Origin of the sequence: Verrucosispora sp. NA02020, assembly GCF_013364215.1 — a bacterium.
Classification (GTDB): domain Bacteria; phylum Actinomycetota; class Actinomycetes; order Mycobacteriales; family Micromonosporaceae; genus Micromonospora.
Genome location: NZ_CP054923.1, coordinates 6,527,073 through 6,584,743 on the forward strand (window position 1 = coordinate 6,527,073; position 57,671 = coordinate 6,584,743).

Below are 57,671 nucleotides of genomic sequence, written 5' to 3' on the forward strand. Positions count from 1 at the left end.
CAGGAACCGTTCGATCGCCCGCCGTTCGGCGGGGCTGAGCGGCTTGACCCGACTGAGCCGGTCGACGAAGAGGCGGTAGCCACGGTCGGTGGGCACCCGCCCGGCACTGGTGTGCGGCTGGCGGATGTAGCCCTCCTCCTCCAGCACGGCCATGTCGTTGCGGACCGTGGCGGGGGACACACCGAGTTGGTGCCGTTCGACGAGGGCCTTGCTGCCGACCGGCTCCTGGGTGGCGACGTAGTCCTCGACGATCGCCCGGAGCACGGCGAGTTTCCGGTCGTCGAGACCCATCCTCCCCACCTCCTGTCGCAGGTCAGCCCGGAGCGCCCGGAGTGCCAGAGGAACACTCTGGCACTCGACTGTAGCGAGTGCCAGTCTACGTCGGCGTTCCCGTGCCCGCGATGATCAAGACTTCCCGGATGTCCGGAAACCGATCGGCGGGTTGACACTCCCCGGTGTCGCTATGGTGCGCCGTTGCCGCTGGCACCTACCGTGACCACATGACTGAACCACCTCGTCCTCCAGGATCCGGCGACGACCCCACGTCCCCACTGTCGGGCTCGTCGGGCCAGCCCGGCTATCCCCCGCCCGGCGGCTATCCGCCGCCCACCGGCGACCAGCCCCCGTCGCCCGGCGGCTACGGCACTCCGGGTGACTACCCCCCGCCCGGCGGCTACCCGCCGCCCGGCGGTTATCCCCCGCCGGGTGAGTACCCCCCGCCGGGCGGCGCGCCCGGTGTCGGGTACCCGACGGGCGGTTACGGTCCCCCCGGCGGCGGCTACGCCAGCAACGAGGACAAGACCTGGACCCTGATCGCCCACTTCGGCGGCCCGCTCGGGGTGGTCGTGGGCGGCGGTCTGCTGGGCTGGGTCGCGCCGCTGATCGCGATGATGACCCGGGGGCAGCAGAGCCCGGTGGTCCGGGCGCACTCGGTGGCCGCCCTGAACTTCCAGCTCACCTGGGCCATCGCCGGGCTGCTCAGCTGGGTGCTCACCGCGATCACCTGCGGGCTGCTGTTCTTCGTGCCGTTCCTGGTCTGGATCGTGCCGGTGATCTTCGGGATCATCGCCGGGGTCAAGGCCAACGAGGGCGCCCTCTACCGGTACCCGATGACCTACGCCTTCGTGAAGCGCTGATCTCGGCTTCGTGAAGCCCTGACCTCGGGGACGGCGGTCAGGGCAGCAGGTCCCGCACCACGGCGTCGGCGAGCAGCCGGCCGCGCACCGTGAGAACGGCGCGGCCGGCCGCGTGGGCGGGCGCGGCGAGCAGTCCCTGCGCCACCGCCTGCGCGGCAGCGGCCCGACCGGCGTCGTCGAGGACGTCCAGCGGCAGCCCGGACGCGAGCCGCAGCCGGAGCATGACGTCCTCCATGTGCGCCTCGCCGTCGGTGAGCACCTCCCGGGCCGACCCGGGAGACTCACCGGCGGCCAGCCGCCTCGCGTACTCGCGGGGGTGTTTGACGTTCCACCAGCGCACGCCACCGACGTGGCTGTGCGCCCCCGGGCCGAGGCCCCACCAGTCGCCGCCGGTCCAGTACAGCAGGTTGTGCCGGCACCGGGCGGCCGGCGTCCGCGCCCAGTTGGACACCTCGTACCAGGAGAAACCGGCCGCGCCGAGGGCGGCCTCGGCGGCCAGGTACCGCTCCGCGGCGACGTCGTCGTCCGGGTACGGCAACTCGCCGCGACGCATCCGCGCGGCCAGCCGGGTGCCGTCCTCGACGATCAGGGCGTACGCGCTGACGTGGTCGACGCCCGCCGCCACCACCTGGGCCAACGACTCGGCGAAGTCCTCCGCCCGCTCCCCCGGCGTCCCGTAGATCAGGTCCAGGTTGACGTGCGCGAAACCGGCGTCACGCGCCTCCAGTGCGGCGGCCGGTGCGCGACCGGCCCGGTGCCGACGGTCGAGCACGGCGAGCACCCCGGGCGTGGCCGACTGCATGCCGAGCGAGATCCGGGTGTAGCCGGCGGCCCGCAGCTCCTTGAGCGAGACGGGGTCGACCGACTCCGGGTTGGCCTCGGTGGTCACCTCGACGTCGGGAGCCAGCCCCCAGGTGCGGTCGATCGCGTCGAGGATGCGGGCCAGGTCGTCGGCGGGCAGCAGGGTGGGGGTACCGCCGCCGACGAAGACCGTCTCCACCCGGCCCGGTGGTGTCCCGTCCAGCACCCGCGCGGCCAGCGCCAGCTCGGCGAGCACCGTGTCGGCGTACCCCTCGCGACTCGCGCCGCCGCCGAGTTCCTCCGCGGTGTACGTGTTGAAGTCGCAGTAGCCGCAGCGGCTGGCGCAGAACGGCACGTGCACGTACACCCCGAAGCCCCGCTGCCCGACGTGGGCGCGGGCGGAGGCGGGCAGCGACCCGTCGACGGGTACGGGTTCGCCTGCTGGAAGGAGGCCGGGCATGGCCACTAGTGTGCCCTCACATGACCTCTCCCGACGCGTTCGTACGGGTCGCCACGGCCCGCGGGGTGACCACCCTCACCCTGGACAGTCCGCACAACCGCAACGCGCTCTCCACCCCGTTGATGACCGAGCTGCTGGCCGGGCTGGCCGCCGCGGTCGCCGACGACGCGGTCCGGGTGATCGTGCTGGACCACACCGGCCCGGTCTTCTGTTCCGGGGCGGACCTGAAGGAGACGGCGGCGGCGTACGCCAGCGGAACGGTCCCCGCCGGGATGCTGGGTGACGTGCTCGCGGCGGTCCGGGAGTGCCCGAAGCCGGTGCTGGCCCGGGTGGCCGGTCCCACACGGGCCGGCGGCCTGGGCCTGATCGCCGCGGCCGACCTGGCGATCTGCGCGGCGGAGGCCACCTTCGCCTTCACCGAGGTACGGATCGGGGTGATCCCGGCGGTGATCTCGGCGACGGTGCTGCCCCGGCTGCTGCCCCGGGCGGCGGCCGAGCTGTACCTCACCGGGGACACCTTCGACGGCCGGCGGGCCGCCGAGATCGGCCTGGTCACCGCTGCGGTGCCCGGCGACGAGCTGGACGCCACGGTGGCGCGCTACCTCGACTCGCTGGTGCGCGGGGCGCCGACGGCGCTGGCCGGCGCGAAGGACCTGCTGCACCGCCCGCCCGGCACCGACCTGCGCGCCGAGCTGGCGGAGCTGTCCGCGCTCTCCACCGGCTACTTCCTCTCCGGTGACGGCATCGAGGGGGTCACCGCGTTCCGGGAGAAGCGCCCACCCCGCTGGGTCGCCGAACTCGACAGGTGAGGACTGGCTGCCCCGGGGAACCTCATAGGGCACCGGCGACGGGGGAAACCGGTCGGAGCGCCCGTTCCGTTCGACGCGGGACGTACGCTTGGCGGACCTTGATACCGGGAGGTGTGGGTGCGGACTCGGGCAGTCGTGACGGGTTTCGTGGTCCTCGTGCTGATCGCCGCGATCGGGATCGTCCTCGGGCTGCGGCAGGTCGGTGAGCAGTTGCGGCTGCCGTTCGCCGGTCGGGCGTGCACGGTGCAGGCCGACGGCGAGGTGACGCTGGACTCGCAGCAGATGGCGAACGCGGCGACGATCGCGGCCATCGGTGCCCAGCGCGAGATGCCGGAGCGGGCGGTGGTGGTGGCGCTGGCCACCGCGTACCAGGAGTCCGGTCTGCGCAACCTGGCCGGCGGCGACCGCGACTCGGTGGGGCTGTTCCAGCAGCGGCCGAGCCAGGGCTGGGGCACGCCGGAGCAGATCGGCGACCCCCGGTACGCGGCCCGGAAGTTCTACGCGGCGCTGAAGAAGGTGCGCGGCTGGGAGGACATGCGGGTCACCGACGCCGCCCAGAAGGTGCAGCGTTCCGCCTTCCCGGAGGCGTACGAGAAATGGGCCGACGAGTCGGAGGTGCTGACCCGGGCGCTGCTCGGTGACGCCACCACGGCGGTCACCTGCACGGTCGGGGGCGACCCGGTGCTGCGCGGCGCGGCGGCGATCGCGAAGCTTGCCGAGGGGCTGACGCTCGACTGGGGGTTGAGCGACTTCGTGGAGAGTCCCGCCGGTCTGACGACGTCCGCCGACGGTGAGCGCGCCGGCTGGCGGTACGCGCACTGGATGGTCTCGCACGCCAAGGAGCACGGGGTGAAGCGGGTGACCTTCGACGGCCGGGAGTGGACCGCCAAGCGGGGCACCTGGAAGCAGCTGCCGGAACGGGAGCGCGAAGACTCGCAGGTCTCCGCCGAGGTCCACGCCGACGTCTGAAAGACCCCGATCTCCTTACCCGCAGTCACCGCGAAATCCGGCTATTCGCCCGTAGCGCCCACCCGGTGCGACACATCGTGACCCCTTGTGGTCGATCCGCGCCCCTGGGTCGCGATGACGATGAGATCGCCCCGGGGCACTCCCGGAGGCGTGTCGACGGGAGTTACGATCGGCGGCCTGTGCCAGAAATGGTTTCACCTCTTGGGGAGGGGTACGACGTGGCTTTCGACTACGGCGACCGGACCGGCTACGAACCGATCAGCGACGTCGATCGCAAGGAGTTCCACGAGCAGGGCTTCCTCCTGCTGCGCAACGTCCTGACCGAGGACCACCGGGCCGCTCTCGAGGCCGCGGTCGACCGGGTGTACGAGGAGGAGAAGGCCAAGGGCAAGACCACCAAGGACGGCACCCTGCACCTGCTGGGCTTCCTCGAGCGCGACGAGCTCTTCGGTGACCTGCTCACCCACCCGATCGCCTTCCCGTACATGTGGGGCCTGGCCGGGTGGAACATCTACTCGCACCACAACCACCTCGACGTCACCCCGCCGGCTGCGGAGCCGGAGAAGCCGTACTGGGGGTGGCACCAGGACGGGTACCGGCAGAACTCCGACCCGGAGACGATGGACCCGAACCTGCCCCGGCCGATGTTCTCGCTGAAGGTCGCCTACGTGCTCTCCGACCTCTCGGAGCACGGTCGCGGCGCGACCAAGGTGATCCCGGGCAGCCACCTGTGGAACTCGCTGCCCCGTCCGGCGGACACCACGGTGCACAACCCGGACCCGGAGGGCACCGTCGAGATCACCGCCAAGCCGGGCGACGCGTTCATCTTCGACCGCCGCCAGTGGCACTCGCGGTCGACGAACCTGTCGACGATCACCCGCAAGATGCTCTTCGTGGGCTACACCTACCGGTGGATCCGCCCGCTGGACGAGCTGCACATCGACCAGAACGGCGAGTGGTGGAACAACCGCACGCCGGTGCAGCGCCAGCTCTGCGGTGAGGGCACCCACACCGCGAACTACTGGGGCATCAACTGGGACGGCTACATCGACGACGAGATCCCGCTGCGCAAGGAGCTCAAGGAGCGCGGTCAGCTCAACCGCAACATCCCCTGGCTCCGCTGACCTGATGTGTAAGGAAGGGTCCCCTGCTAACGCCTCGTGCATAGCAGGGGACCCTTCCTAACATCCAGGCAGCGCGCGCGGCACGCCCGGCAGCGCGCGGCGCGTCCGGCGGGGCTCAGCCGGTGGGCGTACGCAGCCGCCGGTGCACCTTGGCGCGGGTCGACTCGGGCAGGTCCTCGGCGTCCAGCAGCCGGGGCAGCAGTGCGGGTTCCAGGCTCAGCGCCCGGAACACCTCACCGATGGTGACCCCGTGCGTCGGCCGGTGCACCACCTCGACCGGATCGCCGGCGCCCACCGTGCCCGCCCGCAGCACCCGCAGGTACGCCCCGGGCGCCGCGCGTACGGTGAACCGCTTGATCAGGTCCGGTTCGCCCCAGAACCCGGCGAACGTCCGGCACGGCGTACGCGGCTTGGTGACCTGCAACAGCGCGGACCCGATCGCCCACTGCTCCCCGATCACCGCGCCGGTCACGTCGACCCCGAGCGTGCTCAGGTTCTCGCCGAAGCGTCCCGGTGGCACGGGCCGGCCCAACTCCGCCTCCCACCACTGCGCGTCCTCCGTGGCGTACGCGTACACCGCCTGGTCGGGACCGCCGTGGTGGGCCCGTTCGGCGATGAAGTCACCGACCACCTCGTCGGCGCGTACGGTCACCCGCCCGGCGGCCGGCCGCTTGTCGATGCCGCTGCGCCCGCTGGCGTCACCGGCCCACTCCGCCTCGGTGATCACCGCGAGGTTCACCGAGATCAGTTTCGCCGTCATACCGGCCAGCGTACGACCGGCTCAGCCCTTGACCGCGCCGGCCACCAGGCCGGAGACCATCCGCCGTTGCACCAGCAGGAAGAAGACGATCACCGGCAGGGTGAACAGGGTGGAGGCGGCCATCACCGGTCCCCAGGCGGTCTCGTCGCGCCCGAAGAAGAAGGTCATCGCCACCGGCAACGTGTAGCGGTCCTGCCGGTTGACGAGGGTCAACGCGAAGATCAGCTCGTTCCAGGCGGTGATGAAGGAGAAGATGCTCGTCGCGACCAGACCCGGCGCCACCAGCGGGAACAGGATCCGGCGGAAGATCTGCGCGCGGTTGGCGCCGTCGATGGCCGCGGCCTCCTCCAGTTCCTTGGGTACGGCCGCGACGAAGCCGCGCAGCATCCAGATCGCGAACGGCAGCGAGAAGCCGAGGTAGGTGAGGATCAGGCTGGGCAGGGTGTTGTAGAGGCCGAGCCGCTGGATCATCAGGAACAGCGGGATGACCAGCGCCTCCAGCGGGATCATCTGCACCACCAGCAGCATGATCAGGAAGCTGGTCCGGAGGGTGAAGCGGAACCGGGCCACGGCGGTGGCGGCGAGCAGTGCCACCAGGCCGCTCAGCAGCACCGTGGTCACCGCGACGAGCAGGCTGTTGAGGAAGAAGTCGGTGTAGCTGACCCCGGGGATCAGATTTCCGGTGAGGATCTGGCGGTAGTGCGCCAGCGTCGGCTCGGCCGGGAGCGGGCGCGGGGTGCTGGCGAAGATCTCACTGCTCGGCTTGAGCGAGGTGGTGATCATCCAGTAGACCGGGAAGCCGGCGAAGACCGCCACCAGCAGGCCGGCGCCGTTGAGGGCGATCCGTCGGACGGTACGGCTGCGCCGCCCACCGCCTCGGCTCTGCCGACCGGCAGTGGTGGGACGCGCCTCGGTGCCCTCGGGGGTGCGTCCGGTCCTCGCCGCGTCGGCCGTCACGCCTGCTCCTCCTGCCTGAGCACCATCCGCACGTACACGCCGGTGACGACCAGCAGGATCAGCGTGAGGATCACCGCGACCGCCGCGCCGAGGCCGTACTTGGGCGGGGGTGAGAACGCCTCGGCGTACGAGTAGACGGAGAGCATGAAGGTCGGTCGGTCCTGGGTGCCGCCGGCGAGCACGTAGTACTGGGTGAAGACCTTGAAGTCCCAGATCGTGGAGAGCACCACCAGGATGCCGAAGACCGGCCGCAGCAACGGCACGGTGACCTGCCAGAACACCCGCCACGGCCCGGCACCGTCGACCCGGGCCGCCTCGTGCAGCTCGCTCGGCACGCTCTTGAGGCCGGCCAGCACGCTGACCGCCACGAACGGGAAGGAGTGCCAGACCACCACCAGCGTGAGGATCGCGAAGAACAGCAGCGGGGAGTTGAACCAGCCGTACCCGGTCCAGTCGGTGCGGCCGAAGATCGTCTGCGAGAGCCCGTCCGGCAGGGCGTTGAAGGCCCAGGTGACCAGCCCGCTGGTGTCGTTGAAGATCCACTTCCAGACGATGGTGCCGGTCAGTGCGGGGGTGGCCCAGGCGAGCATCACGCAACCGGCCACGAACGCCGCCATCCGCCGGCCCAACCGGTGGAGCAGCAGCCCGACCAGGGTGCCGAGGACCATCGTCAGCGCCACGTTGGCCGCGGCGAACAGGACCGTGTTGCGCAGCACGGTCCAGAAGAACGGGTCACCGAGGATCTGGGCGTAGTTGCCCAGCCCGACCCAGGGCCAGTCCCGGTCGCCGCGTACCTGGCGGACGTTGTCCAGCCGGTGGAAGGACATCACCACCACCTGGCCGAGCGGCCAGAGCAGCAGGACGCCGATGACCACCAGGCAGGGCAGCAACAGCAGGTACGGCAGGCGGTCCACTCGGCGGCGCCGCCGCACGGGGGTCTCCCGCGCGGCAGCGGCCTCCGGTGTCTCGGTCAGCGTGGTCACTTGGCGTTGAGGATGCTTTCCATCTCCGCGGCCGCGTCGGCGGTGGCCTGTTCGACCGTCTTCTGACCCTTCATGACCGAGCTGTTCATCGCCTGGGTCACCGTCTTGGTCCGGCTGACCTCGACCCACCTGGGGGTGAGCGGCGTGAGCTTGGTGTTCCGCATCGTGGTCGCGAACGCCGCCATGATCTTGTCATTCGCGTACCGGTCGCCGCCCACCAGGTCGGAGTAGACCGGGAAGAAGCCGAGGCTGTCCGCGAACTTTTGGGCGTTCTTCTTGTTCAGCAGGACGGTGAGGTAGTCCCAGGCGAGGTCCTGACGCTGACTGTCCTGCCAGACCGCCAGGTCGGAACCACCGGCGAAGGCGGGTGCGGGCCGCCCGTCCGGGCCCGGGATGGGGAAGGTGCCCCAGACCTTCTCGATCTCCGGGTTGTCCTTGGCGATCGCGCCCTGCTGCCAACTCCCGGCGAACGCCATCGCCGCTTTGCCGGTGGCGAACTGGGTCCGCGCGTCGATCTCGTTCCAGCCGGCGGCGGCCGGTGGGGCGACCTTGTGGACGGTCACCAGGTCGGTCCAGAACCTCACCGCCTGTTGTGCCTGCGGCGAGGTCAGGCCGGAGGTCCAGGCGTCGCCCTGCCGGGTGGCGATCTCGCCGCCGGCGCCCCAGAGGAACGAGTAGAACGGCAGCTCGGAGTTGCCGGGCAGGGCGATGCCGTACGTGCCGGGCTTGACGGCTTGCACCGCCTTCGCCGCCGTCACCAGCTCGTCCCAGGTCGTCGGCGGTTGCACGCCGGCCTCGGCGAACCAGTCGGTGCGGTAGTAGATGCCCCGGACTCCGGCGTACCAGGGCACGCCGTACTGCCGTCCGTCGAGCTGGGCGTTGCGCACCAGGTCAGGCAGGATGTCCTTGCCCTCGGCCCAGCCGTTCATCCGGTCGGTCACGTCGGCGAGGGCCTCCTGCGCCGCCCAGCCCTGCGTCTCGGTGTTGCCCAGCTCGGTGATGTCGGGGCCTTCGCCACCGGCGAGCGCGGCCTGGAACTTCGTGGGCGCCTCCAGCCAGGGGACGTACTGCACGACCACGTCGGTGTCCGGGTGCATGGTGCGGAACTCGGTCTCCACGGCGTCGAGGAACGCGGTCTGCGCCTCGCTACCCTCGCCCATCATCCAGACCGTCAGCCGGCTGGGGTCGGCCGCGTCGTCGCCGGAGCCACCGCAGCCGACCAGCACCATGGCGGTCGTGGCCACCACGGCGGTGACCGGGACCAGCCGTTTCCACCTGTTCACGCGACACCCCTCCCGCCTGGCATTTACCTTCCGCGTCGCACCCTAATACGAAGAATTCCTTTACAACAGTGGGCGGACCCGCCGGTGTCGCGGGGCAGAGCGGTGAGGGCGCCGTACGCCACCGGCAAACCGGGGCGTACGACAACGAAAGGCGCCCGACCTCGACGGTCGGGCGCCTTTCGTCAGTGAACTGTTACCGGGTGACACCCCGGCGGCCGCGGCCCACCCCTGCGACCAGCGCCACCGCGACGGCGGCCAGCAGGACCTGGAGCATCAGCTCCCGCCAGTCGATACCGGCGGTCTCGGCGAAGCCCGAAGCGCGGGCGATGACCGTGCCGAGCAGAGCCGCACCGACACCGATCAGCATGTGCAGCCAGATCGGCATCGGCTGCCGGCCCGGCACCACCAGGCGCCCCAGCGCGCCGATGATCAGACCGACGATCAGCGCGGTGATGATGCCCCAGACGGTGAACTCCATGGTCGTTCTCCTTCACAAAAGACTTCCCACGGTATTCGTGGTTTTCTGTCGTCGAGAGAGCTAATTCCCGACCCCGCCGAACCCCAAACCGAGTTTCTGCGCCCAGACGGCACGAGATCACCCAGAAGTGCGGTTCACGCAGCTCGGGAAGGGCGATCCGCCGGACGAGATCCGGCGCAGACCGGGGGCCGACCACAGCGGGCGCGGCCGCCGGTGCAAGGAAGGGTCCCCTGCTAACGCCTCGTGTATAGCAGGGGACCCTTCCTTACCTCCGGGAGTCGGGGTGCCGCCGACAGACGCCAGCGGGCGCCCGGCCGGATGGCCGAGCGCCCGCGAGGCGTATGGGGGTGTTACCGGTGGCTGACACCACGGCGACGACCGCCGACCCCGGCCACCACGGCCACGGCGATCGCTGCCACCGCGACCTGCACCAGGAGCTCGCCCCAGTCGATGCCGGCGGTGGACGTCGCGATGCCCGCGGCCCGGGCGAGAACGGTGCCCAGCAGCGCGGCGCCGACGCCGATGACCATGTGCAGCCAGATCGGCATGTCCTGCCGGCCCGGGACCACGAGGCGGCCCAGCGCGCCGATGATCAGACCCACGAACAGTGCGGTGATGATGCCCCAGACGGTGAGCTCCATGGTGGCCCTCCTCAAGCAGAAGATGTCAATCGGCGGGTTTTCTGTCGGGCGACTCAGTTCCCTCGACGCCGAATTCCCAAACCGATCGGAGCACCACCGGACGGCATCCCGGCCATGTCGCCTGTCGATGCCGCCACCATTCGCACACGTCGCGGCCGGTGCCGGGCCACCGACCCGGCACCCGGCGCCGACTACTTCTTGCCCGCCTGCTTCCCGTCACCGGAGTCGGAGGAGAGCGCGGCGATGAAGGCTTCCTGGGGGACCTCGACCCGGCCCACCATCTTCATCCGCTTCTTGCCCTCCTTCTGCTTCTCCAGCAGCTTGCGCTTGCGGCTGATGTCACCGCCGTAGCACTTGGCGAGCACGTCCTTGCGGATCGCCCGGATGGTCTCCCGGGCGATCACCCGGCTGCCGATGGCGGCCTGGATCGGCACCTCGAACTGCTGGCGCGGGATCAGGTTGCGCAGCTTCGCGGCGATCGTGGTCCCGTACGCGTACGCCTTGTCCTTGTGCACGATCGCACTGAACGCGTCCACCGGCTCACCGTGCAGCAGGATGTCGACCTTGACCAGGTCGGACGCCTGCTCGTCGGTGGGCTCGTAGTCCAACGAGGCGTAGCCCTTGGTCCGGCTCTTGAGCTGGTCGAAGAAGTCGAAGATGATCTCGGCCAGCGGCAGCGTGTAGCGCAGCTCCACCCGGTCGGCGGAGAGGTACTCCATGCCGAGCAGATTGCCCCGGCGCCCCTGGCAGAGCTCCATCACCGCACCGACGTAGTCGTTCGGGGTGAGCACGCTGGCGCGCACCGTCGGCTCGTACACCTCGGCGATCTTGCCGGTCGGGTACTCGCTCGGATTGGTGACGACGATCTCCACGCCGTCCTCCTGGATGGCCCGGTAGACCACGTTCGGAGCGGTCGAGATCAGGTCCAGGTTGAACTCCCGCTCCAACCGCTCCCCGATGATCTCCAGGTGCAGCAGGCCGAGGAAGCCGCAGCGGAACCCGAAGCCCAGCGCCCCGGAGGTCTCCGGCTCGTAGGTCAGCGCGGCGTCGTTGAGCTTGAGCTTGTCCAGCGCGTCCCGCAGCGCCGGGTAGTCCGACCCGTCGATCGGGTACAGGCCGGAGTAGACCATCGGCTTCGGGTCCTTGTACCCGCCGAGCGCCTCGGCCGCCGGCCGACCGTTGATGGTGACCGTGTCACCGACCCGGGACTGCCGGACGTCCTTCACACCGGTGATCAGGTAGCCGACCTCGCCGACCCCGAGCGCGTCGGACTTCACCATCTCGGGCGAGATGACGCCGATCTCCAGCAGCTCGTGGACCGCACCGGTGGACATCATCTTGATCCGGTCCCGGGCACTGATCCGCCCGTCCACCACCCGGACGTAGGTGACCACGCCCCGGTAGACGTCGTACACCGAGTCGAAGATCATCGCGCGCGCCGGAGCGTCGGCGTCGCCGACCGGTGGGACGAACTGCCGGACGATCTCGTCGAGCAGGTGCGGCACGCCGACACCGGTCTTGCCGGAGACCTTGATGCAGTCCGCCGGGTCGCCACCGATCAGGTGGGCCAACTCCTCGGCGTACTTCTCCGGCTGCGCGGCGGGCAGGTCGATCTTGTTGAGCACCGGGATGATGTGCAGGTCGTTCTCGAGCGCCAGGTAGAGATTGGCCAGCGTCTGCGCCTCGATGCCCTGCGCGGCGTCGACCAGCAGGACGGCACCCTCGCAGGCGGCCAGCGAGCGGGACACCTCGTAGGTGAAGTCCACGTGACCCGGGGTGTCGATCATGTTGAGCACGGCCTGCTCACCGGTCCGCTCGCCCTCGCGGATCGTCCACGGCATGCGAACGGCCTGGCTCTTGATGGTGATGCCGCGTTCGCGCTCGATGTCCATCCGGTCGAGGTACTGCGCGCGCATCTGCCGCGGGTCGACCACACCGGTGAGCTGCAACATCCGGTCGGCCAGGGTCGACTTTCCGTGGTCGATGTGGGCGATGATGCAGAAGTTCCTGATCCGCCCCGGGTCGGTGGCACCAGGAGCGTTCGCGCCGGGATCGAGCGTCGGTGGCACAGCGGTCCGTTCTGGTCGGCTGACGTGAGCGGGCCGGCACCGCCGGCCCCCTCTATGCTCCCACGTCCCCGGCGGACGACCGCCGCGCGGGCGAACCCGGACTCACTCCGGCGGCGGCTCGACGAAGAGGGCGGCCAGCCGGGGCAGCCGCCGCTGGGCCTCGTCGGAGTTGTCGAAGTCCCAGAAGTCGTTCAGGTCCGGCGTCCGCGCCGCCTCACGCGCCACCGGCATGTCGGACGCGGTCGCCTTGCGGTACGCGTCCCACGGCACGGCGAGCATGTCCTCGCACTCGAACTCCTCGCCGCTGAGCGAGGCCGCCCGGACCTCCGGCAACTCGGCCAGCGAGTCCGGGTCGGCGACCGCACGGGCGAAGACCTCCCGGCCCCGCGTCATCAGCCAGCCCCGGAAGTACTCGAAGCCGTCGTCCGAGGCACCATAGTTGATCATGTACGCGGCACCCCACAGGTCGACCCGGTAGGAGGCGGCGAGCACCCGCCGCTGGTGCTCCGCGTACCCGACGATCTCCTCCGGGTCGCGGGCGGCGAGCAGCGCGACGGCGCGGGCCGCGATGGCGTCCGGCTCCCCGCCACCGGCGCGGGCCCGGTCGATCAGCTGCCAGAAGTCCTCGGTCCTCATGACCCGGCAGTCTGACAGAGAGGTCAGACGGCGGCGGGACCCGACGAGTCCGGCGCGCGGAGCACGGCGGCGACGCCGTACCGGGCAGCATGGTCGGGTGAGCAACCCGGCCCTGCCGCCCGTGCCGTACCACGCGACCGCCCAACGCCCGCCGTGGCACACCCTGCCGGGGACGGTCCGCGCCGCTCTGTCGGACCGGCTCGGCGCCCCAGTCGTCGCCGCCGAGACCGCCGATGCCGGCTTCACCCGGGGCTTCGCCGCGGTGCTGCGCACCGGCGACGGCGGCAGCGCCTTCGTCAAGGCCGCGTCCCGCGTCGAGCAGCCGCATCTGGTCGACTGGTACGCCCGCGAGGCGGCCATCCTCAGCCGACTGCCCGCCGGCCTCCCCGCCCCCCGCCTGCGCTGGACGTTGTTCGTGGCCGACTGGTACGCGCTCTGCCTGGAACCGGTCCACGGCCGCCTCCCCCGGTTGCCCTGGGATCCCGCCGAACTGGCCGACACCCTCGCCGGGTACGCCGATCTCGCCGCCGCGCTCGCCGACCCACCACCCGACCTGGTCGCCCTCGGGCTGCCCCGGCTCGCCGACCTCGCCCGCGACGACATCCTCTGGTGGGACGAGGTGACCGCCGGCCGGGAACCGGTGCCGCCGCTGCCCGATCCGCTGCGCGGGCGGATCGCCGACCTGGCCGCGCTGGAGTCCCGGCTTCCCGGGTACGCCGCCGCCACGACCGGCCTGACCCACGGCGACCTGCGGGCGGACAACGTCCTGATCGACGGCGCGGGCACCGCCTGGTTCTGCGACTGGACCTGGCTCTGCCATGGCCCGGCCTGGTTCGACCTGGTCAACCTGTTGATCACCGGGTACGCCTCCGGCCTCGACGTCGACACTCTCTTCGCCGCCCACCCGACCGTCGCCGACGCACCCGACGACGCGCTCGACGTGACGCTGGCCGCCCTGGCCGGCTATCACCTCACCGCCGCCGCGTCGGCACCCCCGACCGCGTCGGCCCACCTGCCGGCGCACCAGCGGTGGACCGGCGAACAGGCGCTCGGCTGGCTGGCCCGCCGACAGGGCTGGACCTGAGCGCGCCCGGTCACGCGCCGCCTGCCCGCGAGGGCTGTTTTGGCCCGTGCCGACCGACCTGGTAACCTGGCTTTTCGCGCAGCGATGACGCCTGCTCGTCGTCGCGCGCACAAGCTGACCAACCCGAGCTATCAAGACGAGGCTGTCGCGTGGCGAACATCAAGTCCCAGATCAAGCGCAACCGGCAGAACGAGAAGCGCCGGCTGCGGAACAAGTCGGTCAAGTCGTCGCTGAAGACCGCCATCCGCAAGTTCCACGAGGCCGCTGAGGCCGGTGACGTCGAGAAGGCCACCAACCTCATGCAGGACGCCTCGCGCAAGCTGGACAAGGCTGCCAGCAAGGGCGTGATCCACGCCAACCAGGCCGCCAACCGCAAGTCGGCGATCGCCAAGCGCGTCACGTCGCTCGCTGCCTGAGTTCAGCGACCTCAGACCTGACGGAAGCCCCGGGGCACTGCCTCGGGGCTTCCGCACGTCCTCGTCCGACTCGGGCGCAGGTGGTTCAGGAGCCGGGTTCGGCGGTGCGGCGACGACGTCCGGGCACCTTCGGCACGTCCGGGGCGGGCACGATGTTCGTGGTGCCGGGGTGGGCCGGCCGCAGGGTGGGTACGGGCGGGCCGGGCCGACGCGTCGGTGACGACGGCTCCACGGCGGGCAGCGGCTCCGATCGGAGCACGACGCCCGGCACGCTGTGCGGCAGCCAGTCGACCCGGGCCCGCCCCACCACGGGTTCCATCTGCCGCCGGAACCGGTCGCGTTCCTGCTCCGGCACGGCCGCTGCGGAACGGACCACCACGGCCGCCACCATGTCGTTGAGCTTGACCATGACGGCCACCGCCGCCGGGAGCACCAGCACCGCCCACCACTTCACCAACTCGGCGAGCACGAGCAGGGCGGCCAGCGCGATCGCACCCTCGAAGAAGAGGAAACAGAGCACCCCGCCCGGGTTGACCACACGCAACCCGAGCACCCGGGCGTAGAGCGGTCGGTACCGCTCCTCGTCGGCCGGGATCGTGGCCCAGGAGCCACGGAGGGCTCCGCTCATCTGGCGCCGCCCTGCTGCCGCGCGGCGGCCACCGAGAAGACGGCCTTCTCCAGCGCGTACGCCCGGTCGTCGGAGCCGCCCTTCACCGCCGCGTTGCACTCGGCCGCCGCCCGCATGGCGTCCACCAGTGCGTCCGGCGTCCAGCCCCGGGCCTGCCGCTGGGCTCGTTCGACCTTCCACGGCGGCATGCCCAGACTGCTGGCGAGCTGGTACGGGCTGCCCCGGCCGGCCGAGGCGACCCGGGCCACGGTGCGGATCCCGTCGGCGAGGGCGTCGGCGATCGGCACCGGGTCCACCCCGACGTGCAGCGCCCAGCGCAACGCCTCCAGTGCGCCGGGCAGGTCACCGACCATGGTGGCGTCGGCGACGGTGAAGCCGCTCACCTCCACCCGACCCCGGTAGTACCGGGAGACCGTGTCGGCGCCGATCCGGCCGTCGGTGTCGGCGATCAGCTGCGAGCAGGCCGCCGCGAGTTCCCGCAGGTCGTTGCCGACCGCCGCGATCAGCACCTCGGCGGCGTCGTCGGTGCACCGTGCACCGGCCCGGCGGAACTCGTCCCGCACGAAGGCCACCCGGTCGCGGTGTCCCTTGAGCTTGGTGGCCGCCAGCACCTGCGCACCGGCGGCCTTCAGCCCGTCGGCGAACGCCTTGCCCTTGGCCGCGCCGAGATGCTGGACGACGAGCTGCACCTCGGGATCGGGATTCTTCGCGTACGCCAGCAGAGCGGCGGTCAGGTCCTTGCGGGCGTCCTGACCGGACCGCAGCACCAGCACCCGCCGCCCGCCGAACAGCGACGGGCTCAGCATCTCGTCGATCTCGCCCACGGTGAGCTGCCCCGCCTGGTACTCCCGCACGTCCGCGCCCGGGTCGGCGGCGCGGGCGGCGGCGACGGTTTCGGTCACCGCACGCGTGGCGAGCAACTCCTCGTCGCCGAGGACGAGCACAATGGGAGCGGCACTGGCGGCGGTCACGCCGCCCATACTCGCACGCTCTGCGGCGAGGTCCAGTCTGCTCGTCGGTACTGTGCTGGCAGACCCCGCACTCAGCGCAAATCCAGACATATTTACAATTAGCCTTCTTTCTCCATAAGTCGGATTCGCTCATCTGTTCGCCCTGGTCAGGTCCACTCCCCCTGCCACCACAGCGAGCCCGGACGGACCGACCACCACGGCCACGTCCCCGTCGAGGTCGGTCCGCAGCACCCGCGCCCCACCTCGACTCAGCCGGGCCAGGACCGCCTCGTTGGGGTGCCCGTAGGTGTTGCCCGCGCCCACCGGCACCAACGCGACCGCCGGCGCGATCGCGTCCAGAAAGGCCGGATCCTGGTACGCGCTGCCGTGGTGGGCGACCTTCAACACGTCGGCCCGCAGCCCGTGCGGTGGCAGGTGTTCCCGCAGCGCCTCCTGCTCCTCGGTCTCGGCGTCCCCGGCGAGCAGGATCCGCACCCCGGCCACGGTGGCCCGCAACACCAGGGAGTTGTTGTTCGGGTCGGACCTGGTCCCCCGCATCGGGTAGGGCGGACCGAGGACCACCAGGTCGACCGCGCCCGCCTGGTACCGCCACCCGGCCGGGGCGGCCACCAGAGGCGTGCCGTTCGCGGCGGCCGTGTCGTGCACCAGGTCCCGCCCCATCTCCGGCTCCGGCCAGCGAGGTGTCACCACCGTGTCCACCCGACGGTCCCGGAAGACCCCGGCCACTCCCCCGGTGTGGTCGACGTGGAAGTGACTGATCACCAGGAGTGGCACCCGCCGTACGCCGAGCCGGCGCAGACAGGCGTCCGCCGCCGCCGGATCGGGTCCGGCGTCGACCACGACGGCGCGCCCCGCCGCCACCGGCAGCAGCACGACGTCGCCCTGACCCACCGCGCAGGCGACGACCACCCACCCCTTCGGGGGCCAGCCCGGCGCCGCCACCCGCACCGGCAGGGTGCCGACCACGACGGCTGCGGTCAGCACCGCCGCCAGGCGGCGCACCACCGGCCGCCGCGCCGCCACCAGCAGGGCCACCGTCAGCGCCGCCAGCAGCAGTGCCCCGGACACGCCACCCGGCCAGGGCAGGTTGCCGGCCGGCACGCGGGCCCCGTGCCGGGCCACCAGCACCAGCCACCACGCCGGCCAGTGCGCCAGCCAGGCGACGGCCTGGGCACCGGCGGGCCAGACCGGCGAGATCGTCGCGGCCAGCACCCCGAGCACCGTGGCCGGGGCGATAGCGGGCACGACCAGCAGGTTCGCCGGGACCGCGACCAGACTGACCGTGCCCGACAGCCCGGCGATCACCGGGGAGCAGGCCAGTTGCGCGGCGGCCGGTACCGCCAGCGCCTCGGCCGCCCCCGCCGGTACGCCCCGTCGACGCAACCCGTCGCGCCATCGTGGCGCGAGCAGCAGCAGACCACCGGTGGCCAGAACCGACAGCGCGAAGCCGGCGTCCCCGGCCAGGTCGGGGTCGACGAGCACCAGCACCGCCACCCCGGCGGCCAGGGCCGGCACTGCCGCCCGAGGTCGCCCGGTGGCCAACGCGGCGAGTCCGATCGCCCCCATGGTCGCCGCACGCACCACGCTCGGCGAGGGCCGGACCAGGATGACGAAGCCCACCAGGGCGAGCCCGCAGAGGACGACGGCCAGCGTCGGACCGGCGCGGGCCCAGCGCGCCGCCAACAGCACCGCCCCCACGACGATCGCCACGTTGGACCCGGAGACCGCGTTGAGATGCGTCATGCCGGTGGCCCGGAAGTCCTCCTCGACCGTGTCGGGCAGTGCGCTGGTGTCGCCGACGACCAGACCGGGCAGCAGGCCGCCCGGGTCGTCGGGCAGCGGCGCGCAGGCGCGTTGCAGACCGGCCCGCAGCAGCCCGGCAGCCCGTTGCAGCGCCGACGCCGACCCGAGCCGGACGGGCTCGCCCTCGGCCAGCAGCACCGCACCGGTCAGGTCACCGCCACGCGGCTCGGTCAGGCGGCCCTCGGCCGTGATGCGCTGCCCGGGCAGCAACCCGCGCCAGGCGGGTTCGTCGGCGAGCACCAGCACCCGGGCCGGCGCGGTGACCCGTTGCCCCGTCGCGCCGGTGACGCCCACCAGCCGGGCCGGCACCAGCAACGTCGGCGGGCGGCCGACGATGCCGCCGCGTAGCGCCCGGGGATCGTCCCGGACGACCAGCTCCGCGGTGACCTGCCCGCCCTCCTCGACCAGGGCGCGCAACGGACCGGCGTCCCGCACCGCCAGTCGGGCCGAGGTCGCCGCACCACCGCAGACGATCCCGATCAACGCCGCCACCACGATCCAGCCGTAGCGTCGGGTGACCGCACCCTGCCGCCCGGCGAACCCGAGCAGGTGCACCGCGACCAGCATCGCCACGGTCGCCGCCACCCCGGCCACCAGCAACGTCCGCCCCGCACTGAGGTGCAGTCCGGCCAGGGCGGTGAGCCAGGCCGCCACGGCCAGCCCGGCCAGCCGGAGATCGGGAACCGTCGCCTCGGCGGTCACACCGTCACCAGGTCCTTCAGCTCTTCGTACCGGGCGTCGCCGATGCCGTTGACCTGACGCAGGTCGCTGACGGCGCGAAAGCCGCCGCGCTGGTCGCGGTGCTCGATGATCCGCTGTGCGAGCACCGGTCCCACCCCGGGCAGCGCGTCGAGCTGCGCGAGCGTGGCCGTGTTCAGGTTCACCCGGCCGCCGGGTACGGCACCGGGTACGGCGACACCGGGCGCCGGGGCGGCCGGTGTCGGCGCCGGTACGCCGACCACGATCAACTCACCGTCGGTCACCTTGCGGGCCGGATTCAGCATCGCCACGTCCACCCCGGGCAGCGCTCCACCGGCCGCCTCGACGGCGTCGGCCACCCGAGCCCCGGCCGGAAGCCGCACCAGACCCGGCCGACGCACCTTGCCCGCGACGGCGACGACCACCTCACCGACGGGTACGGCCGACGGGTCGGTCACTTGCTCGTCACCGGTAGGAACGGACGGGTCCCCGGTGTCGGCGACGCCACTGGGACCGGTGACCGTGACGACCGGCTCGACCTGCGGACGGGACCGCCACGCCCAGACGGCGGCGACGACCACGACCAGAATGGCGACGACGGCGAGCACCCGGACCCCGCGCCGCCCGGGGTCGAACGCCCCGGGCCCGGGCAGCCGGGACGGTGCCGGCGTCGCGTCGGCATTCGTCTGTGCCTCGGCACTCGACCGGCCGGTTCGTGCCGCAGCAGGGTACGGATCGGTGACCACGGTGCCGCCAGGTGCCGAGGGAGACGGCTGCGGACCGGTGGCGTAGGTCCCGGTGTCCGACGAGAGCTCCGGGGCGACCGGCGTGTGGACGGGCAGCGCGACGGTCGGCCACTCCACCGGCGCGCGCCGCATCGACGACGACACCGGAGGGTAGCCGTAGGTGTGAGGGCCGGTGACGTGCACGGACATCGGGTCGACGTCCTGGCCTGCCGGTGGCGGTCGACCGGCAGGCACGACGGGACCCCGCGATGTCGTGCCGGGCATCAGCCGCCACAGGCGATCCCGGACCGCCGTCTCCTCGTCGTCGTTGGACACGGCGCGAGGCTAGGACGGCGAGCACGACGCGCGCCGCCGTCGATCGCCCCGGCTGTGGATAACCGGTCGTCTGTGGACAACCGCCTGATCACGCATCGTTCGTGCTATGGCCGGACCCGTCGGACCCGGCGGACCCGACGGACCTCACCGGGCCAAGGATGCTTCCGAACTGCGCTGCCACCGAGGTCGCTGTCGCCTCCACCGCAAGATCACGCTCGATCCCGGATCGAGTGGTCACCGTCGCGCTCGGATGCCACTCGATCCCGGATCGAGCGTGATCTTCCGCTCGGAGGGCGTGCACCGTTCATTGGCTATGAGCGACCGGCGACAGGGCGGTGACGGCGAGACGAATCCTGCCGAGGGCGACAGGGCGGAGGAGGAGAGCAGCCGGTGGACGACGCCTCCCACCGACGAACCGGGGCTCGCCTCAGCCCCGCCAGTCCTTGCTGGTCGCTCCGCTGCCGTGACCGGCCCGGGTCAGCGGGATTCCGGGTCGAGGCCGAGGGCCGCGCGTCCGCCGTCGACCGGCAGGGTGGCGCCGGTGACGAAGCCCGCCGCCGGGGAGAGCAGGAACGCCACCACCTCGGCGACGTCCTGGGGTCGGCCGATCCGGCCCACCGGGTGCAGGCGGTGTAGCTCCGCCTCGACCCGTCCCGCCTGCTCCGGCGTCTGCGCGGCCAGGAACGCCTCGTGCCGCTCGGTGGCCACCGAACCGAGGGCTACCGTGTTCGCCCGGATGCCGCGCGGGCCGTACTCGACCGCGAGCGCGCGGGTCAGCCCCTCGATGGCGGCTTTCGCCGTGGCGTACGGCAGGCAGCCGGGCACTGGTCGCGCGGCCTGGTGGGAGGAGACGTTCACGATCGCGCCGTCGGTGCCGGCGGCCAGGAAGCGGCGTACCGCGGTGGCGGCGCCGACCACGGCGGGGCGCAGGTTACGGGTGATCAGGTCGACCACCTCGCCGACCGGGGCGTCGTGTACCGAGGCGTCCCGGAACACCGCCGCGTTGTTCACCCAGCCGGTCAGCGGCCCGGCGCGTTCGGCCAGGTCGGCGGCGCGGCCGGCGACGCCCTCGTCGGCGGCGTCGCCGACCACCGCCGCCAGTCGCCCGTTCGCCGCATGTTGCTCCACCCAGGACACCGTGCCGGCATCACGCTCGACGATCACGACCGCCTCACCTGTGGCGAGCAGCCGCTCCACGATCCCCCGCCCGACGCCTCGCCCACCCCCGGTCACCACACAGGACATCCGCCCCTCCTCCCACCCCCGCCCATCTTCCCGCATCCCCGCACCCACCCCGTCGATCATGAAGTGATGGCACTTTCATAACGGGACAAAACCGCACGGACCCTCGACCACAACTCCACGATCGGCGAGCCTCACCCGGGGCGGGGAGGACCGCCAGCCGGGGGAGGCAGGACCCTAGGGGTGGCGGTGGGTGACGACGCAGGCGAGGCCGGGGCCGGCGTGGGCCGCGACGGCGGCACCGGCCTCGGAGACGTACGTGTCGTGCAGGCGTGTGCCCAGCCGGGTCGTGAGCGCCCCCAGCAACGTCTCGGCGCGCTCGGGTGCGGCCAGGTGGTGCACGGCCAGGTCGATCTCCGCGTCTCCGGCCGCCTCGACGGCCAGGTCCACCAGGCGGGCCAGACCACGGCTGGCCGTCCGCACCTTGTCGCACAGGACGATGACGCCGTCGGGCATGTACAGGATCGGTTTGACCGAGAGTGCCGTGCCGAGCAGCGCCTCGGCCGCGTTGATCCGTCCACCCCGGCGCAGGAACTCCAGCGTGTCGACGTAGAAGTAGATGGTGGTCCGGTCGATCGCGGCGACGGCCTCGGCGCGTACGCCGGTCAGGTCGGCACCGCGCTGGGCGGCCCGGGCGGCGGCGATCACCGGGAAGCCGAGGCCCATGCCGCAGGAGCGGCTGTCGACCACCGTCACCCGGTCACCGAACTGCGCGGCGGCCAGTTCGGCGGCTTCCACGGTGCCGGAGAGTCCCGCCGACAGGTGCACCGACACGACGCCGTCCGCACCGGCCTCCAGCAACTGCTGATACGTCCGGACGAACTGTTCCGGGGACGGGCGGGACGTGCTCACCGAGACCCGGCGGGAGCTCAGCGCGCGGGTGGCGTCCGCCGGGGAGGTCTGGACCCCTTCCAGTCCCTCGACGCCGTTGAGCACCACGGTCAAGGGCACCACGGTGAGCTGGTACGCGGGCACCAGCTCGGGCGGCAGGTAGGCGGTGGAGTCGGTCACGACCGCGACGGGCATGCCCGGCACGGTAGCCGATCGGTGCGGTGCGGCGTCAGACCGCTTCGGCGGAGCCCGGCCGGGCGGGTGCGACCGGCGGTACGTCGACCGGGCCGACGTTGTGCGTCCGCATCTGCCACCCACGGTCGGCGTCGTGCCGCAGCTCGCTCCAGTGGCAGTTGCGCAGCGAGCCGACGGCACGGAGCACGCTGGGCTCCCAGCCGAGCAGCTGACCGCAGCCCTGCCGGGCGGCACCGCCGTGGGTGGCCACGACGATCGTGCGGCCGGCGAGTTCGTCGGCGAGTTCCTGGAGGGCGGTGCCCATCCGCTTGCCCAACTCGCTCAACGGTTCGATCTCCGCGCCCGGGTCGGGGTCACCGGCCCGCCAGCGGGCGAACTCCGCCGGGAACTGGGCCGTCGCCTCGGTGAGCAGGAGGCCCTGCCAGCGTCCGAAGTGGCGTTCACGCAGTCGGGCGTCGGAGCGTACCGGCAGACCGGTCAGCGCGGACAGCGCACCGGCGGTGTCCGCCGCTCGGCTCAGGTCGCTGGCGACGATGGCGTCCGGTCGCAGCGCGGCCAGTAGCGGCGCGGCCTGGCGCGCCTGCTCGCGGCCGCGGTCGTTGAGGGGTACGTCGGTCTGCCCCTGCACCCGACCGGCGGCGTTCCAGTCGGTGTTGCCGTGCCGCCAGACGATCAGCCGGGTCACTCGCCGGATCCGCTGGCGGCCTCGGCGCTGGCCAGGTCCCGGTCGACGAAGGGGATGGTGGGGCAGTCCTTCCAGAGCCGGTCGAGGGCGTAGAACTCGCGCTCCTCGGTGTGCTGGACGTGGACCACGATGTCGACGTAGTCGAGCAGCACCCACCGGCCGCCGCGCTCGCCCTCGCGCCGCACCGGCTTGGCCTTCTCGGGCAGTTCGAGCAGGGCTTCCTCGATGGCGTCGACGATGGCGAGCACCTGACGCTCGTTCGGGGCCGCGGCGATCAGGAACGCGTCGGTGATGGCGAGCTGGTCACCCACGTCGATGATGACGATGTCCTGAGCCTTCTTGTCGGCCGCGGCCTGGGCGGCGGCCATCGCCAGCTCGTGAGCGCGTTCCGAAACTGTCACCGTTCTCCCTCGATCACCCGTGCGATGCTCTCAAGCCTCTCACACCCTGCGGATTCCCGACTTGGCGGTTTCACGCAGTAATCGGGACGAAACCGGCTAATCACCCTGGTAGAGCCGCCGTTTCGCGATGTATTGCACCACACCGTCCGGCACCAGATACCAGACCGGTACGCCCCGGGAGACCCGCGCCCGACAGTCGGTCGACGAGATGGCCATCGCCGGCACCTGCACCAGGCTGACGGTGTCGGCGGGTACGTGCTCGTCGGAGAGCTCGAAGCCCGGCCGGGTCACCCCGATGAAGTGGGCCAGCTCGAAGATCTCGTCCAGGTCCTTCCAGCTCAGGATGCGTTCCAGGGCATCCGCGCCGGTGATGAAGAACAGTTGGGCCTTCGGGCCGTACTCGGCGCGCAGATCCCGCAGCGTGTCGACGGTGTAGGTGGGACCGCCCCGGTCGATGTCGACCCGGCTGACCTGGAAGCGGGGGTTCGACGCGGTCGCGATCACCGTCATCAGGTAGCGGTCCTCGGCCGGGCTGACCGGGACGTCCTCCTTCTGCCAGGGCCGCCCGGTGGGCACGAACACCACCTCGTCCAGCCCGAACCGGTCCGCCACCTCGCTCGCCGCGACGAGGTGGCCGTGATGGATCGGGTCGAACGTGCCGCCCATGATCCCGACCCGCCGGATGTCTTCCCGCACACCATGATCCTATGCCGAATCCGGTTCACGCCGGGCCGGGCCGTGACCCACGGCACCGACCCGGCGACACCAGGTCAGCTGGGCGTGCCGTCGACCGCCGATCGGGCGTGGAGTGCCCGCCGCAGGTCGTCGTCGGCGTCGGTGACCACCCGGCGCAACCCGGGGGTGAGGTCGTCGCGGGCCAGCAGGGCCTCGGCCGCCTCCCGGGTCGATCGCGCCACCGCGTACCGGGGGAACGCCAGCTTGGCCACCCGGTCGGCCACCCAGGGCGTACGCAGCCGCGCGGCGGCCGGCATGTCGTCGAAGTACCGGGGCACGTACTCGGCGGTCAGTTCCGCCTGCTCGGGGCGCCAGAAACCGGCGGCCGTCGCCTCGACCAGCCGGTTGGACAGCTCGGTGTTCGACACGATGATCTCCCACGCGGCCTGCTTGGCGGCCGGGTCGGGCAGGGCGGCCCGGCAGGTGGCGGCCCGCTCCGCGCCGGCGGCGCTCGGGTCGGTGTCCGCCTCGGCGGCGACCTCGGCCGCACCGGCGGCCCCCAGCACCACCAGCCGGGCCAGGACGGACCAGCGCAGCTCGGTGTCGACGGCCAACCCGGCCGGTACGCCCCGACCGGCGAGCCAGCCGCCCAGCAGGTCGGCGTCGGTGGTCACGGCGATCAGGCCCCGCGCGGCGGCCAACTGCAACGACTCCCCCGGCGCGGCACCGTCGAGCAACCGGCGGCAGGCGTCGGCGATCCGGGCCAGGGCCGTCTGCCGGGCCGCCGGGTCGAGGTAGCGGTCGACCAGCGACCGGCTCAGCGCCAGCACGTCCTCGGCGATGATCACCTCGGTCTCGGCGGGCAGCGCCGCCTCGATCAGGTCCACCACCGCCGGCACCGGCCGTTCCCCGTCGGTGGCGGCGTCCAGCGCCTCGCCCCAGAGCAGCGCCCGGGCCAGCGGGTCGGCCAGCCGGGGCAGCAGGAGAGGCACGGCGTCGGCCGAGGCCGGGTCCAGACGGATCTTGGCGAACGTCAGGTCACCGTCGTTGGGCAGCAGGACCGCCGCCGCCGGCTCGCCGACCAACCCGGTGAGCACGGTACGACCGTCGTCGGCCTTCGGGTCGAGGTCGACCTCCTGCCGCTCGGCGGTGCCGTCGACGGTGTACCGGCCGACCCCGATACGGTGCGGACGCAGCACCGGGTGCGACGGCGGGGCGGTCTGCACCACGGCCACCTCGGCGTACCGGCCGTCGGCGTCCAGCCGCACCTCGGACCGCAGCGTGTTCACCTGCGCCGTACGCAGCCACGGCTCCGCCCAGTCGGTGAGGTCCCGGCCGCTGGCGGCACCCAGGCTGTCGAGCAGGTCCGCCAGGGTGGCGTTGCCGAACCGGTGTCGGGCGAAGTGATCGTTCAGACCGGCCAGGAACGCCTCGTCACCGAGCCAGGCGACCAGTTGCCGCAACACGCTGGCGCCCTTGGCGTACGAGATGCCGTCGAAGTTGAGCAGCCCCTGCGCCGCGTCGACCACCTCCTCGGGCGCGACGGGGTGGGTGGAGGGGCGCTGGTCGGCCGCGTACCCCCAGGCCTTGCGTTGCAGCGCGAAGGTCGTCCACGCCTGGTCGAACCGGGTCGCCTCGGCGGTGACCCGGGTGCCGAGGTACTCGGCGAACGACTCGTTCAGCCACAGGTCGTCCCACCAGCGCATGGTGACGAGATCACCGAACCACATGTGCGCCATCTCGTGGGCGATGGTGGTGGCCCGCTCCTCCCGCTCGGAGTCGGTGACCGCCGAGCGGAAGACGTAGTCGTCGCGGAAGGTCACCAGGCCCGGGTTCTCCATCGCCCCGGCGTTGAACTCCGGCACGAACGCCTGGTCGTACTTGCCGAACGGGTACCGCTCGGTGAAGAGCTGGTGGAACCGGTCCAGGCACTGCTTCGTGATGGTGAAGATCTCGTCGGCGTCGGCGTCCAGGTGCTCGGCCAACGACCGGCGGCAGTACACCCCCAGCGGGATGCCGTCGTGGCTGTCCCGCCGGACGTGCCAGGGGCCGGCGATCAGCGTGAAGAAGTACGTGGCGATGGGCAGCGTGGGGGTGAACTCCCAGCGCCCGGGTGCCGGGGTGGCGGCCAGCGCGCCGTTCGCCGCGACCGTCCAGTGCTCCGGTGCGGTGACCGCGAGCGTGACCGGCGCCTTCAGGTCGGGCTGGTCGAAGGCGGCGAAGATGCGTTGCACGTCGTCCAGGAAGGACATCGCGTACAGGTAGGTCTCACCGTCGGCCGGGTCCACGAACCGGTGCAGCCCCTCACCGGTGTTCGTGTACGCCATCTCCGCCTCGACGGTCAGCGTGTTCTCCTCGGCCAGCCCGGTCAGGACGAGCCGGTTGTCGTCCAAGGCGGCCGGGTCGAGGTCACGGTCGTTGAGGCGTACCGCCAGCAGGCTCGCGGGCTTCACCTCGGCGAAGGTCTCGCTGCCGGTGGCCCGGAACCGGATCGTGACCAGCGAGCGGAACCGCTCGTCGCCACCGGTGAGGTCGAGGTCCACGTGGTAGGAAACGACGGAGATCGACGCGCCACGCGCGGTCGACTCTGCACGGCTCAGGCTCGGCATCCGCTTATCCTGCCCGATGAGGCATCGAACGAGCTTCCCCAATTTCCCTGTACTGGAGGACTGACGCAATGACAGCGCACCCCAAGGGTGACTTCGACCTCTCCCGGGCGGTCTGGCAGCGGGCCGAGGGCGACACCTCGGAGGCGGCGGTGGAGGTCGCCTTCGTCGACGACCTCATCGGTATGCGTAACTCCGCCGAGCCGGACGGCCCGGTGCTGGTGTTCACGCAGGCCGAGTGGGACGCCTTCGTCGCGGGGGCCCAGGACGGCGAGTTCGACCTGGACTGAGCCCACCGCCGGTCGCCCCGGTCGGCGGGTTCGTCCCGCCGTGCCGGACCGGGGCACACGGTGCGCAGGGCCCCACCAGAGTCGTCATTTCTCCGGAGTCGCCCCCGACGGCGGCGCACATGCGAGATCGTCGGAGCCGGGGACCCACCCCGCGACGGTCGCGGGCTCACGGAGGTGACGACGATGGCGCACAGGTCGCTGGAGAAGCCGACCCGGCGCAGAACCCGCGCCCAGCTCGCCGCACTGGTGCTGGCGGTGGTCTTCCTCCTGATCGGGGTGCTCGGGTTCGTTCCCGGCATCACCACGAACTACGGCGAGTTGTCCTTCGCCGGCCACCACTCCGAGGCGAAGCTGCTCGGCGTGTTCCAGGTCTCGGTCCTGCACAACCTGGTCCACCTCGCCTTCGGGGTGGCCGGTCTGGCGCTGGCCCGCAGCGTGGCCGGGGCACGTCTGTTCCTGATCGGCGGCGGCGCGGTGTACCTGGTGCTCTGGATCTACGGCCTGGTCGTCGTCGACCAGGCGGGCGCCAACTTCATCCCGGTCAACGGCGCGGACAACTGGCTGCACCTCGGCCTGGCCCTGGGGATGCTGGCCCTCGGTCTGCTGCTCTCCCGCCGCGCGGGCACCGGCGGACGGCTGGACGACCCGCTGGACCGCCCCTGACCGGGCCCGACCACCTCGACGTGACGGTCGCCGGCAGTCGAACCCGTGTCGGCCGGTGGCGCGCTATCCGGCGTCGTCCGGTGCCGGAGCCGCCTCCACCTCGTCCTCCGGCCGCTGCCGGCGCGCCTTGCGGGCCGCCAACCGCTCCGCCGCGTTGGCCCGGTTCGTCTTCTCCTCCAGCCGCTCGTCGCGGCCACGGGAGCCCGGCACGTAGTCGGCCCCGGCGTAGAGGGTCGGCCGCCAGTCGAACTCCCGGTCCGCGATGCGCACCAGGTCGCCCGGCTGGGCACCGGCCTTCGCCAGGTGCTCCTCCACGCCGAGTCGGGCCAGCCGGTCGGCGAGGTAGCCGACCGCCTCGTCGTTGTCGAAGTTCGTCTGGCGCACCCACCGCTCCGGACGGCCACCGAGCACCGTGTAGGAGCCGTCGTCCTGCACCTCGACGGTGAACCCGGCGTCGTCCACCGCCCTGGGCCGGATCACGATGCGGGTCGGCTCGGCCGGCGGCACCGCGGCCCGCGCCTGTGCCACCAGCTCGGCCATCGCGTAGATGAACTCCTTGAGACCCTCCCGGGTGGCCGCCGACACCTCGAACACCCGCAGACCACGCGCTTCCAGGTCGGGCCGGACGATCTCGGCGAGGTCCCGGCCGTCGGGCACGTCGATCTTGTTCAGGGCCACCATGCGCGGCCGGTCTGCCAGACCGCCGTACTCGGCCAGCTCCGCCTCGATGGTGTCGATGTCGGCCAGTGGGTCCCGGCCCGGCTCCAGCGTCGCGGTGTCGATCACGTGCACCAGGACGGCACACCGCTCGACGTGCCGCAGGAACTCCAGCCCCAGGCCCTTGCCGGTGGCGGCACCCGGGATCAGTCCGGGCACGTCGGCGACGGTGAAGGTGTGGTTGTCGACCCGCACCACGCCGAGGTTCGGCACCAGGGTGGTGAACGGGTAGTCGGCGATCTTCGGCTTGGCGGCCGAGATCACCGAGATCAGCGACGACTTGCCGGCCGACGGGAAGCCGACCAGGCCGACGTCGGCGACGCTCTTGAGCTCCAGCACGACGTCCAGCTGCTCCCCCGGCTCGCCCAACTCGGCGAAACCGGGTGCCTTCCGGCGGGAGTTGGCCAGCGAGGCGTTGCCCCGGCCACCACGCCCGCCCCGGGCCACCTCGAAGGTGGTGCCGGCACCGACCATGTCGGCCAGCACGGTGCCGTCGGCAGTCTGCACGACCGTGCCGTCCGGCACGGTGAGCACCAGGTCGCCGCCGTTGGCGCCGTCCCGGTTGGAACCCGCGCCGCCGCGACCGTTCTGCGCCTTGACGTGCGGACGGAAGTGGAAGTCGAGCAGCGTGTGCACCTGCGGGTCGACCACCAGCGACACACTGCCGCCGTGGCCGCCGTTACCGCCGTCGGGGCCACCGAACGGCTTGAACTTCTCCCGGTGGATCGACACACAACCGTGCCCGCCGTCGCCGGCCTGCAGGTGCAGAACGACCCGGTCAACGAACGTCGTCACGCCGCAATCCTTCCAGCGGGGCGCTACCCCGCGTGAGAAATGACGAAGCGGGCCGGGACATCAGGTCCACGGCCCGCTTCGCCTCGAAGCTACTGCTGCGGCACGATGCTGACGGTCTTGCGACCGCGCCTGGTGCCGAACTGGACCGCACCGGCGGAGAGCGCGAAGAGCGTGTCGTCGCCTCCACGGCCGACCAGGTCACCGGGGTGGAACTTGGTGCCGCGCTGCCGGACGATGATCTCGCCCGCGCTGACGACCTGACCACCGAAGCGCTTCACGCCGAGCCGCTGGGCCGCGGAGTCACGGCCGTTACGCGAGCTGGACGCACCCTTTTTGTGAGCCATCTGAGAACGACCTACTTCCCGCTGGAGATGCCGGTCACCTTGACCTGGGTCAGCGGCTGGCGGTGACCCTGGCGCTTGTGGTAGCCGGTCTTGTTCTTGAACTTGTGGATCCGGATCTTCGGGCCCTTGGTGTGCGCGGCGATCTCGCCGGACACCTCGACCTCGGCAAGCTTGGCCGCGTCGGTCACCAGGTCGTCACCGTCGACGAGGAGCACCGCGGCGAGCTTCACCGCGTCGCCGGGGGCACCGGCGAGCTTCTCGACCTCGATCACGTCGCCCTCGGCGACCTTGTACTGCTTGCCGCCGGTCTTGACGATCGCGTACATCGGAGGCGGACTCCCTGTCGTTGAGGCTGCTGGCGGTCGTCCCCGCGGCGGCTCGCCGGGTAGCAGAGGCACGGCGGCGCGGGCACACGGGAACTCGGCACACCAAAGTGCGCCGCAGGCTAGCGTACGCCATGGTCGCGGCCGGTCCCAAACCGGGCCACCCCCACCGGAACCCGGGCCACCGCTCGGCCACCACCCGGTCACCGGCCGTGGCGTCACCCGGCCGGCCGCACCCGCGTCACGATACGCCGGAGCCCCGCCCGGCGGACGTCACCGCGGGCGGGGCTCATCGACGTCGGTGCGGTGGACCGGTCAGGTGCACCGCAGCGTGCTCAGGGTCGGGTACGGCGGCGCGCGCCACCACGCCGGGAGCGACGGCGGCCGGTGCCACCCTCGGCACCCTCCTCCTCGTCGCTCTCGCCCAGCGCGTCCGGGTCGTCCGGAGCGGCCAGCCGGGCCGACTCGCCCTGCTGACTGTCGGCCACGTCCGGGGCGACCGGCGTGTCCGTCTCGTACCGGGACAGGTCGTAGCCCATCGTGTCGTGGTAGTCCGCGTCCGCCGTGGCGGTGGCGGTCTCCTCGGTCTCAGCGACCTCGACGACGGTCCGCTCGGCGGCGCCCTTGCGGCCCCGACGCCGCGACGAGCCGCTCGTCTGCTCGGCGGCCGGCGTGGCCGTGGCGACCGCCTTCACCTTCTCCGGGCCACCGGACCGTGGCTTCTCCGGCACCGGCTCGGTGTGGATGACCAGGCCGCGACCCTTGCAGCAGTCGCAGGTCTCGCTGAACGCCTCCAGCAGCCCGGCGCCGATCCGCTTGCGGGTCATCTGGACCAGGCCCAGCGAGGTGATCTCGGTGACCTGGTGCTTGGTGCGGTCCCGGCCCAGGCACTCGGTCAACCGGCGCAGCACCAGCTCCCGGTTCGACTCCAGCACCATGTCGATGAAGTCGATCACCACGATGCCGCCGATGTCCCGCAGCCGCAGCTGACGGACGATCTCCTCGGCCGCCTCCAGGTTGTTGCGGGTGACCGTCTCCTCCAGGTTGCCGCCCGCCCCGGTGTACTTGCCGGTGTTGACGTCGACCACGGTCATCGCCTCGGTCCGGTCGATCACCAGGTGGCCGCCGGAGGGGAGGAAGACCTTGCGGTCGAGCCCCTTGAGGATCTGCTCGTCGATGCGGTGCGCGGCGAACACGTCGGTGGTGCCCACGTGCCGGCGCAGCCGGGCGACCAGGTCCGGCGAGACGTGCGACAGGTACGACTCGACCATGTCGTAGGACTGGTCGCCCTCGATCACCAGCTCGCGGAAGTCCTCGTTGAACAGGTCCCGGACCACCCGGATGACCAGGTCCGGCTCCTCGTAGAGCAGCACCGGCGCGCCACCCTCGGTGGACTTGGCCTGGATGTCCTCCCACTGCGCCTGGAGCCGCTTGACGTCACGGGCCAGCTCGTCCTCGCTGGCGCCCTCGGCGGCGGTCCGGACGATCACGCCGGCACCGTCCGGCACCAGCTTCTTCAGCACGTCACGCAGTCGCTTGCGCTCGGTGTCCGGCAGCTTGCGGCTGATCCCGGAGGCGTTGCCGCCGGGCACGTACACCAGGTGCCGACCGGAGAGCGCGACGTGACTGGTCAGCCGCGCGCCCTTGTGCCCGATCGGGTCCTTGGTGACCTGCACCAGCACCGAGTCGCCGGACTTGAGCGCCTGCTCGATCGAGCGGGCCCGCCCCTCCAGGCCGGTGGAGTCCCAGTTGACCTCGCCCGCGTACAGCACGGCGTTGCGGCCCCGGCCGATGTCGACGAACGCCGCCTCCATGCTCGGCAGCACGTTCTGCACCTTGCCGAGATAGACGTTCCCGGCCATGGTGCCCGCCGAGTTGCGGGTGACGTAGTGCTCGACCAGCACGCCGTCCTCCATGACGGCGATCTGGGTGCGGTCACCGCGCTGGCGTACCGCCATCACCCGGTCGACCGCCTCGCGGCGGGCCAGGAACTCCGACTCGCTCAGGATCGGCGGGCGGGTCCGGCGCTGCTCGCGGCCGTCCCGGCGGCGCTGCCGCTTGGCCTCCAACCGGGTCGAACCGGAGACGCCCTGCACCTCGTCGACCGTGCGGCGCGGCTCCCGGATCTTCACCACGGTGGGTACGCCGTCGTCGGCGCCCCCCTCGGTGTCACCGGCCCCCCGGCGGCGGCGCCGACGCCGACGCCGGGTCATCCCGTCGCCGTCGCCCTCGTCGCCGCTCTCGTCGGACTCGGTCTCGGTCTCGTCCGCGTCGCTCTGGACGGCCTCCTCGGCCTCGTTCTCGTCGGTCTCGTCGAAGTCCTCGGCGCCACCCTTGCCCCGGCCCCGACCCCGACGGCCACGTCGACGGCGACGCCGACCCGAGCCGTCCTCGTCCTCGTCGTCGGCCTCGTCGGCCTCCGCCGCGGGCTCCTCCTCGACCTCCGCCTCGACGGCGGGCTCCGGCTCGGGCTCGCGCCGACCCCGGCGACGGCGCCGGGCCGGCTCCGCCGGCTCCTCGGGCGTCTCCTCCTCGACGGGCGGTGCGGCCGCAGCAGCCGCAGCGGCGGCGGCGCGGGCCGTGACCTCCTCCGGCGCCATGAACAACACCGTCGGCGCGCTGAGCGCGGCACGCCGTCGACGGGAGCGGGGTTCCGGCGCGGGCTCGGCCTCCGGCTCCGTCGGGGTCACCGTCTCGGCCGGGTCGCTCTCGGTCTCCTCGACCGGCGCGCCGCCCTCGGGGGGCAGCGCGGCCGCACCGAAGTCGGTACCGGCCGCAGGTGCCGGCTCCTCGACCACCGGCTCCTCGACCACCGCCGGAACCTCGGCCGGCGGCGCGGCGGCCTTCTTGCGACGGGTACGGGTCACCTTCACCGGCGGTACGACGTCCCCGTCGGCGGCCTCGACCTCGGCCACGGCCAGCGGCTCCTCGGCGGTCTTCGACGCGGTGGTGGCCTTGCGGCGTCGCCGGGGCGTCTTCGGCGCCTCGTCCAGGTCACCGGAGACCGGGGCGAAGACCTCTGCCTGCGGCGCCTCCGAGCTGCCCGGCGCCGGGTCGCTGGACGCCTCGACCGGGGCGTCGATCTGCTCCGGCTGCGTGACCGGGGTGGCCCGGCGACGGGTGGCCCGCCTGCGCGGTGGTGCCTCGGCGGCGGACGGACTGCCCAGGTCCGCCGCACCGCTCACGGTGCCGGAGGTCTCCTCCGACGCGTCGGGGGCCACCGGTGAGGCGCTGCCCGCCGTGCCGGTGGTGCTGGTCTCAGCGGTCTCGCCGGCCGGGTTCGCACCGGTCCGTTCGCCGCCCTCGGGCTCGTTCTCGAGCATGGACGTTCTCCAGTTCTGGCTTCCCCGGGCGCGGGTGAGCGCTGCCACGCAGGGTCGCCGCAAAGGTGTTTCCCCGGGCGCACGGGCGTGCGCGACCGGCGAAGTCTGCCTGTCTGAGCACCGACCGTCGGTCAGCGCCCGCCGATGGTTGCCCCGTCGCGGTCCGCGTCAAGCGGATCCACGATCGCACCCTGCGCGGTCAGCGTGCCCTGAGCCAGCCGGGTCACCTTCGGGGCTACCGGCGGCTCCAGGCCGGCCACCACGCGGAAGCCGGAAAGGACGTCATCGGGCCGTACGGACGGGGTGACCTGCCGCACGACCAGTTCGAGTATCGCACACGGTACGGCCGGGGCCACGGAAGGCGTCGCCGACGACGTGATCATATCGATGCGGGTGACGGCGACACGAGCGTCGAAGGTCCGCCGCCCCTGCTTGGTCATCCGTTCCACCAGCACCTCGTCGGCCGCCAGGAACGCGGTCACCGCCTTGGTCAGGATCTCGGGATCCACCTCCGGCAGCTCGATCCGCCAGTGGGACGCCTGGATCCGGTCGGCCAGCCCGCTGCCGGTGGCCACCACCGCGTCGAGCACGTCGAGGCCGGGCGAGAGCGCCGTGTCCAGCGCCTCGCGCAACTGCGCCGGGTCCACCTCCTCGCGCAGGCCGATCTCCAGGTACTCCGCCTCGCTGGCGACGCCGGTCGGCGCGGCGCTGGCGTACGAGATCTTGGGGTGCGGGGTGAAGCCCTGGGAGAAGGCCACCGGTACGCCGGCACGACGCAGCGCCCGCTCGAACGCCCGGGCGAAGTCGCGGTGCGAGGTGAACCGCAGCGGGCCACGCTTGGCGTACCGGATCCGGACGCGCTGGACGACCGGCGCCTGGCCGCCCTCGGGCTGAGGTTTCCTACTGATCGTCCTGCTCCTCGGTGTCGGACCCCGCCCGGGGCCCCGGGGTCACTGTTGCGCGCCGGTGGGCAGCTTCAGACCGTTGACCGGGGTCAACGGGAGCAGCTTCCGCCCGGTCGGGCCGATCTGGATCTCGGTGTCCATGGTCGGGCAGACGCCGCAGTCGAAGCAGGGCGTCCATCGGCAGTCGTCCTGCTCGTACTCGCTGAGGGAGTCCTGCCAGTCCTGCCAGAGCCAGTCCTTGTCCAGGCCGGAGTCCAGGTGGTCCCAGGGCAGGACCTCCAGCTCCTCGCGCTCGCGAGTGGTGTACCAGTCGAGGTCCACCCCGAACCCGGGCAGCACCTCGGTGGCCGCCTCCACCCAGCGCTGGTACGAGAAGTGCTCGCTCCAGCCGTCGAACCGGCCGCCGTTCTCCCACACCCGGCGGATCACCGCGCCGACGCGGCGGTCCCCCCGGGACAGCAGTCCCTCGATCAACGAGGGCTCACCGTCGTGGTAGCGGAAGCCGATCGCCCGCCCCAGCGAACGGTCCGAGTTGATCGCCTGCTTGAGCAGCTTGAGCCGGTGGTCGATGACCTCCGGGCGCTGCATCGACGCCCACTGGAACGGGGTGTGCGGCTTCGGCACGAACCCACCGATGGACACGGTGCAGCGGATGTCCTTCGAGCCGGTGGCGGCGCGACCGGCCCGGATGACCTCGTGGGCCATGTCGGCGATCTCGAGGACATCCTCGTCGGTCTCGGTGGGCAGGCCGCACATGAAGTAGAGCTTCACCTGCCGCCAGCCGTTGGTGTACGCGGTGACCACGGTGCGGATGAGGTCGTCCTTCGACACCATCTTGTTGATCACCTTACGGATCCGCTCCGACCCGCCCTCCGGGGCGAAGGTCAGCCCGGTCCGGCGGCCGTTACGGGACAGCTCCTGGGCGAGATCGATGTTGAACGCGTCCACCCGGGTCGACGGCAGCGACAGCGACACGTTGGTGCCCTGGTACTGCTCGGCGAGGCCGGAGCACATGTCACCGATCTCGGAGTGGTCGGCGGAGGAGAGCGACAGCAGACCCACCTCGTGGAAGCCGGAGAACTCCAGCCCCTGCTGCACCATCTGCCCGACCGTGGTGATGGACCGCTCCCGCACCGGTCGGGTGATCATGCCCGCCTGGCAGAACCGGCAGCCCCGGGTGCAACCCCGGAAGATCTCCACCGCGTACCGCTCGTGCACCGTCTCGGCGAGCGGGACCAGCGGCTTGCGCGGGTACGGCCACGCGTCCAGATCCATCGTGGTGCGCTTGTGCACCCGGAACGGCACGTCCGCCCGGTTCGGCACGACCCGCTGGATCCGACCGTCTGGCAGGTAGTCCACGTCGTAGAAGCGCGGCACGTAGACGCTCTCGGTGCGGGCTAGCCGCAGCAGCAGCTCGTCCCGGCCACCGGGCGAGCCCTCCGCCTTCCACTCCCGGACGATCGCGGTGATCTCCAGGACCGCCTCCTCGCCGTCACCGAGCACGGCGGCGTCGACGAAGTCGGCGATGGGCTCCGGGTTGAACGCGGCGTGCCCGCCGGCCACGATCACCGGGTCGGCGTCGGTACGGTCGACCGCGAGCAGCGGGATGCCGGCCAGGTCGACGGCGGTGAGCAGGTTGGTGTACCCCAGCTCGGTGGCGAACGAGACGCCGAACAGGTCGAAGTCACCGACCGGACGGTGCGCGTCGACGGTGAACTGCGGCACCTCGTGGGTGCGCATCAGCCGCTCCAGGTCCGGCCAGACCGCGTACGTCCGCTCGGCGAGCGTGTCGGGGAGCTCGTTGAGCACCTCGTAGAGAATCTGCACGCCCTGATTGGGTAGGCCCACCTCGTACGCGTCCGGATACATCAGCGCCCAGCGCACGGTCGCGGAGTCCCACTCCTTGACCACCGCTCCCAGTTCGCCACCGACGTACTGGATGGGCTTGGTCACCTGGGGCAGCAGCGGCTCCAGGCGGGGCCAGACGGAGTTGGCCGCGACAGGACGCGGAGTGGTGGACGGGACGCTCATGATGCCCAAGGGTACGCGCCCACCCATCGGCCACCACGCCACACCTGGCCGAGAAGGGCACCAGCGGAATCGACCCTCCACCACACCGGCGACCGCCACTGATGTAAGGAAGGGACCCTTACTAACGCCTGGTGCATAGGAAGGGTCCCTTCCTAACAAGCGGGCATGGGGACCAGCCTGGTTCTGCCCCGGTGGCACACCGGTACTAGCCTCGGGTCGGCGTGAGAGGAGATTGCCGCGATGCCGGAGCCGCAGCCGGGAGCAGACCGGCCGGTCGACGGGAACCGTCCGGACACACACCGGAACGGGGAGTCAGCGGTCACCCAGGAGCAGACCCTCGACCCCGCACCGCCCGCCACCACCTCGGCGGCGGACGAGACCCAGCCGGTCGGCGACGCCGACCCGACCAGTCCCGCAGGACCGACCCACCCCGCCCCACCAGCCGTACCGCTCGACCCGACCCGAGCCGAGATCGACCAGACCCGAGCCGCGAACACGCCCGACCAGACACGGGCCGGGACCGATCCGACACCCGACGCACACGAGGCCGACGCGACCCGACGCGTGGACGAGGCCGATCCGACTCGACGTGCGGATGAGGTCGATCCGACCCGGTCCGTGGACGAGGTCGACGCGACCCGTCCGGTCGACGAGGCCGCCGGGCGGAGCGGGTCGACACCGTCCGAGGACGACGCGCGTACCACCGTGGCGCCGCCTCCCGAGGTCGGCCCGCAGGGCACCCGGGTGATGCCCGAGGCGGCGGCCGTGCCCGATGCGACCGCCGTGGAGAAGCCCGCGCCGCGCTGGAGCGGGTCGGCCGCCGTACCGCCGCCCACGCCGCGCCGCCGCATCTGGGGCATGTCCGCCGAGCCCACCCCGCTGCCGCCGGTGGCACCGGCCGACGCGCCGGAGCACCAGACCCCGGTGGACCCGTGGGCCGGCGCCGACACCAGTGGCTGGCACCTGCCCTCGGCGGACATGCCCGCCGTGCCGCCGCCCACGTTGTCCTACCCCGCACCGCCGGCGACCCGGTCCTACACCCCCGTGCCGCCGCCGGTCTCGTCCGCGCCACCGGCACACCAACCGCCCGCGTACCCACCGCCGGTGTCCTCGGCCCCACCGGCACACCAACCGGCCGGGTACCCACCACCGGTGTCGTCCGCGCCACCGGCGCACCAGCCGCCCGCGTACCCACCACCGGTCTCCTCGGCCCCACCTGCACACCAGCCGCCCGCGTACCCGCCACCGGCCGCGCGACCCACTCCGCCGGCGCCGGCCGCGCCGATGCGACCGCCGGCCGCGCCGGGGCGTCCGCAGCAGGTCGCGCCGCCACCGGTGCGGCACGCCCCGCCACCGGCACCGCCGGCCGCACCGGCACCGCCGATCCGGGGCTGGCGGGGTCGGAAGACCGGGCCACCCGCACCGCCGCCGGGCTGGCAGGCGCCTCCGGGGTACGCCCGTCCCCGTAAGCGTCGCCGCTGGCCGTGGATGCTGCTGCTGACCATCGCCTGCTGCTGCGGCTGCCCGGCCTACTACGGCGTCCCGATGGCCAGCCAGTACCCGGCGAACGCCTCGCTGCCGAGCCAGGTGGCCGATCTGGAACTCCGCCAGGACGACCGCAGTACGCAGGCCGCCCGACGGCTGGAGACGCAGATGCGCCAGGCGCACCTGCTCGCCGACGACACCTTCGCCGGCATCTACACCACCGGAGCCGGCAAGCAGGTCACCGTCTTCGGCGGCACCGGCTTCCGCTTCGCCCCCTCGGCCGACGCCGACGGCGAGATCGAACGCCTCACCCAGCAGTACTCGCTCGGTGAGGCGCAGGTCGTGGAGACCGGCGTGCGGGGGCGGCACGAGCGGTGCGCGGTGGGCAACGTCGACGGCGTCGGGGTGGTGGTCTGCACCTCGGTCGACCACGGCAGCATCACCAGCGCGGTCTTCACCGGGCTCTCGGTGGACGACAGTGCCGAGCTGCTCGCCACCATGCGGCGACAGATCGTCTCGACGAAGGGCGGCTGAGCGGGGCCGTCCGCGGCCTGCGCTCAGCCTGTGGTCGGCCCGCCCGGGGTCGACCGACCCGGGGGTCTACCGGCCCGGAGCCGACTCCCCCGGCGTCGACTGACCCGGGTGCGACTCGCCCGTGGCGGGCCCACCCGTGGTCGGGCTGCCCGGCGTCGTGCTACCCGGCGTCGGCTCGCCCGGGGCGGGCGGCTTCGCGCGGGGCGGGGCGTAGCGCGGGACGTACTCCTGGCCGGTCAGTTTCTGGATCTCGGCCATCAGCTCGTCGGTCATCTCCCGCAGCGACGTCCGGTCCGCCGAGCGGCCGGTGAAGTCCAGCGGCTTGCCGAACCGCACGGTGATCTTCGCGCCCCCGGGTCGCGGCATCCGGGCGCCGATCGGCTGCACCTTGTCGGTGCCGATCATGCCCACCGGGATGATCGGGACACCGGCGGCCAGCGCCAGCCGGGCGGTGCCGGTGCGTCCCCGGTAGAGCCGGCCGTCCGGCGAACGGGTCCCCTCGGGATAGATGGCGACCAGGTCGCCGCCCTGGAGTGCGGGGATCGCCGCGTCGAAGGCGGTCAACGCCGCCCGCCCGCCGGCCCGCTCGACCGGGATGGCGCCCAGGCCGTTGAGCACGAACCGATGGAACGCGCCCTTCGCCCCGGTACCCTTGTAATAGTCCGACTTGGCCCAGAACGCCAGGTGCCGAGGCACCACCGTGCCGAGGAACAACTCGTCGGCCACGGACAGATGGTTGCCCGCGAAGATCGCGCCGCCGGTCGCCGGGATGTGCTCCAGCCCCTCCACGTTCGGCTGAAAGGCCAGCCGCAGTGCCGGGGCCACGGTGTACCTGCCGATGGTGTAGAGCAGCGGCACTGGTCCTCCGGCGGATCGAGTGAGGTAGGGGCGGTGTCACCGTAGCGGACCGTCGCACTTCGACCGGAGCGAGGTCGGGCAGGTCCGCAGGCTGGGTGCCGGATGTTAGGAAGGGCCCCCGGTACTACCGCAGGCGTTAGTAGGGGGCCCTTCCTTACACATCGACACACGTCAGCTCACACGCGACGCACCTCGACCGTCACCTGCTCGCCCTCGCCGACCTCACCGGCGAAGCCGTCCAGTTCGTCGGCGAAGTCGACGCGGTCCGCCAGCACCTCACGGGCCACGAACTCGGCGTACCCGGACACCGCCGCGCGCACCTCCGCCGAGGCCGACACCGTCACCGCGATCCGGTCCGAGACGTCCAGGTCGGCGTCGCGGCGGGCCTGCTGGACCACCCGGACGACGTCCCGGGCCAGCCCCTCGGCGGCCAGTTCGGGGGTGACCACGGTGTCCAGCACCACCACCCCCTCACCACCCGGCAGCGGGGCGGAGTGCTCGGCGTCGGCCGCGACCAGCCGCAGCTCGTACTCGCCCTCGGCCAGCGTGACCCCGGCGGCGACCGGGGCGCCGTCGACCAACTCCCACTCCCCCGCCTTGACCGCCTTGATCACCTGCTGCACCTGCTTGCCGACCCGAGGTCCGAGCGCCCGGGGCACCACGGTGAGCACCTGCTGGCAGTACGCCGACACCTCGTCGGTGAAGACGACCTCCTTCACGTTGACCTCGTCGGCGACCAGGTCGGCGAAGGGCCGCAGCTGCTCGGCCGCCGGGCTGGCGACGGTCAGCTTCGCCAGCGGCAGCCGGACCCGCAGACCCTTGGCCTTGCGCAGCGACAGCGCCGCCGAGGCGACCGCCCGGGTGGCGTCCATCGCGGCCACCAGCTCGTGGTCGACCGGGAAGTCCTCGGCACGCGGCCAGTCGGTCAGGTGCACCGACCGCTCACCGGTCAGCCCGCGCCAGATCTCCTCGGCGGTCAGCGGCGCCAACGGTGCCACCACCCGGCACAGCGTCTCCAGCACCGTCCAGAGCGTGTCGAACGCCTCCGTGTCGCCCGCCCAGAACCGGTCCCGCGAGCGACGCACATACCAGTTGGTCAGCGCGTCCAGGTAGGACCGGACGGTGGCGCAGGCCCCCGAGATGTCGTACGCGTCCATCTGCGCGCCGGCCGTCTCGACCAGCTCGTTGGTCTTGGCCAGCACGTACCGGTCGAGCAGGCTGCCGGCACCGGTCGCCACCGCGTCGGTCTTCCGTTTCGCCTGGTAGCCGTCGGCGTTGGCGTACAGCGAGAAGAAGTACCAGACGTTCCAGAGCGGCAACAGCACCTGCCGCACGGCGTCCCGGACGCTCGACTCGGTGACCGGCATGTCCCCGCCCCGCAGCACCGGCGACGACATCAGCATCCACCGCATCGCGTCCGACCCGTACGAGTCGAAGACGTGGTAGACGTCCGGGTAGTTGCGCAGGCTCTTGGACATCTTGCGCCCGTCGGAGCCGAGCAGGATGCCGTGGCTGAGGCAGTTGCGGAACGCCGGCCGGTCGAACAGCGCGGTGGCCAGCACGTGCATGGTGTAGAACCAGCCCCGGGTCTGCCCGATGTACTCGACGATGAAGTCACCCGGGTAGTGGCTCTCGAACCAGTCGCGGTTCTCGAACGGGTAGTGCACCTGGGCGAAGGGCATCGAGCCGGACTCGAACCAGCAGTCCAGCACCTCCGGCACGCGGCGCATCGTCGACCGGCCCGTCGGGTCGTCCGGGTTGGGGCGGACCAGGTCGTCCACCGCCGGCCGGTGCAGGTCGGTCAGGCGTACGCCGAAGTCGCGCTCGATCTCCTCCAGCGACCCGTACACGTCGACGCGCGGGTGGTTCGGGTCGTCCGAGCGCCACACCGGGATGGGCGAGCCCCAGAACCGGTTCCGGCTGATGGACCAGTCCCGGGCGTTGGCCAGCCACTTGCCGAACGAGCCGTCCTTGATGTGTCCGGGCGTCCAGTTGATCTGCTGGTTCAGCTCGGCCATGCGGTCCTTGAACGTCGTCACCGCGACGAACCACGACGACACCGCCTTGTAGACCAGCGGGGTGTCACAGCGCCAGCAGTGCGGATACGAGTGGGTGTAGGTGTCCTGCCGCAGCACCACCCCCCGCTCCTTGAGCTCCCGGATCACCGGCTTGTTGACGTCGAAGACCTGCTCGCCCTCGTAGGGCGGGACCAGCCCGGTGAACCGGGTGTGGTCGTCCACGGTGACGATGGTCGGGATGCCGGCCGCGTTGCAGACGTTCTGGTCGTCCTCGCCGAAGGCCGGGGCGAGGTGCACGATCCCGGTGCCGTCCTCCGTGGTGACGAACTCGGCGCCGAGCACCTGGTACGCCTGAGGTCCGGCCTGCGCGGTGAGGAAGTCGAACAGCGGGGTGTACCGCCGCCCCACCAGGTCGGCGCCGCGTACCGTGCCGACCTGCTCGTACCCCTCCAGTTCCTTGGCGTACGCCCCGAGGCGACCGGCGCCGACGACGTAGCGCTCGCCGTCGCGGTCCAGCACCGCGTACTCGATGTCCGGCCCGACGGCCAGCGCCAGGTTCGACGGCAGCGTCCACGGCGTGGTGGTCCAGACGCCCAGCCGGACCGGCCCCCGGAGCAGCTCCGGCGCGGACTCGTCGGCGGTCAGCCCGAACCACACGGTCAACGTGGGGTCGTGCCGGTCCCGGTAGACGTCGTCCATCCGGGTCTCGGTGTTCGACAGCGGCGTCTCACACCGCCAGCAGTACGCCAGCACCCGGAAGCCCTCGTAGATCAGACCCTTGTCGTGCAGGGTCTTGAAGGCCCACATGACGCTTTCCATGTAGTCCAGGTCGAGGGTCTTGTAGTCGTTGGCGAAGTCGACCCAGCGGGCCTGCCGGGTGACGTACCGCTCCCAGTCCTGGGTGAACTCCAGCACTGAGGAGCGGCAGGCGTCGTTGAACCGGGCCACGCCGAGGTCGAGGATCTCCGCCTTGCTGGTGATGCCGAGCTGCTTCTCGGCCACCACCTCGGCTGGCAGGCCGTGGCAGTCCCAGCCGAAGCGCCGCTCCACCCGCCGGCCGCGCATGGTCTGGTAGCGCGGCACCACGTCCTTGACGTACCCGGTGAAGAGGTGACCGTAGTGCGGCAGGCCGTTGGCGAACGGCGGGCCGTCGTAGAAGACGTACTCGTTGTCGGCGTCACCGGCCGAGGCACCGGTCGCCGTCTCCGGCTGCCGGCCGGAGGCGGGACGCTGCTCGACGCTGGCCTCGAAGGTCTTGTCGGCCGTCCAGTGCTCCAGCACCCGGCGCTCGACCGCGGGCAGGTCCGGGCTGGCCGGGACGCCGGTGGCGGTCGGGTCGTGCAACGGATAGCCCATCGGGGGTCGCTCTCCTCGCTGACGCTCACTGTCGTGTGGGTCTGCGAGGACGAGCCGTCACCGGTACGCCGTCACCGGCGCCCCGGGCCGGGCCCGCGGTACCACCCCGCTTGGTGGCCGGAGTACGACCACCCGCTCGTTGACCGGCTGTGACGGGCCGACCCGTCCGGTTCTACTGAGCCGGTCACCCGGCCGTTCTTCCGGAGGCTCACCGGTGATTGCCGGATCATCGCCATACCCACCCATGATACCCATCCCACCCGTCCCCCTCCTCCCGATAACCCCACCCCGCCGATCATGGAGTCCCGGCAGTCGCAAACCGGGCCGCACGGGGCGAATCACCGACCACGAGTCCATGATCGACGCGCACCTCCACGACGAGCCTCCATGACCGGCGTCACAGGGTGTACCTGTCACGCCCTGTGGGGTGCGCCCGTCGTGGGGGTGTCGGAGCGATCTAGCGGGAGGGTTGTCATGCAGCGGATGAACGTGGCGGAGGTGGCGCCAGGGGCGTTCAGCGCCGTGATGGGGCTGGAGAAGTACGTCCGGGCGAACGTGGACCACACCGTGCTGGAGCTGGTGAAGCTGCGCGCCTCGATCCTGAACGGCTGCGCGTACTGCGTCGACATGCACAGCCAGGAGGCGCTCGGCGCGGGTGAGTCGAGCCGGCGGCTGTTCGCGGTGGCCGCCTGGCGCGAGGCGCCCTTCTTCGACCAGCGGGAACGCGCCGCGCTGGCGTTGACCGACGCGGTGACCCGGCTCGGCGAACACGGGGTACCCGACGACGTGTGGGAGGACGCGGCGAAGGTCTGGCCGGAGAAGGCGCTCGCCGACCTGGTCCTGGCGATTGCCACAATCAACGTGTGGAACCGGATCGCGGTGACCTTCCGCAACGATCTCCCGTCGGACGACTGAACCCGGCGGAGGCGGCGGAGGCGGCCGGTGCGCTCGACGCGCACCGGCCGATGCTGCTCGGTCTGGCGTACCGGCTGCTCGGCAGCCGGCACGACGCCGAGGACGTGCTCCAGGAGACCTACCTGCGCTGGGCCCGCGTCGACCGGAGCCGGGTGACCGAGCCACGCCGCTACCTGTCCCGGGTGGTGACCCACCTGTCCATGGACCGGCTGCGGGCCCGGCAGGCCACCCGGGAGGCGTACGTCGGGCAGTGGCTGCCGGAGCCGGTACCGACGGCACCGTCACCGTTCGGCCCGTTGGAACGCGCCGAACTGCGCGACTCGCTCTCCACCGCGCTGCTGCACCTGCTGGAGCGGCTCACCCCGCCGGAGCGCGCGGTCTACGTCCTGCACACCGCGTTCGAGCTGCCGTACGCCGAGATCGCCGAGCTGCTCGACCGTTCCGTCGAGGACTGCCGTCAGTTGCACCACCGGGCCGCCGCCCGGATCGGGCGCGAGCAGCGCCGGTTCACCGCCGACCGGGCGGAGCAGGAGCGACTGCTGGAGGCGTTCATCGCCGCCGCCGGCGAGGGTGACCTGCGGAGGCTGACCGAGCTGGTGGCCGCCGACGCGATCGCCTGGAGTGACGGCGGCGGTCGGGTGAGTGCCGCCCGCAACCCGATCACCGGCGCGGACCGGGTGGTCCGGTTCCTGCTGGGCGTCCGCGAGAAGGGCTGGCCGCTCACCGTGCACCGCACCGAACTCAACGGTCAGCCGGCCGCCGTGGTGATCACCGCCGGCGGCTCCCGGTATGCGGTCATGCTCGGCACCGCCGACGGTCGGATCACCGACATCTTCCTGGTCGCCAACCCGGACAAGTTGCCCTGGGCGACCTGAGCCGGCCCGTCGACGGGCCGGCTCGCCGCTGTCGTGAGCCCAACTCGGGGAGGCGGTCGTCAGCCCAGCTCGGGGAACCAGAGCGCCAGCTCGCGCTTGGCGCTGTCCGGGGAGTCGGAGGCGTGCACCAGGTTCTCCCGGTTGGACAGGGCGAGGTCGCCCCGGATGGTGCCGGCGACGGCCTTGCGTCCGTCGGTGGCGCCGATCAGACCCCGCACCACGTCGATCACCTGGTCGCCGGAGAGCACCAGCGCGACCAACGGGCCGCTGGTCATGAACGTCTTCAGCGGCGGGTAGAACGCCTTGTCCACGTGCTCGGCGTAGTGCTCGTCGGCCAGCGCGGCGTCCATCGTCCGGGACGCCATCGCGTCGATCCGCAGCCCCTTCCGCTCGAAGCGGGAGACGATCTCGCCGACCAGGCCGCGGCGGACCGCGTCGGGCTTGATCAGTACGAGCGTGCGCTCGTCCGGGCTGCTGCTGGACACGCTGGGTTCCTCCTGAGGGCGTAAGTCGGTCGGGCTGGGTACGGTCAGCCTAGCGACCCGGTCCCGGCCCCGGCGCGGTGGTCGGTCCTTCCCCCGGCCCCCGATCCGGCCTAGCCTGGCCCTGACCACCCGGGAGGTCCACTGTGGCGAACGGCGGGAACCGACCCATCGCACCGGTACGCAAACTGATCGCGGCGGTGCTCGGCACCGTGGCCAGTTTCGTCGTGCTGTTCGGGCTGGGCATGACGAGCTGGGCCATCGTGGCGCTCGGTGTGGCCCTGCTGGTGCTGGCGATCGCGCTGGCCACCGTACGCGGCGGCGGTCGCACCTGGGTCGTCGGCGCCGGGCACGTGCACAGCGCCTCCGAACCACCCACCCAGTACGCCTTCGGCCGCTGCGAACTCCAGCTCGTGATCGACGCGCCCGGGCTGCCGCCCCGGTCCAAGAAGATCATCGAGCCCCGGGTGCCGGTCGCCAAGTGGCCGTCGCTGGGCCAGACACTGCCGATCCGGGTGGCGCTGGACGACCCGCGACACGTCCGGGTGCTCTGGGACGAGGTGCCCACCCACGCCGAGGCCGGCACCGCCGACCTGCCGCCCGAGTTCGCCGACGAGTTCGTCGGGCAGGGCCCGCCGGACGAGATGCTGATCGGGCAGCAGGCCCCGCCGTGGGCCGACCGGCCGCCGGAGGACGACTTCCACGACCCGCTGGGTGACCCGCTCGGCACCCCGCTCCGCGACGACCCGGTCGAGCCGGTCGAGTCCCGGGACCCGGTCCGGGTACGCCAGCGCCCGGGTGGACCCGTGGTGCTGGAGGGCACCGTGGTCGAGCAGAGCAGCGACGCCCCGTTGCCCCGCCGCGCCACGCCCGCGCCACGTACCCCCGCCGAGGAGCGGTTCGCCGCGACGGCCGCCGCCCCGGACGAGACCGACCTCTTCGCCGACCTGCCGCGCGACGACCACCCGGCCGGCGCGCCGGTCACCGGTACGCCGAGCACGGCACCGGCCGCCGGACGACCGGCCGATCCGCCCTCCGCCCCGACGGGCCCCCTCGACCCGCTGGACCTGCCGCTGGACGACCCGTACCCGACGACCGCCGGGCGCACCCGGTCGGCACCGCACGAGGACGAGCCGGTGCACGCGGCGGCGACCGGCGCCCCGGACCCCGACGATCCGCAGGTGGACGACCGGGAACTGGACGAGGCGATCTTCGGTTTCGACCCGGACACCGCCGACCTGGCCGCCCCGATCAGCGGTGTGGGCATCACCCTGCTCGTCACCGAGCTGTCCCGATCGCTGGAGTTCTATCGGGACCGGCTCGGCTTCCGCGAGGTCGACCGGGGCAACGGCAACGCGGTCCTCTCCTCCGGGGCCACCCGGCTGGTGCTGCGCGAGGTGACCGGCGCCCAGCCGATGAACCGGCGGCTGGTGCACGTCAACCTCGACGTCGACGACATCCAGTCGGCCTACGAGCGGATGCGTGACTCGGGCGTCCGGTTCACCTACGCGCCCCGGGTGGTCAACCGGGGCACCAAGCTGGAGGTGTGGGCGGCGGCGTTCCGCGACCCGGACGGGCACGGCATCGCCCTGACCCAGTGGCGGGAACGCGCCGAGGCGTGACCCGCCGACCGGCACGGACGCCGGTCAGCCCAGGATCACCCGACGGACGTGCAACGCGTACGCCCACACCAGCGCGAAGATGACGCCCAGCGCGAACAGCGCCCAGTGCAGCAGGCCGGACAGCAGCAGCAGACCCTGCAACACGGTGCCGGCCTGCCACGCCCAGGGTCGGCGCATCAGCCCGGCCAGCAGCGCCGCCAGCACGGCCAGCGTCACCACCGCCGCGAGCGCCGGACCGCCGAGGTCACCGCCGACGACCCGGATCGGTTGGATCGCCAGCAGCAGCACCAGCGCCTCCAGCGCGAGGGTGCCCGCGCCGAGTCCGCGTACCGCCCGCTGCGGATCACGCAGCCCGGACCGGCGCTGTCCCGGCGGACCGTCACCGTCCGTCCCGGGAACGCCCTCGGGCTGCCCCGATCCGGCACCGCCACCGGTGATGGTTTCGGGGGTCTCGTCCGGCCGGGCCGCGCCCGTGGGCTCGCTCATCGCTTCAGCAGGCGGCGGGCGTCGGCCACGGTCACCACCGAGCCGGTGATCAGCACCCCGACCCCGGCCAGTTCACCCGGTACGTCCTCCTCGGCCAGCGCCACCGCCGCCTCGATCGCGTCCGGCATCTCCTCGGCGACCTCGACCCGGTCCGGCCCGAACACTTCGGCGGCGAGCGCGGCCAACTCCTTGGCCGGCAGCGCCCGGGGCGAGCTGTTACGGGTCACCACCACCTGGTCGACCACCGGTTCGAGCAGCTCCAGCAGGCTCGGCGCGTCCTTGTCGGCCAGTGTGCCCACCACCGCGACCAGCTTGCTGAACGCGAACTCCTCCTGCAGGGCGGTGACCGTGGCGGCCATCCCCTGCGGGTTGTGCGCACCGTCCAGCAGGATCGTCGGGGCGTTCCGGACCCGCTCCAGGCGGCCCGGCGAGCTGGCCGTGGCGAAGCCCTCCCGGACCGCCTCCACGTCCAACTGCCGCCGCGCGCCGGCGCCGAGGAACGCCTCCACGGCGGCGAGCGCCAGCGCCGCGTTCTGCGCCTGGTGCGCGCCGTGCAGCGGGACGAACACCTCTTCGTACACCCCGCCGAGTCCTTGCAGGGTGAGCACCTGCCCGCCGACGGCGACCGCCCGACGCAGCACGCCGAACTCGGCGCCCTCGCGGGCGATGGTCGCGCCCACCTCGGCGCAGCGTTGCAGGATCGGCTCGGCGGCCTCCTCCTCCTGCGCCGCGCAGATCACCGTGGCGCCGGGGTGGATGATGCCGGACTTGGCGACCGCGATGTCCTGGAGCGTGTCCCCGAGCCACTCGGTGTGGTCCAACCCGATCGGCGTGAGTACGCACACCCCGGCCTGGATCACGTTCGTGGCGTCCTCGGCGCCACCGAGACCCACCTCGACCACGGCGATGTCGACGGGAGCGTCGGCGAACGTGGCGAACGCCAGCGCGGTGGTCATGTCGAAGTAGGTCAGCGGCTCCGCCGACCGGTCGTCCACCAGTTCGGCCAGCGGCTTGATCTCCTGATAGACCGCGGCGAACCGGGTCTCGTCCACCGGCTCGCCGTCCAGGCTGATCCGCTCCCGGAGGCTCTCCAGGTGCGGGCTGGTGTACCGGCCGGTGTGCAGCCCGAACGCCCGCAACAGCGAGTCGATCATCCGGGCCGTGGAGGTCTTGCCGTTGGTGCCGGTCAGGTGGATCGACGGGTACGCCCGCTGCGGGCTGCCCAGCAGGTCGAGCAGGGACGAGATGCGGTCCAGCTCGAACACCATCCGGGTGAAACCGCGCCCGGCCAGCTCCGCCTCCGCCTGGGCGAAGGCGGCGTGCGCGGCGCGGTCGCCGCGCGGCCGACCACGATCGGTGTTCTCGGTACGGTCGTCGCTCACGAGGGCAGGGCCTCCAGGGCGGCGTCGATCCGGGCCAGGTCGGCCTCGGCGACGGCCAGTCGTTGACGGATCTTGGCGACGACCGGTTCGGGGGCCTTACCGACGAACGCCGGATTGTCCAGCTTCGCCCGGGCCTGCCCGGCCTCCTTCTCGGCCGCCGTCCGGTCCTTGGTCAGTCGCGCCCGCTCGGCGGCCACGTCGATCGAGCCCCGGGTGTCCAGCGCGACGTTGACCTCGCCCGGCATGGCCAGCGTGGCGCTGGCCTGGAAGTCGTCGGCGGGCGCGTCGAGCCGCGCGAGCGACCGGATCAGCGGTTCGTGCGCCGCCACGCCGGCACCGGCCAGGCCGTCGAGCCGGGCGGCGACCCGCTGGGTCGGGCGCAGGCCCTGGTCCGAGCGGAACCGGCGGACCTCGGTGACCACCCGTTGCAGGGTGGCGACCTCCGCCTCGGCGGCGTCGTCGACGAGCGCCCGGTCGGCAGCCGGCCAGGCCGCGGTGAGCAGCGTCTCGCCGCCGGTCAGCGCGGTCCACAACTCCTCGGTGACGAACGGGATCACCGGGTGCAGCAGCCGCAGGAGGTGGTCCAGCACATGACCGAGGACCCGGCGGGTGACCTCGGCCGACTCGCCCCCGCCGGCCAGCACCGGCTTGCTCAGCTCGACGTACCAGTCACAGACGTCGTCCCAGGCGAAGTGGTAGAGCAGGTCACACACCTTGGCGAACTCGTACGCCTCGAACTGCTCGTCGACCTCGGCGGTGACGTGCGCCAGCCGGGACAGGATCCACCGGTCGACGGTCGACAGCTTGTCGGCGGTCGGCATCGGACCGCCGGTGTGCGCGCCGTTGATCAACGCGAACCGGGTGGCGTTCCAGAGCTTGTTGCAGAAGTTCCGGGAGCCCTGGCACCACTCCTCGCTGACCGGCACGTCGCCGCCCGGGTTGGCGCCCCGGGCCAGCGTGAAGCGGGTCGCGTCGGCACCGTACCGGTCGATCCAGTCCAGCGGGTCGACCACGTTCCCGAACGACTTCGACATCTTCTTGCCGTGCTCGTCACGGACCATGCCGTGCAGGGCGATCACGTCGAACGGCTGCCTGCCGTCCATCGCGTACAGGCCGAACATCATCATCCGGGCGACCCAGAAGAAGAGGATGTCGTAACCGGTCACCAACACGCTGGTCGGATAGAACTTGGCCAGGTCCGGGGTCTGCTCCGGCCAACCGAGCGTGGAGAACGGCCACAGGCCGCTAGAGAACCAGGTGTCCAGCACGTCCTCGTCCTGGTGCCAGCCCGTCCCGGTCGGCGGCTCCTCGTCGGGTCCGACGCAGACCACCTCGCCGGCCGGGCCGTACCAGACCGGGATCCGGTGGCCCCACCAGAGCTGGCGGGAGATGCACCAGTCGTGCATGTTGTCGACCCAGGCGAAGTAGCGCTTGGCCAGCTCCGCCGGCTCGATCCGGACCCGCCCGTCGCGCACCGCGTCACCGGCCGCCTTCGCCAGCGGCGAGGTGTTGACGAACCACTGCAACGACAGCCGGGGTTCCACCGTGGTGCGGCACCGCGAGCAGTGCCCGACGGCGTGCACGTACGGCCGCTTCTCGGCGACGATGCGGCCCTGCTCGCGCAGCGCCGCGACGATCGCCGGCCGGGCCTCGAACCGGTCCAGCCCCTGGAACGGACCGGGCGCGGTGATCACACCCCGCTCGTCCATCACGGTGAGCGCGGGCAGGTCGTGCCGCTGCCCGATCTCGAAGTCGTTCGGGTCGTGCGCCGGGGTGACCTTCACCATGCCGGTGCCGAAGGACGGGTCGACGTGGGCGTCCCCCACGATCGGGATCCGCCGCCCGGTCAACGGCAGCTCGACCTCGGTGCCGATCAGGTGCCGGTACCGCTCGTCGTCCGGGTGCACCGCCACCGCCGTGTCGCCGAGCATCGTCTCGGCCCGGGTGGTGGCCACCACCACGTCGTCGCTGTACCGGATCGAGACCAGCTCACCGTCGTCGTCGGAGTGCTCCACCTCGATGTCGGAGAGGGCGGTCAGACAGCGCGGACACCAGTTGATGATCCGGTTCGCGCGATAGATCAGCCCGTCGTCGTACAGCTTCTTGAACATGGTCTGCACGGCGCGGGACAGGCCCTCGTCCATGGTGAAGCGCTCGCGCTCCCAGTCCACCGAGTCACCGAGGCGGCGCATCTGGCCGAGGATGGTCCCGCCGGACTCCGCCTTCCACTGCCACACCCGCTCGACGAACTTCTCCCGGCCCAAATCGTGGCGGGACAGGCCCTGCGCGGCGAGCTGCCGCTCGACCACGTTCTGGGTGGCGATGCCGGCGTGGTCCATGCCGGGCAGCCAGAGCGCCTCGAAACCCTGCATACGCTTGCGCCGCACCAGGGCGTCCTGCACGGTGTGGTCCAGCGCGTGGCCCATGTGCAGCGAGCCGGTCACGTTCGGCGGCGGGATGACGATGGTGAAGGGCTGCCGCTCGCTCTCCGCCGATGCCCGGAACCGACCGTCGGCTACCCACTGCTCGTACCGTCGCTGCTCTACCTCGCCGGGCAGGTACTGGCCGGCGAGGGTCGGGGCGTCGAGGCGTCGGGCATCCAGGTTCTCGGTCACCCTGGAAGTCTACGGAGCGCTTCGGCGGACCCGACGTGCGCCACCGGTGGTTCGCGTACGGTGTCGGCTATGTCCGACGCGCGCCGCAGCCTCCACCACCTCGACGACGGCACCCCGCTGGTCGACCTGACCGCCGAGCCGATCGAGCTGGACCAGCCCGAGGCGGCGACCGGCCCCGACCGCCGCGCCGTCCGGTCCCGGCGCTGGCGGATCGCGGTGGCGTTGATCGCGGTCCTGGTGTTCGCGGGCGTCGGCACGCTCGGCTCCTGGGGTTGGCGGATCATGCAGCAGAAGGACGCCCGGATCAGCACTCCGGGCGAGGTCGCCGGCCTGCGCCAGGACACCAGCGACCGCGCGGTGAGCACCGCCGACTACCTGCGCAGCGGCCTCGCGGCCGACATCCGGCTGGACAGCAGCTTCGGGGCGGTCTACCAGGATCCGGCCGACACCCGCCGCTCGGTGCTCCTCTTCGGCGGCACGACCCTGCTGTGGCAGCCGGAGCGGGACCTGGAGAGCCTGTTCACGCTGATGGGCGACGAGACCGGCGCGATCAGCGACCTGCGCAACGTCTCCCCGGGCGGTCTCGGCGGGACGATGAAGTGCGGCAGCACCAGCGGCGACGGCGGTGACTTCGCGGTCTGCGGCTGGGCCGACCACGGCAGCGTGGTGCTCGCCATGTTCCCGTCCCGCTCGGTCGACGAGTCCGCCGGGCTGCTGCGACAGATCCGCGAGACCGTGCAGACCCGGCACTGACGAGCGCCGCCGGGTCACCGCCCGCCGACCCGCGCCACCGGCGTGGCGAGCGCCGCGAGCCCGACCAGGACGCACCCACCACCCGCCAGCAGACAGACCAGGGGTACGCCGTACCCCTGCGCGCCTCACGTCACCACGGCAGCCCCGATCGGGCCGAGCGCGTAGTGGGTCGCCCAGAACACCGAGGTGACCCGGCCCAGCAGGTGGTTCGGCGTCACCTCCTGCCGTAGCGACAGGGAGCAGATCGCGCCGACCGCCACCCCGCCGAGGTACACCGCCGCCAGGGCCGCCACCGCCGGCACCGTACCCGCCGACCCGACCGCCGCGACCGCCACGCCGGCCGTCACCACACTGCCCGACCAGGTGGGCCCGAAGCCGATGCGTCGTCGCAGCGGCGCCACCACCAGCGAGCCGAGGACCGTGCCGAGCGCGGCCAGCCCCAACACCACCCCGACGGTACGCTCCGACCCGCCGAGGCCGTGCCCGACGTGATAGATCAGCACGTCGTCGAGCCCGTAGGTGAGGAACAGGAACGCCGACAGCAGCAGTGTCAGGCTCCGCAGCACCGGATGCCGCCAGAGGAACCGGGCCCCGACCAGCAGCTCGTCACGCAGCCCGGCCAGGGTCGTCGCGGTCCGCTCCCGGCGGGCCTGCCGCAGCCGAACGGCGGTCAGCCCGACCGCCGACACGGCGAAGCTCGCGGCGTTCACCGCCACCGCCGTGGTGTACCCGAAGCGCGCCGCCACCAGACCGGCCAGCAGCGGTCCCCCGATCCCGGCGACCGCGTAGCTCGCCGACAGCTTGCCGTTGGCCTCGGTGATCCGCCCGACGTCGACGAGCCCCGGCACCGCCGCCACGTACGCCACCCGGAACACCATCCCCACGGCGGCACCGGCCGGCAGTACGAGGTAGAGCAGCCAGAGCTGCGGCCCCCAGAGCCACGCCACCGGTACGGCGGCGAAGAGCACGGCCCGCGCGAGGTCACCACCGATCAGCAGGCGTCGCCGGTCCACCCGGTCGGCCAGCACTCCCGCGAAGACGGCCGTGACCACCGACGCCACCCCCGCGACGGCGGTGAGCAGGCCCATCAGCGCCACCGACCCGGTGACCTGGAGCACCAGCAGCGGTACGGCCACCGACGCGAACCCGTCGCCGACCACCGACACCGTCTGCGCCGCCCAGAACACGCCGAAGTCCCGGTTACGCCACAGCCCCGACCTCGTTCTTCCGGCGTGCGCCGTCTCCTCAGATGCCGGCACTGGGCCCGGCATCGTCCGGTCGTGTGCTGGTGGGGCGGGGCCATCGGTGGGCGCCGTCACTCGCGTGACGCTAGCGGCCGGCGGGCCGATGCGCTGTCCCGGTTCTGGCTGTCTCGGTTCAGGCTGCCACGATCGGGTTTAGCGGTCGGGCTACGGCGATCGGTCCATAAATGCGTTTAGGGCCACCCCCGTGGGGGTGGCCCTAAATCGAGAAGATGTCCGGCGGTGTCCTACTCTCCCACACCCTCCCGGGTGCAGTACCATCGGCGCTGGAGGGCTTAGCTTCCGGGTTCGGAATGTAACCGGGCGTTTCCCCTCCGCCATGACCGCCGTAACCTTGTCAACATGTCAAACACAATCCGCACCAACACCAACGTGTCGGGGTGTGTTTGTTTGTTGTGAGTTACACAGTGGACGCGTAGCAACTTTGCCACAAAGATGCTCGCGTCCACTGTGCAATTCTCAACAAACAACCAACCCACAACCCACAGCCCCACACCAGGGGGTGTGTTTGTTTGTTGTGAGTTACACAGTGGACGCGTAGCAACTTTGATAGTCAAGTCCTCGGCCTATTAGTACCGGTCAACTGAACCCGTTACCGGGCTTACATTTCCGGCCTATCAACCCAGTCGTCTAGCTGGGGGCCTTACCCCACCAAAGGTGGGTGGGATACCTCATCTTGAAGCGAGCTTCCCGCTTAGATGCTTTCAGCGGTTATCCCTTCCGAACGTAGCTAACCAGCCGTGCCCCTGGCGGGACAACTGGCACACCAGAGGTTCGTCCGTCCCGGTCCTCTCGTACTAGGGACAGCCCTTCTCAAGTATCCTACGCGCACGGCGGATAGGGACCGAACTGTCTCACGACGTTCTAAACCCAGCTCGCGTACCGCTTTAATGGGCGAACAGCCCAACCCTTGGGACCTGCTACAGCCCCAGGATGCGACGAGCCGACATCGAGGTGCCAAACCATCCCGTCGATATGGACTCTTGGGGAAGATCAGCCTGTTATCCCCGGGGTACCTTTTATCCGTTGAGCGACACCGCTTCCACACGCAAGTGCCGGATCACTAGTCCCGACTTTCGTCCCTGCTCGACCCGTCAGTCTCACAGTCAAGCTCCCTTGTGTACTTGCACTCAACACCTGATTGCCAACCAGGCTGAGGGAACCTTTGGGCGCCTCCGTTACCTTTTAGGAGGCAACCGCCCCAGTTAAACTACCCACCAGACACTGTCCCTGAACCGGATAACGGTCCGAAGTTAGATACCCGAATCAACCAGAGTGGTATTTCAAGATTGCCTCCCCCCATACTGGCGTATGAGGTTCACCGGCTCCCACCTATCCTACACAAGCTAACTCAGATACCAATGTCAAGCTATAGTAAAGGTCCCGGGGTCTTTCCGTCCTGCCGCGCGTAACGAGCATCTTTACTCGTACTGCAATTTCGCCGGGCCTGTGGTTGAGACAGTGGGGAAGTCGTTACGCCATTCGTGCAGGTCGGAACTTACCCGACAAGGAATTTCGCTACCTTAGGATGGTTATAGTTACCACCGCCGTTTACTGGCGCTTAAGTTCTCCGCTTCGCCCCGAAGAGCTAACAGGTCCCCTTAACGTTCCAGCACCGGGCAGGCGTCAGTCCATATACATCGAATTACTTCTTCGCATGGACCTGTGTTTTTAGTAAACAGTCGCTTCCCCCTGCTCTCTGCGGCCATACAACGCTCCACCCGCGCGGGGCTTCACGTCTCCGGCCCCCCTTCTCCCTAAGTTACGGGGGCAATTTGCCGAGTTCCTTAACCACAGTTCGCCCGATCGCCTCGGTATTCTCTACCTGACCACCTGTGTCGGTTTGGGGTACGGGCCGCTAAGAACTCGCTAGAGGCTTTTCTCGGCAGCATAGGATCACTGACTTCACCTGAATCGGCTCGGCATCACGTCTCAGCCTACATGCGCCACGGATTTGCCTATGGCACGGCCTACACGCTTACCCCGGCACAACCACCGGCCGGGCTCAGCTACCTTCCTGCGTCACCCCATCGCTTGACTACTACCCGCCAGGTTCCCACGCTCCCCATCATCAACCCGAAGGTCTCAAACAGTTTGGGTGGTTAGCACAACGAGGTTCATCAGGGACGCTCTTTCGCGGGTACGGGAATATCAACCCGTTGTCCATCGACTACGCCTCTCGGCCTCGCCTTAGGTCCCGACTCACCCAGGGCGGATTAACCTGGCCCTGGAACCCTTGGTCATCCGGCGGAAGGGTTTCTCACCCTTCTTTCGCTACTCATGCCTGCATTCTCACTCGTGCCGCGTCCACAACTCGATCACTCGGCTGCTTCACCCCCGGCACGACGCTCCCCTACCCATCCACACACCTGCACAAGAAACCCGAAAGAATCCTGCGAAGCACACGTGTGAATGCCACAGCTTCGGCGGTGTACTTGAGCCCCGCTACATTGTCGGCGCGGAACCACTTGACCAGTGAGCTATTACGCACTCTTTAAAGGGTGGCTGCTTCTAAGCCAACCTCCTGGTTGTCTGTGCGACCCCACATCCTTTTCCACTTAGCACACGCTTAGGGGCCTTAGCTGGTGATCTGGGCTGTTTCCCTCTCGACTACGAAGCTTATCCCCCGCAGTCTCACTGCCGCGCTCTCACTTACCGGCATTCGGAGTTTGGCTGATTTCGGTAAGCTTGTGGGCCCCCTAGACCATCCAGTGCTCTACCTCCGGCAAGAAACACGCGACGCTGCACCTAAATGCATTTCGGGGAGAACCAGCTATCACGGAGTTTGATTGGCCTTTCACCCCTAACCACAGGTCATCCCCCAACTTTTCAACGTTGGTGGGTTCGGCCCTCCACACGGTCTTACCCGCGCTTCAGCCTGCCCATGGCTAGATCACTCCGCTTCGGGTCTAGAACATGCGACTCAAACGCCCTCTTCAGACTCGCTTTCGCTACGGCTCCCCCACACGGGTTAACCTCGCCACATGCCACTAACTCGCAGGCTCATTCTTCAAAAGGCACGCCGTCACCCCTCAAGGCTCCGACGGATTGTAGGCGAACGGTTTCAGGTACTATTTCACTCCCCTCCCGGGGTACTTTTCACCATTCCCTCACGGTACTCGTCCGCTATCGGTCACCAGGAAGTATTCAGGCTTACCAGGTGGTCCTGGCAGATTCACGGCAGATTTCAGGAGTCCGCCGCTACTCGGGAACATCCATAGAAGACCAGCTGCTTTCACCTACCGGACTTTCACCGTCTACGGTCGGCCATTCCAGACCATTCGACTAACAACTGGTTTTGTAACTTCTTCGATGAGTGTCAGCTCACCACACAGAGTCCCACAACCCCGACCACGCAACCCCTGACAGGTATCACACGCAACCGGTTTAGCCTAAATCCGCTTTCGCTCGCCACTACTCACGGAATCACTATTTGTTTTCTCTTCCTACGGGTACTGAGATGTTTCACTTCCCCGCGTTCCCTCCACACACCCTATGAGTTCAGGTGCAGGTGACATCACATGACTGATGCCGGGTTACCCCATTCGGACACCCTGGGATCACAGCTCGGTTGACAGCTCCCCCAGGCCTATCGCGGCCTCCCACGTCCTTCATCGGCTCCTGGTGCCAAGGCATTCACCGTTCGCCCTTGACAACTTGACCACAAAGATGCTCGCGTCCACTGTGCAATTCTCAACAAACAACCAACCCACAACCCACAGCCCCACACCAGCAACACCACCCACACAAGAGCGACATCCGGTATGCGAGACCAGGCCATGCCTGGCAACCAACACCATGACACCAACAGTCACAGCAATCGGCACTGAAGCAAACAACACCAAAGGGTTGTTCCTTCAGGACTCAACAGGGTGCTAATCATTCCCCCACAGCCGCACCAACAGAAACTCTTTCCACACCACCCCCGCAAAGAGATGGCCGTACTCGAACCCGCCGGCCGTTGCCGAAAGAAAACTCGCCAGTGTCTCCGCCAATTGAGCACCCCGACCCGACATTCGCAGGTCGCGGGCTCCATACCAGCTTTCGCCGGATGGTGCTCCTTAGAAAGGAGGTGATCCAGCCGCACCTTCCGGTACGGCTACCTTGTTACGACTTCGTCCCAATCGCCAGCCCCACCTTCGACGGCTCCCTCCACAAGGGTTGGGCCACCGGCTTCGGGTGTTGCCGACTTTCGTGACGTGACGGGCGGTGTGTACAAGGCCCGGGAACGTATTCACCGCAGCGTTGCTGATCTGCGATTACTAGCGACTCCGACTTCACGGGGTCGAGTTGCAGACCCCGATCCGAACTGAGACCGGCTTTTTGGGATTCGCTCCACCTCACGGTATCGCAGCCCATTGTACCGGCCATTGTAGCATGCGTGAAGCCCTGGACATAAGGGGCATGATGACTTGACGTCATCCCCACCTTCCTCCGAGTTGACCCCGGCAGTCTTCGATGAGTCCCCGCCATAACGCGCTGGCAACATCGAACGAGGGTTGCGCTCGTTGCGGGACTTAACCCAACATCTCACGACACGAGCTGACGACAGCCATGCACCACCTGTCACCGGCCCCGAAGGACCCCACATCTCTGCAGGATTTCCGGCGATGTCAAACCCAGGTAAGGTTCTTCGCGTTGCATCGAATTAATCCGCATGCTCCGCCGCTTGTGCGGGCCCCCGTCAATTCCTTTGAGTTTTAGCCTTGCGGCCGTACTCCCCAGGCGGGGCGCTTAATGCGTTAGCTGCGGCACAGAGAACCGGAGAGGCCCCCCACACCTAGCGCCCAACGTTTACAGCGTGGACTACCAGGGTATCTAATCCTGTTCGCTCCCCACGCTTTCGCTCCTCAGCGTCAGTATCGGCCCAGAGACCCGCCTTCGCCACCGGTGTTCCTCCTGATATCTGCGCATTTCACCGCTACACCAGGAATTCCAGTCTCCCCTACCGAACTCTAGCCTGCCCGTATCGACTGCAGGCCCGCAGTTGAGCCACGGGTTTTCACAGTCGACGCGACAAGCCGCCTACGAGCTCTTTACGCCCAATAAATCCGGACAACGCTCGCGCCCTACGTCTTACCGCGGCTGCTGGCACGTAGTTGGCCGGCGCTTCTTCTGCAGGTACCGTCACTTGCGCTTCGTCCCTGCTGAAAGAGGTTTACAACCCGAAGGCCGTCATCCCTCACGCGGCGTCGCTGCATCAGGCTTCCGCCCATTGTGCAATATTCCCCACT

General features: G+C 70.8%; 45 protein-coding genes, 3 rRNA genes and 1 pseudogene (2 of these 49 cut by a window edge). 13 read left to right on the forward strand and 36 right to left on the reverse strand.

Annotated elements, in window-relative coordinates; all coding sequences use genetic code 11:
- Nucleotides 1-291, reverse strand: the 5' portion of a protein-coding gene (gene hrcA, locus HUT12_RS29175) for a heat-inducible transcriptional repressor HrcA (RefSeq protein WP_131053813.1). 732 nt of this gene lie to the left of the window's left edge; the window shows 291 of its 1,023 coding nt (coding positions 1-291); it begins with the start codon at nucleotides 289-291; its stop codon lies off the left edge, out of view.
- A 209-nt stretch (nucleotides 292-500) separates the two neighbouring features.
- Between hrcA and HUT12_RS29180 the strand changes: the two genes are divergently transcribed.
- Nucleotides 501-1,136, forward strand: coding sequence for a DUF4870 domain-containing protein (locus tag HUT12_RS29180; RefSeq protein ID WP_176095308.1), 636 nt, complete (start codon nucleotides 501-503; stop codon nucleotides 1,134-1,136).
- Between the two features lie 37 nt (nucleotides 1,137-1,173).
- Here HUT12_RS29180 and hemW read toward each other — a convergent pair whose 3' ends face one another.
- On the reverse strand, nucleotides 1,174-2,397 hold the full coding sequence (gene hemW / locus HUT12_RS29185; protein ID WP_176095309.1) for a radical SAM family heme chaperone HemW: 1,224 nt from the start codon (nucleotides 2,395-2,397) through the stop codon (nucleotides 1,174-1,176).
- A 20-nt stretch (nucleotides 2,398-2,417) separates the two neighbouring features.
- On the opposite strand from hemW, the gene HUT12_RS29190 reads away from it, so the two are divergent.
- The 3 genes from HUT12_RS29190 to HUT12_RS29200 all read left to right on the forward strand — a co-directional run bounded on the left by HUT12_RS29190 (nucleotide 2,418) and on the right by HUT12_RS29200 (nucleotide 5,299).
- Complete coding sequence (locus HUT12_RS29190) at nucleotides 2,418-3,206, forward strand: enoyl-CoA hydratase-related protein (RefSeq protein ID WP_176095310.1); 789 nt, start codon at nucleotides 2,418-2,420, stop codon at nucleotides 3,204-3,206.
- A gap of 111 nt (nucleotides 3,207-3,317) precedes the next feature.
- Nucleotides 3,318-4,175 carry a hypothetical protein gene (locus HUT12_RS29195; RefSeq protein ID WP_131054644.1) on the forward strand — a complete coding sequence of 286 codons (858 nt, stop codon included), beginning with the start codon at nucleotides 3,318-3,320 and terminating at the stop codon, nucleotides 4,173-4,175.
- Nucleotides 4,176-4,393: 218 nt separating this feature from the next.
- Nucleotides 4,394-5,299 (forward strand): phytanoyl-CoA dioxygenase family protein, encoded by a 906-nt coding sequence (locus HUT12_RS29200; protein ID WP_254876987.1) that lies wholly within the window; start codon nucleotides 4,394-4,396, stop codon nucleotides 5,297-5,299.
- A gap of 115 nt (nucleotides 5,300-5,414) precedes the next feature.
- On the opposite strand, the gene HUT12_RS29205 is transcribed toward HUT12_RS29200, so the two are convergent.
- From HUT12_RS29205 to HUT12_RS29240, 8 genes are all read right to left on the reverse strand, one after another.
- A complete protein-coding gene (locus tag HUT12_RS29205) occupies nucleotides 5,415-6,059 on the reverse strand; it encodes an MOSC domain-containing protein (protein ID WP_176095312.1) in 645 nt (214 codons plus the stop codon).
- A 21-nt stretch (nucleotides 6,060-6,080) separates the two neighbouring features.
- Nucleotides 6,081-6,902 (reverse strand): carbohydrate ABC transporter permease, encoded by an 822-nt coding sequence (locus HUT12_RS29210; RefSeq protein ID WP_217706111.1) that lies wholly within the window; start codon nucleotides 6,900-6,902, stop codon nucleotides 6,081-6,083.
- Between the two features lie 110 nt (nucleotides 6,903-7,012).
- Complete coding sequence (locus HUT12_RS29215) at nucleotides 7,013-7,999, reverse strand: carbohydrate ABC transporter permease (protein ID WP_176095314.1); 987 nt, start codon at nucleotides 7,997-7,999, stop codon at nucleotides 7,013-7,015.
- The gene (locus HUT12_RS29220) at nucleotides 7,996-9,282 is read right to left on the reverse strand and encodes a sugar ABC transporter substrate-binding protein (protein WP_176095315.1); all 1,287 of its coding nucleotides are present in this window, start codon (nucleotides 9,280-9,282) and stop codon (nucleotides 7,996-7,998) included. The genes HUT12_RS29215 and HUT12_RS29220 overlap by 4 nt, the downstream gene beginning before the upstream one ends.
- Before the next feature lie 193 nt (nucleotides 9,283-9,475).
- The gene (locus HUT12_RS29225) at nucleotides 9,476-9,760 is read right to left on the reverse strand and encodes a GlsB/YeaQ/YmgE family stress response membrane protein (protein ID WP_131054649.1); all 285 of its coding nucleotides are present in this window, start codon (nucleotides 9,758-9,760) and stop codon (nucleotides 9,476-9,478) included.
- Nucleotides 9,761-10,110: 350 nt separating this feature from the next.
- Entirely contained in the window at nucleotides 10,111-10,401 is a 291-nt protein-coding gene (locus HUT12_RS29230) for a GlsB/YeaQ/YmgE family stress response membrane protein (RefSeq protein ID WP_131053407.1), read from the reverse strand.
- Nucleotides 10,402-10,592: 191 nt separating this feature from the next.
- On the reverse strand, nucleotides 10,593-12,470 hold the full coding sequence (lepA, locus tag HUT12_RS29235; RefSeq protein ID WP_131053408.1) for a translation elongation factor 4: 1,878 nt from the start codon (nucleotides 12,468-12,470) through the stop codon (nucleotides 10,593-10,595).
- Nucleotides 12,471-12,572: 102 nt separating this feature from the next.
- Complete coding sequence (locus HUT12_RS29240) at nucleotides 12,573-13,106, reverse strand: DUF4240 domain-containing protein (RefSeq protein ID WP_131053409.1); 534 nt, start codon at nucleotides 13,104-13,106, stop codon at nucleotides 12,573-12,575.
- A 97-nt stretch (nucleotides 13,107-13,203) separates the two neighbouring features.
- Here HUT12_RS29240 and HUT12_RS29245 point away from each other — a divergent pair, with 97 nt between their 5' ends.
- Together HUT12_RS29245 and rpsT are read left to right on the forward strand one after the other, a co-directional pair.
- A complete protein-coding gene (locus tag HUT12_RS29245; RefSeq protein WP_254876988.1) occupies nucleotides 13,204-14,190 on the forward strand; it encodes a phosphotransferase in 987 nt (328 codons plus the stop codon).
- 149 nt (nucleotides 14,191-14,339) lie between these two features.
- Nucleotides 14,340-14,606 (forward strand): 30S ribosomal protein S20, encoded by a 267-nt coding sequence (rpsT, locus tag HUT12_RS29250; RefSeq protein WP_131053411.1) that lies wholly within the window; start codon nucleotides 14,340-14,342, stop codon nucleotides 14,604-14,606.
- 85 nt (nucleotides 14,607-14,691) lie between these two features.
- Here rpsT and HUT12_RS29255 read toward each other — a convergent pair whose 3' ends face one another.
- The 10 genes from HUT12_RS29255 to pepN form a co-directional block, all read right to left on the reverse strand.
- Entirely contained in the window at nucleotides 14,692-15,234 is a 543-nt protein-coding gene (locus HUT12_RS29255; protein WP_236145750.1) for a hypothetical protein, read from the reverse strand.
- Nucleotides 15,231-16,214, reverse strand: coding sequence for a DNA polymerase III subunit delta (holA, locus tag HUT12_RS29260; protein WP_176095317.1), 984 nt, complete (start codon nucleotides 16,212-16,214; stop codon nucleotides 15,231-15,233). The genes HUT12_RS29255 and holA overlap by 4 nt, the downstream gene beginning before the upstream one ends.
- Nucleotides 16,215-16,334: 120 nt before the next feature.
- Nucleotides 16,335-18,710 carry a ComEC/Rec2 family competence protein gene (locus HUT12_RS29265; protein WP_176095318.1) on the reverse strand — a complete coding sequence of 792 codons (2,376 nt, stop codon included), beginning with the start codon at nucleotides 18,708-18,710 and terminating at the stop codon, nucleotides 16,335-16,337.
- The gene (locus tag HUT12_RS29270; protein WP_254877087.1) at nucleotides 18,707-19,453 is read right to left on the reverse strand and encodes a ComEA family DNA-binding protein; all 747 of its coding nucleotides are present in this window, start codon (nucleotides 19,451-19,453) and stop codon (nucleotides 18,707-18,709) included. Before HUT12_RS29270 ends, HUT12_RS29265 begins: the two co-directional genes overlap by 4 nt.
- Before the next feature lie 792 nt (nucleotides 19,454-20,245).
- Nucleotides 20,246-21,013 (reverse strand): SDR family NAD(P)-dependent oxidoreductase, encoded by a 768-nt coding sequence (locus HUT12_RS29275; RefSeq protein ID WP_131053414.1) that lies wholly within the window; start codon nucleotides 21,011-21,013, stop codon nucleotides 20,246-20,248.
- A gap of 174 nt (nucleotides 21,014-21,187) precedes the next feature.
- Nucleotides 21,188-22,036, reverse strand: coding sequence for a DegV family protein (locus HUT12_RS29280; protein WP_176095319.1), 849 nt, complete (start codon nucleotides 22,034-22,036; stop codon nucleotides 21,188-21,190).
- A 34-nt stretch (nucleotides 22,037-22,070) separates the two neighbouring features.
- Entirely contained in the window at nucleotides 22,071-22,721 is a 651-nt protein-coding gene (locus HUT12_RS29285) for a histidine phosphatase family protein (RefSeq protein WP_176095320.1), read from the reverse strand.
- Entirely contained in the window at nucleotides 22,718-23,122 is a 405-nt protein-coding gene (gene rsfS, locus HUT12_RS29290; RefSeq protein ID WP_131053417.1) for a ribosome silencing factor, read from the reverse strand. The genes HUT12_RS29285 and rsfS overlap by 4 nt, the downstream gene beginning before the upstream one ends.
- 96 nt (nucleotides 23,123-23,218) lie before the next feature.
- Nucleotides 23,219-23,818, reverse strand: a complete 600-nt coding sequence (gene nadD, locus HUT12_RS29295; RefSeq protein ID WP_131053418.1) for a nicotinate-nucleotide adenylyltransferase — start codon at nucleotides 23,816-23,818, stop codon at nucleotides 23,219-23,221.
- A gap of 74 nt (nucleotides 23,819-23,892) precedes the next feature.
- Nucleotides 23,893-26,406 carry an aminopeptidase N gene (gene pepN, locus HUT12_RS29300; RefSeq protein WP_176095321.1) on the reverse strand — a complete coding sequence of 838 codons (2,514 nt, stop codon included), beginning with the start codon at nucleotides 26,404-26,406 and terminating at the stop codon, nucleotides 23,893-23,895.
- A gap of 68 nt (nucleotides 26,407-26,474) precedes the next feature.
- Between pepN and HUT12_RS29305 the strand changes: the two genes are divergently transcribed.
- The gene (locus HUT12_RS29305; protein ID WP_093407559.1) at nucleotides 26,475-26,693 is read left to right on the forward strand and encodes a DUF397 domain-containing protein; all 219 of its coding nucleotides are present in this window, start codon (nucleotides 26,475-26,477) and stop codon (nucleotides 26,691-26,693) included.
- Nucleotides 26,694-26,876: 183 nt separating this feature from the next.
- Nucleotides 26,877-27,356, forward strand: coding sequence for a DUF4383 domain-containing protein (locus HUT12_RS29310; protein ID WP_131054911.1), 480 nt, complete (start codon nucleotides 26,877-26,879; stop codon nucleotides 27,354-27,356).
- A 63-nt stretch (nucleotides 27,357-27,419) separates the two neighbouring features.
- Here HUT12_RS29310 and obgE read toward each other — a convergent pair whose 3' ends face one another.
- The 6 genes from obgE to HUT12_RS29340 all read right to left on the reverse strand — a co-directional run bounded on the left by obgE (nucleotide 27,420) and on the right by HUT12_RS29340 (nucleotide 35,794).
- Nucleotides 27,420-28,868 (reverse strand): GTPase ObgE, encoded by a 1,449-nt coding sequence (gene obgE, locus HUT12_RS29315; protein WP_176095322.1) that lies wholly within the window; start codon nucleotides 28,866-28,868, stop codon nucleotides 27,420-27,422.
- A gap of 89 nt (nucleotides 28,869-28,957) precedes the next feature.
- On the reverse strand, nucleotides 28,958-29,212 hold the full coding sequence (gene rpmA / locus HUT12_RS29320) for a 50S ribosomal protein L27 (RefSeq protein WP_091077796.1): 255 nt from the start codon (nucleotides 29,210-29,212) through the stop codon (nucleotides 28,958-28,960).
- Between the two features lie 11 nt (nucleotides 29,213-29,223).
- On the reverse strand, nucleotides 29,224-29,538 hold the full coding sequence (gene rplU, locus HUT12_RS29325; protein WP_117229528.1) for a 50S ribosomal protein L21: 315 nt from the start codon (nucleotides 29,536-29,538) through the stop codon (nucleotides 29,224-29,226).
- Between the two features lie 332 nt (nucleotides 29,539-29,870).
- Nucleotides 29,871-32,858, reverse strand: coding sequence for an Rne/Rng family ribonuclease (locus tag HUT12_RS29330; protein WP_176095323.1), 2,988 nt, complete (start codon nucleotides 32,856-32,858; stop codon nucleotides 29,871-29,873).
- A gap of 131 nt (nucleotides 32,859-32,989) precedes the next feature.
- The gene (locus tag HUT12_RS29335) at nucleotides 32,990-33,709 is read right to left on the reverse strand and encodes a TIGR03936 family radical SAM-associated protein (protein WP_131056626.1); all 720 of its coding nucleotides are present in this window, start codon (nucleotides 33,707-33,709) and stop codon (nucleotides 32,990-32,992) included.
- A 99-nt stretch (nucleotides 33,710-33,808) separates the two neighbouring features.
- Complete coding sequence (locus HUT12_RS29340; RefSeq protein ID WP_131056624.1) at nucleotides 33,809-35,794, reverse strand: TIGR03960 family B12-binding radical SAM protein; 1,986 nt, start codon at nucleotides 35,792-35,794, stop codon at nucleotides 33,809-33,811.
- Nucleotides 35,795-36,034: 240 nt separating this feature from the next.
- Here HUT12_RS29340 and HUT12_RS33285 point away from each other — a divergent pair, with 240 nt between their 5' ends.
- Nucleotides 36,035-37,813 (forward strand): hypothetical protein, encoded by a 1,779-nt coding sequence (locus HUT12_RS33285; protein WP_303393505.1) that lies wholly within the window; start codon nucleotides 36,035-36,037, stop codon nucleotides 37,811-37,813.
- A 186-nt stretch (nucleotides 37,814-37,999) separates the two neighbouring features.
- Here the strand turns inward: HUT12_RS33285 and HUT12_RS29350 are convergent.
- Nucleotides 38,000-38,671, reverse strand: a pseudogene (locus HUT12_RS29350) (lysophospholipid acyltransferase family protein); the annotation flags it as partial.
- Between the two features lie 176 nt (nucleotides 38,672-38,847).
- The gene (gene ileS, locus HUT12_RS29355) at nucleotides 38,848-42,045 is read right to left on the reverse strand and encodes an isoleucine--tRNA ligase (RefSeq protein WP_176095325.1); all 3,198 of its coding nucleotides are present in this window, start codon (nucleotides 42,043-42,045) and stop codon (nucleotides 38,848-38,850) included.
- Nucleotides 42,046-42,519: 474 nt separating this feature from the next.
- Between ileS and HUT12_RS29360 the strand changes: the two genes are divergently transcribed.
- The gene (locus tag HUT12_RS29360) at nucleotides 42,520-42,960 is read left to right on the forward strand and encodes a carboxymuconolactone decarboxylase family protein (protein WP_131054121.1); all 441 of its coding nucleotides are present in this window, start codon (nucleotides 42,520-42,522) and stop codon (nucleotides 42,958-42,960) included.
- The gene (sigJ, locus tag HUT12_RS29365) at nucleotides 42,909-43,835 is read left to right on the forward strand and encodes an RNA polymerase sigma factor SigJ (protein ID WP_236145818.1); all 927 of its coding nucleotides are present in this window, start codon (nucleotides 42,909-42,911) and stop codon (nucleotides 43,833-43,835) included. Before HUT12_RS29360 ends, sigJ begins: the two co-directional genes overlap by 52 nt.
- 59 nt (nucleotides 43,836-43,894) lie before the next feature.
- On the opposite strand, the gene ndk is transcribed toward sigJ, so the two are convergent.
- A complete protein-coding gene (gene ndk, locus HUT12_RS29370; RefSeq protein WP_131054120.1) occupies nucleotides 43,895-44,320 on the reverse strand; it encodes a nucleoside-diphosphate kinase in 426 nt (141 codons plus the stop codon).
- A gap of 143 nt (nucleotides 44,321-44,463) precedes the next feature.
- Here ndk and HUT12_RS29375 point away from each other — a divergent pair, with 143 nt between their 5' ends.
- Nucleotides 44,464-45,939, forward strand: coding sequence for a VOC family protein (locus HUT12_RS29375; protein ID WP_176095326.1), 1,476 nt, complete (start codon nucleotides 44,464-44,466; stop codon nucleotides 45,937-45,939).
- Between the two features lie 24 nt (nucleotides 45,940-45,963).
- Here the strand turns inward: HUT12_RS29375 and HUT12_RS29380 are convergent, their stop codons facing one another.
- The 3 genes from HUT12_RS29380 to HUT12_RS29390 all read right to left on the reverse strand — a co-directional run bounded on the left by HUT12_RS29380 (nucleotide 45,964) and on the right by HUT12_RS29390 (nucleotide 50,422).
- Nucleotides 45,964-46,425, reverse strand: a complete 462-nt coding sequence (locus HUT12_RS29380) for a DUF4233 domain-containing protein (protein ID WP_131054118.1) — start codon at nucleotides 46,423-46,425, stop codon at nucleotides 45,964-45,966.
- The gene (locus tag HUT12_RS29385; protein WP_254877088.1) at nucleotides 46,422-47,693 is read right to left on the reverse strand and encodes a folylpolyglutamate synthase/dihydrofolate synthase family protein; all 1,272 of its coding nucleotides are present in this window, start codon (nucleotides 47,691-47,693) and stop codon (nucleotides 46,422-46,424) included. Before HUT12_RS29385 ends, HUT12_RS29380 begins: the two co-directional genes overlap by 4 nt.
- Before the next feature lie 110 nt (nucleotides 47,694-47,803).
- Entirely contained in the window at nucleotides 47,804-50,422 is a 2,619-nt protein-coding gene (locus HUT12_RS29390) for a valine--tRNA ligase (RefSeq protein WP_176095327.1), read from the reverse strand.
- Between the two features lie 69 nt (nucleotides 50,423-50,491).
- On the opposite strand from HUT12_RS29390, the gene HUT12_RS29395 reads away from it, so the two are divergent.
- Complete coding sequence (locus HUT12_RS29395) at nucleotides 50,492-51,175, forward strand: hypothetical protein (protein ID WP_131056560.1); 684 nt, start codon at nucleotides 50,492-50,494, stop codon at nucleotides 51,173-51,175.
- A gap of 125 nt (nucleotides 51,176-51,300) precedes the next feature.
- On the opposite strand, the gene HUT12_RS29400 is transcribed toward HUT12_RS29395, so the two are convergent.
- The 4 genes from HUT12_RS29400 to HUT12_RS29415 form a co-directional block, all read right to left on the reverse strand.
- Complete coding sequence (locus tag HUT12_RS29400) at nucleotides 51,301-52,434, reverse strand: MFS transporter (RefSeq protein ID WP_217706052.1); 1,134 nt, start codon at nucleotides 52,432-52,434, stop codon at nucleotides 51,301-51,303.
- Nucleotides 52,435-52,651: 217 nt separating this feature from the next.
- Nucleotides 52,652-52,768 (reverse strand): 5S ribosomal RNA (gene rrf / locus HUT12_RS29405).
- Nucleotides 52,769-52,986: 218 nt separating this feature from the next.
- Nucleotides 52,987-56,100: ribosomal RNA gene (locus HUT12_RS29410) — 23S ribosomal RNA — on the reverse strand.
- A gap of 402 nt (nucleotides 56,101-56,502) precedes the next feature.
- A 16S ribosomal RNA gene (locus HUT12_RS29415) occupies nucleotides 56,503-57,671 on the reverse strand; it runs 347 nt beyond the window's last position.
- The 16S, 23S and 5S rRNA genes sit together here, the layout of an rRNA operon.

What these genes read in the sequence shown, in the direction of transcription:
- HUT12_RS29230 (WP_131053407.1), bottom strand. Translation starts at nt 10,401, where the DNA reads ATGGAGCTCACCGTCTGGGGCATCATCACCGCACTGTTCGTGGGTCTG.
- hemW (WP_176095309.1), bottom strand. Translation starts at nt 2,397, where the DNA reads ATGCCCGGCCTCCTTCCAGCAGGCGAACCCGTACCCGTCGACGGGTCG.
- HUT12_RS33285 (WP_303393505.1), top strand. Translation starts at nt 36,035, where the DNA reads ATGCCGGAGCCGCAGCCGGGAGCAGACCGGCCGGTCGACGGGAACCGT.
- HUT12_RS29180 (WP_176095308.1), top strand. Translation starts at nt 501, where the DNA reads ATGACTGAACCACCTCGTCCTCCAGGATCCGGCGACGACCCCACGTCC.
- HUT12_RS29280 (WP_176095319.1), bottom strand. Translation starts at nt 22,036, where the DNA reads ATGCCCGTCGCGGTCGTGACCGACTCCACCGCCTACCTGCCGCCCGAG.
- holA (WP_176095317.1), bottom strand. Translation starts at nt 16,214, where the DNA reads ATGGGCGGCGTGACCGCCGCCAGTGCCGCTCCCATTGTGCTCGTCCTC.
- HUT12_RS29190 (WP_176095310.1), top strand. Translation starts at nt 2,418, where the DNA reads ATGACCTCTCCCGACGCGTTCGTACGGGTCGCCACGGCCCGCGGGGTG.
- HUT12_RS29205 (WP_176095312.1), bottom strand. Translation starts at nt 6,059, where the DNA reads ATGACGGCGAAACTGATCTCGGTGAACCTCGCGGTGATCACCGAGGCG.
- HUT12_RS29385 (WP_254877088.1), bottom strand. Translation starts at nt 47,693, where the DNA reads ATGGTGTTCGAGCTGGACCGCATCTCGTCCCTGCTCGACCTGCTGGGC.
- rplU (WP_117229528.1), bottom strand. Translation starts at nt 29,538, where the DNA reads ATGTACGCGATCGTCAAGACCGGCGGCAAGCAGTACAAGGTCGCCGAG.
- HUT12_RS29305 (WP_093407559.1), top strand. Translation starts at nt 26,475, where the DNA reads ATGACAGCGCACCCCAAGGGTGACTTCGACCTCTCCCGGGCGGTCTGG.
- HUT12_RS29360 (WP_131054121.1), top strand. Translation starts at nt 42,520, where the DNA reads ATGCAGCGGATGAACGTGGCGGAGGTGGCGCCAGGGGCGTTCAGCGCC.
- HUT12_RS29240 (WP_131053409.1), bottom strand. Translation starts at nt 13,106, where the DNA reads ATGAGGACCGAGGACTTCTGGCAGCTGATCGACCGGGCCCGCGCCGGT.
- pepN (WP_176095321.1), bottom strand. Translation starts at nt 26,406, where the DNA reads ATGCCGAGCCTGAGCCGTGCAGAGTCGACCGCGCGTGGCGCGTCGATC.
- ileS (WP_176095325.1), bottom strand. Translation starts at nt 42,045, where the DNA reads ATGGGCTATCCGTTGCACGACCCGACCGCCACCGGCGTCCCGGCCAGC.
- HUT12_RS29340 (WP_131056624.1), bottom strand. Translation starts at nt 35,794, where the DNA reads ATGAGCGTCCCGTCCACCACTCCGCGTCCTGTCGCGGCCAACTCCGTC.
- HUT12_RS29380 (WP_131054118.1), bottom strand. Translation starts at nt 46,425, where the DNA reads ATGAGCGAGCCCACGGGCGCGGCCCGGCCGGACGAGACCCCCGAAACC.
- rpmA (WP_091077796.1), bottom strand. Translation starts at nt 29,212, where the DNA reads ATGGCTCACAAAAAGGGTGCGTCCAGCTCGCGTAACGGCCGTGACTCC.
- HUT12_RS29275 (WP_131053414.1), bottom strand. Translation starts at nt 21,013, where the DNA reads ATGTCCTGTGTGGTGACCGGGGGTGGGCGAGGCGTCGGGCGGGGGATC.
- HUT12_RS29225 (WP_131054649.1), bottom strand. Translation starts at nt 9,760, where the DNA reads ATGGAGTTCACCGTCTGGGGCATCATCACCGCGCTGATCGTCGGTCTG.
- HUT12_RS29330 (WP_176095323.1), bottom strand. Translation starts at nt 32,858, where the DNA reads ATGCTCGAGAACGAGCCCGAGGGCGGCGAACGGACCGGTGCGAACCCG.
- HUT12_RS29255 (WP_236145750.1), bottom strand. Translation starts at nt 15,234, where the DNA reads ATGAGCGGAGCCCTCCGTGGCTCCTGGGCCACGATCCCGGCCGACGAG.
- HUT12_RS29395 (WP_131056560.1), top strand. Translation starts at nt 50,492, where the DNA reads ATGTCCGACGCGCGCCGCAGCCTCCACCACCTCGACGACGGCACCCCG.
- HUT12_RS29310 (WP_131054911.1), top strand. Translation starts at nt 26,877, where the DNA reads ATGGCGCACAGGTCGCTGGAGAAGCCGACCCGGCGCAGAACCCGCGCC.